This window comes from Serratia grimesii NBRC 13537 (assembly GCF_001590905.1).
GTDB lineage: Bacteria > Pseudomonadota > Gammaproteobacteria > Enterobacterales > Enterobacteriaceae > Serratia > Serratia grimesii.
Map to the genome: position 1 here is coordinate 1 of NZ_BCTT01000017.1, position 57,060 is coordinate 57,060.

Consider the following 57,060-nt stretch of genomic DNA (forward strand, 5'->3'; position numbering starts at 1 on the left):
TTTTTATTGACCAAAAATCGCCCAACCTCACAAAACACGAAGATAAAAAATCAACGGCGTTGCGCAAGAACACTTATTAACTATATGTTAATTTTTAGTTTCTTAAATGTAACCAGGAGTTGATTATGTTAACAAGAATCGGCACATCGGTCGTGGCGATCGCTGTACTGGGTGCAATGCCTGCTTACGCCCAATTCCCGGCAGGTTATCCAGCCGACTATCAAAAAATTGTGGACGGTGCGAAGAAAGAGGGCAAAGTCGTGGTGTATTCCACCACCGATACCAAAGCCGCAGGCCCGCTGATCCAGGGATTCGAAGCACAGTATCCAGGCGTTAAAGTCGAATATAACGACATGAACAGTACCGAGCTGTACAACCGTTATATCAGCGAACAGGCAGCGGGTGGCACCAGCGGCGACGTGGTATGGAGTTCGTCGATGGACACAGCGCTGAAGCTGGCGACCGATTATGCGCAAGAATACGCCTCGCCGGAACAGGGTCAACTGCCCAAGTGGGCGGTATGGAAAGAAAAAGCTTACGGAACCACCTACGAACCTGTGGTTTTCATCTATAACAAACGGCTGATCCCGCAGGGCGACGTGCCGGACTCACATGCGGCACTGGCAAAACTGATCGCCGGCCAAACCGACAAGTTCAAAAAGAAAGTCACAACCTATGACATTGAAAAGTCAGGTCTGGGTTTCATGCTGTCGGTGCAGGACTTCAAGGCTGATCCGAATTATTTCGCCACGTTGGCAGACATTGCCAAAGGGGGGCTGGCGGTTCAGTCATCCACCGGAACCATGATGGAAAGGGTATCGTCCGGTGAAAACCTGATTGGTTTCAACATTCTGGGTTCATACGCTGAAGCTCGCGCCAAAACCGACCCTTCACTCGGTATCTCGTATCCAAAAGACTACACCCTGGTGCTGTCGCGCGTGTCTTTTATCAGTAAAGAGGCTACCAACGCGAATGCGGCAAAACTGTGGCTTAACTATGTGTTGTCGGAAAAGGGCCAGAATATTCTTGCCAATCAGGCAGACATTCCCTCTATTCGCAATGACATCGAAGGCAAAAACGACATTGACGGCATGACCAAAATGCTCGGTAAAGCGCTGAAACCTATCCCGGTAGATGAAAGCCTGTTGGAGTATCTGCAACCGGCTAAACGCCTCGATTACATCAAGCAATGGCGTACTGCCGCAGCGAAATAACACAGGATCCGGACGCGCGTCTGCCATTGTGGCGCGCGCCCTTTGGTCGTCGTCGTTTACAACCATCGGGATATATTTATGGAAGCATGGCGCAGAAAGTGGCAAAGCCTGCCGCGCGGCTTGGTCGTATTGATAACCGCACTGGTTATCTACGTGCCGCTGTCGTTTATCGTGATTCAAAGTTTCCTTTCCGCTCCCTTTTTCTCGCCCTCCAAGGTGTTCAGCCTTGAGGCGTTCCAGTTCATTTTCACCGATCCGGACTTTTATAAGGCGCTAAAAAGCGGGTTTATCCTGGCGTTCGGTCTGGTGGTAATCGCCATTCCGTTGGGAGGGATCCTGGCTTTTTTGATGATCAGAACCGACTTGCCCGGCCGCCGCTTTATTGAACCACTGATCCTGGTGCCGATCTTTGTCTCGCCGATGGTCTTGGGTTTTGGCTATGTGGTGGCCGCTGGGCCGGTGGGTTTCTTTTCACTGTGGGCGGAATCGTTATTTGGTTTTGTACCGTGGAATATCTACTCGATGGCCAGCATTGTGGTGATCGCCGGGTTGACGCACGTGCCGCATGCTTATCTCTATATTTCCTCAGCTTTGCGCAGTGTGGGTTCAGACGTAGAAGAAGCCGCACGAACGGCGGGGGCATCGCCTTTGCAGGTAATGACTGCCGTTAGCTTGCCGATGGTGCGGCCCTCGATTCTGTATGCCGGGGTTTTGTTGTTTTTCCTCGGGCTGGAAGTGTTCGGCCTGATGCTGGTGCTGGGCGATCCGGAAGGTAACCTGGTACTGGCGACCTACCTGTATCAACTGACCAATAAGCTGGGCACGCCGTCTTACCATCTGATGGCCGCAGTAGCGGTGGTGCTGATCTGCATCACCATTCCGCTAGTGATGTTGCAGCGCCGCCTGATGCGTACCGCTAACCGCTTCGTCACCGTCAAGGGCAAGGCGTCGCAGGCGCGGGCGTTGCCCTTGGGTAAATGGCGTTGGGTCGCCGGTGCTGTGGTGGTGTTCTGGCTGACGGTGACTATCGGTGTGCCACTGGTGGGGGTGGTGCTGCGTGCTTTTATCTCTAACTGGGGGGTGGGCGTTTCAATCTGGGACGAGCTATCGCTCAATACCTTCCGCACTATCTGGCAGCAGCCGAACCTGCTGCGAGCGATCGTCAACTCGATGGCGATTGGGGTGTTCGGTGGGGCGCTGGCGGTGGTTTGTTACCTGTTTATCGGCATCGCCATGCACCGCAAACCCGACGGTGCTACCCGTTTTCTCGATTACAGCGTGCTGGTGCCGCGTGCGGTACCGGGTCTGCTGGCGGGCTTGGCATTCTTGTGGGTCTTCCTGTTCCTGCCGATGTGGCTGGATAAGTCGTTGAAAGAAGGCTGGTTGTCGGCGCTGCCGGTAGCCGAATGGCTGCGGGAGAACCTGATCGTCTGGTTGCGCTCTTTGCGTAGCACCATCTTCAGCGTCTGGCTGGCGTACACCGTGGTGTGGATGGCCTATGGCCTGCGGCTGATATCTTCGACGCTGTTGCAAGTCGGCCCGGAGCTGGAAGAGGCAGCGCGCAGCGCTGGCGCGAGCCGGGGGCAAATCACTCGTCACGTCACCATTCCGCTGTCGCGTTACGGCCTGATTGGTTCCTGGTTGCTGATGTTCCTGATTTTCGAGCGCGAATATTCCACCGGGGTGTATCTGTTGTCTCCGGGTACCGAAACCATAGGTTCTATGTTGGTTTCTCTGTGGGCGGCGGGCGCCATTGATATCGTCGCTGCACTTTCCTTCATTAACATCCTGTTGGTGGTGTTAGGTCTGGGTATTGCCTTGCGCTTTGGAGTGAAATTACATGATTGAACTTTCGGTAGAAAACCTGCATTTAACCTACGGCGACAACCCGGTGTTGAAGGGCGTCTCGATGGATTTAAAACGTGGCGAGGTGGTATCGCTGTTGGGGCCATCGGGCAGCGGTAAAACCACCTTGCTGCGTGCGGTTGCCGGGCTGGAAAAACCGACTCAGGGCCGCATTATCATTGGCAGCAATACTGTTTACAACGGCAGCGCGCGCAGCGAAATTCCGGCGGAGGAGCGCAACCTGGGGTTGGTGTTTCAGTCTTATGCCCTGTGGCCGCATAAAACGGTGTTTGAAAACGTCGCCTATCCGCTGAAATTACGCAAAGTCGCTTCGGCCGAAATCAACCAACGGGTGCAAGGCGTGCTTGATCAACTTGGGCTGGGGCATTTGGGTAAGCGTCATCCGCATCAGTTGTCCGGTGGTCAGCAGCAGCGTGTGGCGATTGGTCGGGCGCTGGTGTACAACCCACCGGTCATTCTGCTCGATGAGCCGTTATCTAACCTTGACGCCAAGCTGCGCGAAGAGGCGCGGGTGTTCTTGCGTGAGCTGATCATCAAGCTGGGACTTTCGGCGCTGATGGTGACTCACGATCAGAACGAGGCAATGGCCATCTCCGATCGTATTTTGCTGCTCAACAACGGGAAAATCGAACAGCAGGGCACGCCGCAGGAAATGTACGGTGCACCGTCCACCCTGTTTACCGCCGAGTTTATGGGCAGCAATAATCGCCTGAACGGCAAGGTAACCGAGGTGGTTGATGGCAAAGCGCGCATTGAAGGGAAAGACTGGACGTTGTGGGGCATGGCGGGTGCCGGCGTGAAAACCGGTGAGGACGCTACGGCGGTGATCCGTGTTGAACGCGTGCGTCTGGGGGATGACCCGCAAGGCAACCAGCTCGAGTTGCCGTTGCTGACCAGCATGTATCTGGGGGATCGTTGGGAGTACCTTTTCCGTACTGTTGCTGAGGATTTTGTCGTGCGGGCCTATGGCACTGAAGTACGCGGTCAGACGCTGTGTCGACTTTCCTTACCGCCAGAGCATCTGTGGATTTTCCCTAAAGCTTAAGGGTGCAAGTCCCATAGTTGCCAAAAAATCTGGCGCGTCACAGTGGATTGGATATGAAAAAGTGTGCGCTAGATCATCTTATTCTCGCAAAGTGCCGTTCAGTTGTCAGGCAGGCTGTCGCATCTGTTCCTTTTGGTAAAACTTTGGTTTATGCTCGGCTGAAGCGTTTCAGTTGTGGTTGTATTCCACAGAAACGCCAGAGTGAAGGTGATGAGTGAAGGCTGGACCGAAGGAATAATGCGACGCGACGATTCACAGCAGGTGGTGCGCTAAAGTACTCTATGCGGGTTATCTAGATGACCCAGTCAGCGCCCTCTCAATAACGGTGAACGCGCCCGGGGAGAGAAGGCCCTTTTTCAGGAGCAGCATGACAATCCGCATAGCGATAAACGGTTTTGGCCGCATAGGCCGCAGCGTTTTACGCGCACTGTACGAATCGGGACGACGAGCGGAAATTTCCGTGGTGGCGATTAACGAATTGGCTAACGCCGAGGGAATGGCCCATCTACTGAAATACGACTCTAGCCATGGTCGCTTTGCCTGGGATGTACGTCAGGAATGCGACATGCTGACCGTCGGGGACGACACCATTCGTTTACTGCATCAGCCAGCGTTGGAACAGCTTCCCTGGGGTGAGCTTGGCGTAGATGTTGTGCTGGACTGTAGCGGTGTTTATGGCAGCCGGGCAGATGGTGAAGCCCATCTGGCGGCGGGGGCGAAAAAAGTGTTGTTCGCTCACCCTGGCGGTAACGATCTGGACGCCACTATCGTATTTGGCGTCAATCATCAGACGCTGCTGGCGGAACACCGTATCGTTTCCAATGCGTCATGCACCACCAACTGCATTATTCCAGTCATTAAGCTGCTGGACGATGCCTACAGCATCGAATCGGGCACCGTGACCACCATTCACTCTTCGATGAACGATCAGCCGGTGATAGATGCCTATCATCAGGATTTACGGCGTACTCGTGCAGCGAGCCAGTCGATTATTCCGGTCGACACCAAATTGGCTGCCGGTATCACCCGTATTTTCCCGCAGTTTTGCGATCGTTTCGAAGCGATTTCCGTACGCGTGCCGACCATCAACGTGACGGCCATTGATCTCAGTGTCAGTGTCAGTTCGGCGGTGAAAGTTGCAGAGGTCAACCAGCTGTTGCAAATGGCCGCACGGGGATCTTTTCGTGGTATAGTTGACTATACAGAACTACCATTAGTCTCGATCGATTTTAACCATGACCCGCATAGCGCTATCGTCGACGGTACGCAGACTCGGGTCAGCGGTCAGCACCTGATCAAGACCTTGGTCTGGTGTGATAATGAATGGGGCTTTGCCAACAGGATGTTGGATACAACACGGGCAATGGCCGCAAGCGGTTTCTAGTACGGCGGCATCGGCACTGGTCGATGCGCCGCTCAGGCAACTTTATAGTTTCTAGAGAATCAACCAAGAGGGTTCACCATGTCTGTAATTAACATGTCCGATCTGGATCTGGCAGGTAAACGCGTTCTGATCCGCTCCGATCTGAACGTTCCAGTGAAAGACGGTAAAGTGACTTCCGATGCACGTATCCGTGCCTCCCTGCCGACTATTGAAGCTGCGCTGAAACAAGGCGCCCGCGTGATGGTAACCTCCCACCTGGGTCGTCCTACCGAAGGCGAGTACAACGAAGAATTCTCCCTGCTGCCAGTTGTTAACTATCTGAAAGAACACCTGAAAAACCCGGTTCGTCTGGCGAAAGACTACCTGGATGGCGTTGACGTTGCAGAAGGTGAACTGGTTGTGCTGGAAAACGTCCGTTTCAACAAGGGCGAGAAAAAAGACGACGAAACCCTGTCCAAGAAATATGCGGCGCTGTGCGACGTGTATGTGATGGATGCTTTCGGTACCGCACACCGTGCGCAGGCGTCTACCCACGGTGTAGGCAAGTTCGCACCTGTAGCCTGTGCAGGTCCACTGCTGTCTGCAGAATTGGAAGCACTGGGTAAAGCCCTTGGCAACCCGGCCCGTCCGATGGTAGCTATCGTGGGTGGTTCTAAAGTGTCCACCAAACTGACCGTACTGGATTCCCTGTCTAAAATCGCCGATCAGCTGATCGTGGGTGGCGGTATTGCCAACACCTTCGTGGCGGCTCAGGGCAACAATGTTGGCCAGTCACTGTACGAAGCAGACCTGATCCCGAACGCCAAGAAACTGCTGGAAACCTGCGATATTCCGGTTCCGACCGACGTGCGCGTGGCGACCGAGTTCTCTGAAACTGCGGTTGCGACCGTGAAGCAGGCAAACGAGATCCAAGACAACGAGCAAATTCTGGATATGGGCGACGTCTCAGCAGAGCGTCTGGCCGTTATCCTGAAGAACGCCAAAACCATTCTGTGGAATGGCCCGGTTGGCGTATTCGAGTTCCCTAACTTCCGTCGGGGCACCGAAATTGTCGCGCGTGCTATCGCAGACAGCGAAGCCTTCTCTATCGCAGGCGGCGGCGACACCCTGGCAGCAATCGACCTGTTCGGCATTGCTGACAAGATCTCCTACATCTCAACCGGCGGCGGCGCCTTCCTGGAATTCGTGGAAGGTAAAGCGTTGCCAGCGGTAGTGATGCTGGAAGAGCGCGCTAAGCAGTAATTCAGACAGCGGGAGGCGAAAGCCGCCCGTTTGTTTTATACCCTTCAGACTTGACGTTGCATCTGTGTTGGCTGCGAGCCTTCCCGGGCCACTTACTTGAGTAAGCTTCTGGGGATTCACGCTCTTACCGCCTTGATGCAACTCCAATTATTTTGGGTAGATACCGTGTGGCATAATGCGGCACGGCATGAAAAAATCGATTTACATCCATCTTTACCCAATAGATTTCAAGGTGTAGTCAACAGTGTTACGGCTTGAGAAATAAAGGGTATAACGGCCAACGAAACAGGACAAAGTCACATGTCTAAAATTTTTGATTTCGTAAAACCGGGTGTCATCACTGGTGATGACGTTCAGAAAGTATTCGCAGTAGCTAAAGAGAACAACTTTGCTCTGCCAGCAGTGAACTGCGTAGGTACCGACTCTATCAACGCCGTGCTGGAAACAGCAGCGAAGGTACGTGCTCCGGTTATCGTTCAGTTCTCTAACGGCGGTGCCGCGTTTATCGCCGGTAAAGGCGTGAAGACTGACGTTCCTCAGGGTGCAGCAATTCTGGGCGCTATCTCTGGTGCACATCATGTTCACCAGTTGGCTGAACATTACGGCGTGCCTGTTATTCTGCACACTGACCACTGTGCCAAGAAACTGTTGCCATGGCTGGACGGCCTGTTGGACGCTGGCGAAAAACACTTCGCAGCGACCGGCAAACCCCTGTTCTCTTCTCACATGATCGATCTGTCTGAAGAGTCTCTGGAAGAAAACATCGAAATTTGCAGCAAATACCTGACTCGCATGGCGAAGATCGGTATGACCCTGGAAATCGAACTGGGCTGCACCGGCGGTGAAGAAGATGGCGTGGACAACAGCCATATGGACGCATCAGCTCTGTACACCCAACCAGAAGATGTGGCTTACGCGTACGAAAAACTGAACGCGATCAGCCCACGCTTCACTATCGCAGCGTCCTTCGGTAACGTGCACGGCGTTTATAAGCCAGGCAACGTTAAACTGACTCCGACCATTCTGCGTGATTCTCAGGACTACGTGTCCAAGAAATTCAATCTGCCACACAACAGCCTGAACTTCGTGTTCCACGGCGGTTCCGGTTCTACCGATGCAGAGATCAAAGAATCCGTAGGTTACGGCGTGATCAAGATGAACATCGATACCGATACCCAATGGGCAACCTGGGACGGTATTCTGCAGTACTACAAAGCGAACGAAGCTTACCTGCAGGGCCAGTTGGGCAACCCGAAAGGCGCCGACCAGCCGAACAAGAAATACTACGATCCACGCGTATGGCTGCGTTCAGCTCAGACTTCCATGATTACTCGTCTGGAACAGGCTTTCAAAGATCTGAACGCAGTAGACGTTCTGTAATCTTGCCTGGCTGTTAGTCATAAAGGCTCCCTTCGGGGAGCCTTTTTTGTTTCTAACTTAGCAAACTGGCGCCGACGTTGATCGACAATCCCAAAATTACCAGGTTGAAGACAAAGGAAATCACCGATTGCAGCAGTGCGACTTTGCGTACTTCTGCCGCGCCGACCGCCACGTCGGCGGTTTGCGACGCCACGGCAATGGTGAATGAGAAATAGGCGAAGTCCCAATAGGTGGGCTCTTTGAGGTTACCGGGAAACAGCAAAGGCAAAGGATCTTGCTGTGCGCCCTGGCGGTAAAACTGATGGGCATAATGCATGGTGAATGCGGTCGGTAGCAGCAGCCATGACACCACCAGCGTGGTGCCGGTTAACACCAGATGCAATGTTCTCAGTGAGTCACTGACCTGCTTGGCTGTACTCAGTTCAAACAGAATGGACAAAATGCTCACCAGGCAGCCGATGCTGACCAACGCCAGAACCATGCTGGCGCTTTCGTCCTGTGCGCGAGCTAGCTGACGAATGTGTTTGGGTGTACTGACCAGCATCAACCGCCATAGAAACAGCAGGTAGAGCCAGGCCAGTGTGTTCCAGCCGAGCATTAACCGTTGCAGTTGGGAGAGTTGGGCGGGGAGTAACAGATAGCACAGAATACCTGCGCCCACAGAAAGTAACAGCCGCGGACGAACCTGCCAGTAGTGCCTGAGCGGGGAGAGAATATGCATAACGGACAGGTTCCTTGTCTTAATAAAGTGAGAGTGCTGTGTTCAGCATAGAAGATGCCGGGCCGCCGTTTTGGCTATTTTTAGCGCTTACGCTTGGCATGCTGCGTGAATGTTGGTTAACCTAGGGCGGTGGTTTCCTACTGACATCTGATGTCGGTGTATTTTTGAGAGTTTATCCCTTTAGGGGCTGAGTTAGGACGACACGAATGAAAGATCTGAACGTAGTAGATGGCATTAATGGTGCCGGTAACTGGCTTGTGCAGAACCAGGATTTATTGATTCAGTATGCAGTGAACATCGTTGCGGCGATCGTTATTTTCATCATCGGTTCGATCATTGCACGCGTAGTTAGCAATGCGGTAAACCGCGTGATGAAGCTGCGCGGTATCGATGCCACGGTAGCAGATTTCCTGTCGGCAATGGCGCGTTACGGCATTCTGGCCTTCACCTTTATCGCTGTACTGGGGCGCGTTGGCGTACAGACCACCTCAGTGATCGCCGTGCTGGGTGCCGCCGGTTTGGCCGTGGGTCTGGCGCTGCAAGGCTCGCTGTCCAACTTCGCCGCAGGCGTGTTGCTGGTGGCCTTCCGTCCGTTGCGTGCCGGTGAGTATGTCGATTTGGGCGGCGTGGCCGGTACCGTCGACCAGGTGCAGATTTTCTCCACCACGCTGCGCACCGCAGACAACAAGACCATCGTCGTGCCGAATGGCAAAATTATCGCTGGTAACATCATCAACTATTCCCGCGAACCAAACCGCCGTGTGGATATCGTGGTTGGCGTGGCGTATAACGCTGATATCGACGTGGTGAAAAAGGTTCTGGGTGACGTGATTGCTGCCGACAAGCGCATCATGCACGCCAAAGGCGTGACCGTGCGTCTGAACGAGATGGCACCGTCTTCACTGAACTTTGTGACCCGCTCCTGGACCACAAATGCTGAATACTGGAACGTGTACTTTGATCTGATGGAAAACTTCAAGCGCGCGCTGGATGCCAACAACATCGGCATTCCGTTCCCGCAGATGGATGTTCATCTGTACCGTACTGAGGAAGCTACCGCGAAAGCGGAATAATGAATAATAGAGAAGGGGGCCAAGGCCCCTTTTTTTATGGCTGGCCGAGTCGACATCACTGAGATGGCGGCTCGGCTTTTTTATTGGGTCAGTTAGGTAATACAGAGCCAGACGCCCTTGTCCGGGGGCTCACACTAAGCCGATAGAGCAGGAAGATGGCGGCAGAGCCCACCAGCACCGGCAGCGCCAGCCAGATAAAGAACATCTCAGTAGAGCCTGAGGCGACAATCATCCAGGCACCGAGCATCGAGCCAATGATGGAGCCGAAGCGGCCGCTCGCCATTGCCCAACTGACCCCGGTTACGCGAGCTGCTGTGGGGTAGATAGTGGCAGAGACCAGGTTCAGGCCGTTCTGCGCGCCAGCCACACCAAAACCGATAAGGAACACCGTGGCCGCCAGGGTGTAGACGTCCCCCATCAGGTAACCGGTGGCACCGACAACCAGCGCGGCACCCAGGTAGGACAGAGCAAGTACCCGGTATGGCCCGACACGGTCCATCAGCAGCGCCATAAGGATGGCACCGAGAGTCCCGCCTAATGGCACCATCGCCCCAATGCGCGACGCCTGGACGATATCGTAACCGACGTCCTTTAGAATGCTTGGTAGCCAACTGGTGAGCTGGTAAAAGACGAACAGCGAACAGAAAAACGCCACCCACAACAGCAGGGTGCGTACTGCACGACCTTCTATAAACAGGTGCGATATCGGTGAATTGGCCTTTACTGGCCGTTCGTCATCGGCAATTGTCACACCTGCCCAGCTTTTGCCGGTGATACGCTCGACTACCTTACGCAAGTTATCGGCATGTTTCGGGCTGGAAGTCATAAAGCGAACTGATTCGGGCATTTGCCAGGCCAGCAACGGCAGCAACAGCAACGGCGCAATGCCACCGAGCATTAACACGCCACGCCAGCCGAAGGCAGGGATAATTTGTCCTGCGAGTATGCCGCCCAAAGCCAAGCCAGCGGTGAAGCCACTCCAACTCAGTGTGACCATGATCATCCTGCGACGTACCGGAGAGTATTCCGAACTGAGGGTGATGCAGGTGGGCATCGCACCACCTAAACCGATGCCGGTGATGAACCGCAGCAGGATCAACGACTCGATTGAATGGGTATACGCCGAGGCCAGGGTTCCCCCGCCAAAAATCAGTATCGAAACGAGCAGCACGCGTTTGCGGCCTATGGCATCGGCGACCGGACCGAATATCAGGCTGCCGATCAACAGACCAAACAATCCTGCACCAAAGGCAGGTGATAACTGTGCCGGCAACAACTGCCACTCTTCGCGTAAGGCCGGGGCGATATAGCCGATGATTGCGGTATCAAAACCGTCCAGCAAGACGATCAGAAAACACAGAGTAAGAATCAGTATCTGGTAAGGCGAGATCTTGGCGTTGTCGATGATCTCACTGATACGAGCGGTGTTTTGGCTCATAAGAGTTCCACTTAATTAGGCTGGTGTGGAGCTGGCTGGAGGGCAGAGTAGGCGTCAGGTTCCTGTTGAAACGGGCCTGATCCAAAGCCGCTTTGGCTGGCATGGTGTAGATACCCGAGTATACATCAGAGCCAAGGGCTTGAGGCGATGTGACGGCTTACCCAGTGAGTTTTTACGTAAGGGGAAAGAAGAGAGCCAGCGCGCTGTATGACGAATTTGTAGTGGTTTGTATTTTGCCTGACACTCATAAGCTATTTCTTTCCGTGGCGTTCAACGAGTATGGCTTCTGATGAATTCTTTCAACATTTTTCCGGCAGCATTAATATGCTTAATTACTTCTCTACTTGCCACATCGGGGTTTCTCTGTCTGCAAGCAACTAAAATACTTGCATGATCATCCTGGAACTTACTCGTATTAGCCAGTAGCTGCCGTTGAAGATATTCGTATCTTTCTATCTGATTTCGCAATTCATCTATCATTGCCAGCAGTCGTTTGTTTTTACATCCACTATATAAAAGATGATGAAACTCATGATTATATAACCCCTGTTTTTCAAAATCGGGGGTATTAGCGAGAAGTTTATGGGTGAGTTCAGCTCTCTCCAGAGTATCCATATCCAAGTTCTGCACGCTCTGAGAGATAGCATCTCCTTCTAACAAGGCTCGTAGCTGATAGATCTCGTCAATATCATCACATGAAAGCGTCCTGACGATAGCGCCACGGTTTCTAAAAATCTCAACCAGACCATCACGCTCCAGTTGCCTGATTGCCTCTCTCATCGGAATTCGGCTAACAGAAAAATGGCTGGCAAGCTCCCTCTCAACCAATCGTTCACCGTCTGGAAGGGTTCCGTTGTTAATCATCTTTCTTAACTCATCAGCAAGCATGCCCGCAGTTGATTGACCCGTCAGGTTCATAAATTTCTCCTTTATTTTATGGTATAATGGTATACCATCTTGCGAGATGAGTCCAGAATCGCAGAAACAGGCAGGGCTCTATCACCAGAAAATCCATTGTTGTAACTGCTCAGGAGCAATAGAAATGGCCCATCGCGAACATCACTACCAAGTTAACGTTGAGTGGCAAGGCAACAAAGGTAGCGGCACAGAATCCTACAAAGCATATGATCGTAATTATGAAATTACGGCAGGTGACAAACCCAGTATTTTAGGGTCATCGGATCCCGCGTTTCTGGGGGATGCCACTCGTTGGAATCCAGAGGATCTTCTTGTTGCTTCGGCATCTGCCTGTCACAAATTATGGTATCTGCATCTTTGTGCTGAAGCGGGGATAAGTGTTTGTACTTATATTGACCGGGCTGAGGGGACAATGCGTGAGGGGGAAAAAGGGTGTTTCACAGAAATTATTCTAAAACCTGAAATAACCATTCGACCAGGAGATGATATTAAACGTGCTCTGGATCTTCATCACCGCGCGCATGAGCTCTGTTTCATTGCTAACTCCCTTAATTTTCCGATTACCTGTCAACCGGTAATAACGCAAATGTGAGAGCGATAAACCACCCATTGGGCATAATTTGTTTTCACCAGATATCTCAAAACATCTGGTGAAAACTATTCATACTGGAACTGAGGCCTGCCAACTCACTCTATTGCCCGTAGTAGGCATGCTTGCCGTGTTTGCGCAGATAATGTTTGTCCAGTAGCGCGGGTTGCATGCTGTTAATACCCGGCGTCAGCTGGCGCGAGAAAATCCCCATATAAGCAATTTCTTCCAGCACCACTGCATTATGCACCGCGCTATGCGCATCTTTGCCCCAGGCAAAGGGACCATGTGAATTGACCAGCACTGCCGGAATGGCATTTGGGTCGATGCCACGTCGATGGAAGGTGTCGATAATCACCTTGCCGGTTTCGAGTTCGTAATCATGCGCAATTTCGTCTTCGGTCATGAGGCGGGTGCAGGGAATCGCGCCGTAGAAGTAATCGGCGTGAGTGGTACCCCAGGCGGGAATATCCAGTCCGGCCTGCGCCCAGATGGTGGCGTGGCGTGAATGGGTATGTACGATGCCGCCGATCTCAGCAAATTCACGGTATAGCGCCAGGTGGGTAGCGGTGTCTGAAGAGGGCTTTTTGTTACCCTCGACAGTTTGGCCGTTGGCGAGGCTGACCACCACCATGTCCTCGGCCACCATATGTTCATATTCCACGCCGGAAGGCTTGATCACCACCAGCCCGCGTTCGCGATCCACTGCGCTCACATTGCCCCAGGTGAAGGTCACCAGATTGTGGCGCGGCAGGTCGAGGTTGGCTTCCAGTACCTGCTGTTTCAGTTGCGGCAGCGTTAGCATGTCATACCCCCTTGTTGCATTTTTTGTTCGATCCAACGACGTGCCTGTACGATTTCGGCCACCGGTTCTTCGGCTTTCTCGGTCCACATCTCGATCAGGAAAGCGCCGCGATAGTTAAGCTGTTTCAGCGTGCGGAATACCGCGACGAAGTCGACGCAGCCTTCGCCAAAGGGCACATCGCGGAACTGTCCCGGTGAGCTTTCAGTGACCGGATAGGTGTCTTTCAGATGGATGGCGGCGATGCGGTCAATACCCAGCGCCAGCTCCTGCGCCACGTCATTGCCCCAGGCGCTGAGATTGCCGACGTCCGGATAGACCGTGAACCACGGCGATGCCAGGCAGGCGTCCCAGGCCTTCCATTTGCTGATCGAGTTCATAAATGCGGTGTCCATGATTTCCACCGCCAGCATCACCTGGGCGGCGGCGGCGCGTTCGACGGCCCATTGCATACCCTCGGTGAAGCGGGCGAGGGTGCTTTCGTCCTGTTGTTCGTAATAGACGTCATAACCGGCGAGCTGGATGGTGCGTATACCCACATCTTTTGCCAGTTGGATCGCCTGTTCCATCACCTCAAAGGCGCGTTGGCGCAGCGCATCGTCATGGCTGCCGAACGGAAAGCGGCGGTGGCCGGACAGGCACATCGACGGGATGCTGATGCCGGTTTCCAGCATGGCGCTGACCAGCGACAGCCGCTGTTCTTTGCTCCAGCTCAGGCGTGCCAGCCGATCGTCGCTTTCATCCACCGACATTTCGACAAAATCAAAACCGCAGGCCTTGGCCAGTGCCAGACGCTCGGGCCAGGTCAGGTGTTTCGGCAAGGCTTTTTCATAAATTCCCAGTGGGTGCTGGCGCATATCAACTTCTCCAGATGTCATCAATGACGGTGCGGAACTGACCGGCGGCGGCCAGTGGATCGGTAGCCTCCGCCAGCGCCCGGCCGACGATAAAAGCGGTGACGGCGATGTCTTTAAACAGCGATAGGTCAGTCGGTGTGATGCCGCCGGTGATCGACAGCTCAATGCCCAGATCCGACAGTGCTTTCATCAGATCCAAATCTTGTTGGCCCCAGGTTTGTCCGCTGGCCTGCGCGTCGCGGCCACGGTGGTAGATGGCCTGGCGGATGCCGAGTTCGCGCCACTGCCTGGCATCGTCCAGCGTCCAGCGGCCGAATAGCTCAATCTGGATCTCGCCCTGATGCTGTTGCGCTACCTCCTGCGCGCTGGCCATGGTGGCTAACGGCGCGGCGCAGATCACCGTCATCCAGTTGGCACCGTGGCTGAAGGCCTGCTGCGCCAGCGTGCCACCGGCATCGGCTACTTTCAGATCGGCCACCAGCGTATGTTGTGGGCAGCGTTCACGCAGCGCGCGCACCGCCTGAATACCGGCGCTGATGCATAAAATGGTGCCAGCCTCGATGATGTCGACGTGCGGTTGCAGGCGTTCCGCCGTTTGCAGTGCGGCGTCCAGCCGGGTGTGATCGAGCGCCAGTTGCAGACGTGGTTTATGACTCATAGGGCCTCCTTTTCGGTGGATTGCAGCGTTTGTAATGTCGCCACCAGTGCCTGATAACGGTGATATTTCTTACCGTAAGCTTCAGTGGCGGTGGCATCCGGCAGTACCCGTTCGATGCGCGGTGCCAGTGCCCGCTGGGCGGCGGTGAAATCGCTGAATGCGCCACTGCCGACCATCGCTGCCATGGCTGCACCTAAGCAGCCGGTTTCTTCTACCTGCGGCAGTTCCACCGGCAGGCCGCTGACGTCGGCGAACATTTGCATCCAGGGAACGGATTTTGCCGGGCCGCCGGTGACGCGCAGGGCGGTGGCCGCAGGGAAGCGTTGCCGCATGCGGTTAAGGTGAGTCATATGGCAGAACACCACGCCTTCGTAGATCGCCTGCACCAGATGTTCGCGCTGGTGGAAGGCCTGCATGCCGTGGAAGCTGGCGCTTAGGCCCAGTCCGGCGTTGGAGCCGTACAGGAAGGGAACAAACAGCAGGCTGCTGTCGGCCTTCCGCAGCGTCGTCACCCAGTCATTGAGCTGGGCGTAGTCCTGAAGCCCCCATTGACGGCAGAACCACTCCAGATTGGCGGCAGAGGTTGGGCTGGCTTCGTGCACAATGTATTTGCCGGCTTCGGCGTGGCGACCATAAACAAACGGGTGGTCGCAACCTTCGGTGATTTTGTCGGTAATGCCGCTGGTAACCGACCAGGTGCCCATCACCGCATTGAGCCGCGTCTCGTCGTGTAACCCGGCGCACAGTGCGGTGGACACCACATCGAACAGCCCGCCGACTACTGGCGTTCCCGCTAATAGCCCTGTTGCCGTCGCAGCGGCGGCATTGATCCGCCCGGCGATGTCGACCGAGCCAACAATGGGTGGCAGTGCTGGCATGATGTCGCCGATGCCTAGCAGTTGCGCCAGGGCCGGGTCATAGCAACCGTCTGCCATGTGGTAAAGATTGGATTCGGAGATATTGGTTTCTTCACAGGCTAGCTCGCCGGTCAGGCAGTAGCGCAGGTAATCGTGCGCCATCAGCACGCTGCCGATCTGGCGATAACGTTCCGGCTGGTGTTGCCGAACCCAGCGCAGCAGCGACACCGGGTGACCGGTCCACAGTGTTTGCCGGGTCTGCGGATACAGCCGCTGTGGCACGCCCTGTTTTTGCCATTCCTGTACCAGCGTCAGTGCACGCTGATCAGAAGACAGCATGGCATTGCCCAGTGGCTGTCCTTGCTTGTCCAGCAGAAACGCGCCTTTGCCCTGCGCCGAGATGCCGACGGCCTGAATATCACTGGCAGCAATGTTGTTGCGAGCCAGCAACTCGCGGATCACCTCGGCAGCGGTATGCCATAGAGCTGGCATATCCCGTTCCGCCCAACCCGGTTGGGGCGAGATAATTTCCATGTTGCGCCGGGCGATACCCAACTCAGTTCCCTGACGGTCATACAGCCCGGCCTTGATAAAGGTGCCGCCGCAGTCCAGCCCCAGCCAATAGTCCATTATTCGGCCCTCGCGCTTTGGTCGCATTTATTCGGCAGCATCAGCGCCAACACCGACGCAATGGCCAGTGATACCGCCAGGCTGTAAACGCCGACATCTTTGCTGAACAGGCTGATCAATACGCCGACCATATAAGGGCCGCAGAACCCCCCCAGGTTGCCCAGCGCGTTGATCACACCGCGTGCACCACCGGCCACTTCAGCATTGAAAAGTTTGGGCGGAATGGTCCAGAACACCCCGGCGGCGGCCTGAATGAAGACCCCACAGCCGACCAACGCGGCATAGGACCACCAGATGTGATCTTTCAACAGCACCGACAACGCCATGCAGATGGCGAAGCAGGCCAGCGGTAGCGCGACGAAGATTTTGCGTTTACCGGTACGATCGGAGAGTGAGGAAATCACCAGCATGCCGAAGATGGCGCCGATGTAGGGCAGGATCGCCAGCATCCCCACCTGTTCCATATTGCCGTTGGTCAGCCCCTTGAGGATGGTTGGCAGCCACAAGGTGTAGCCGTAAATTCCGGTCTGGTAGAAGAAGTTCACCAGGATCAGCTGCCACATGATCTTGTCGCCCAGCACCCGGCGTAGCGAGGCATTGCGCACCGTTTTGCCCTTGATCAGCAGTTGTTCGTCATGCAGTGTTTTGATCAGATAGTCCCTTTCCGCTGCTGAAATCCACTTGGCTTCCTGCGGGCGGTTGCTGATGGTGAAGTACCACAGCACCATCACCACCAGCGACAGCGCGCCTTCCACCAGGAACAACATGCGCCAGTCCCAGACGGTGATGATCCAGCCGGACAGCGGGGCGGTGAGAATACCGGCGATGGGGACGAACATGATGACGATGGCGTTGGCGCGGCCGCGCTCCTTGTCCGGGAACCAGTTGCTGATCATGGTCAGCACCACCGGCAGCATGCCGCCCTCGGAGACGCCCAAGGCAAAGCGCAGGAACAGCAGTTGGTACTGGTTACTGACCAACCCGGTCAGCACTGAAATCACCGCCCAGGCCAGCAGTGACCAGCCGATGAATTTTTTGCCGTTGCCGTACACTGCCAGCTTGCCGCCGGGCACCTGTAGGAACAGATAACCAATAAAGAAGATGCCGCCGGCCAGACCGGCCATCGAAGCGGTGATACCCAGTTCGGCATCCATACCACCAGGCATGGCGAAGGCGATATTTACCCGGTCCATATAGGAAATGATGCAGGTAATAAGAATCGGCGGCACGATTCGCAACCAACGTAATTTGGGGATCGCCTGGTTTTGGCTAACGGAAACAGAGGCAATATTCATATATACACCTGTAGGGTCAGATTTTATTGTTTTGGTGGTTTAAGGCGCAGGGGCACCCGCACAGGCCCGAAGGCCCATGTTGTTGATCGTTATAAAATCAGCGTTGCTTATTGGTGGTTAAATAATTCCAACGGTATTTTCACCACCACTTTGCGAATAGCGCTGGGTTGCTGATTAATACAGGCCGGGCGATGCACATCCTGCGGGAAAAATACCGCAAAATTACCGGGCTGCATGGTTAACCAAGATTCATCCGCGACGTCCTGATAAAAAATAATGTCGCGCTGCGCCAGTAACTCTTGGTGGATCTGGTTATTACCGCGATCTGCCGCCACACCGATCAATTCAGTACCGCTGACCAGAAACTGCACGTCGACATTTTGGCGGTGCACTTCAGGCCGCAGATCGCTCGGTTGCTGGGTGTGTAGATCCAGTACCTGTACCACGTAACCGGTAGCGGGATCTTGATAACGTCCAGCGGGCAGGGCGCTAAAATCCGTGCCTTGCAAATAGGCGATGGCGTGGGCCACCGGTGCCGGGTAGTGTTCCTGCGAAGTATTGGCGATATGGCCGAAGATCATGGTTTTTCTCCTGTTACAGCGCCTGAATGCGCGCCCAGATGCGCTCATCTACCGGGATACCATCACGCATGTTTTCTGCATGAATGCGCGGGAATTTATGCCCTGGCAGACGGATAGCCACCTCTGGGTTATCGCGTTCAGCGTGGGTGATGTAATCCATGATGCGTTGCAGTTTGGCATCGCGGGTCGCGCCGTCGATCAAGCGTTCAATCTCAATGGCAATGAACACTTGCGACACGCCGTACTCGTCGCGGTTGTCTTCAGTGACGTCCGCCACGGACGATCCGCCGGAAAGCAGGGTGGCGATCATATCCAGCACGATCGACAGTGCAGATCCTTTCCAGTAGCCCATTGGCAAAATACGTCGGTTTTCTTCAATGGTGGCCGGATCGCGCGTCAGCTGCCCGTCGTTATCGAAGCCGCCGTCCACCGGCAGGGTTTTACCCGCCAGGCGGTTCAGCTCCAGTGCGCCATAGGAGAACATCGACATCGACATATCCACCATGGTGATCGGATTGCCCGGCACCGCGACGATCAGCGGGTTGGTACCGATACGGCACTCTTTGGCCCCCCAAGGCGGCATCACAGCGATTGAGTTGGTCCAGCAGATACCGATATAGCCTTTCTCCGCAGCTTGCCAGCCATAACCGCCGCCGCGCATCCAGTGGTTGGCATTACGCAGTGCCACCAGGCCGATGCCGTGTTGATCGGCTAATTGCATGGCGCGATCCATCATCTTGCGGGCGGTAAGGTTGCCAATGCCCTGATGCGCGTCCCACTGCTCAATAGCCCCCAACGACAACAGCTTACTGGGCTCGGCGTCCGGCACGATATCACCGGCATCCAACTGCTGAATAAAACGCGGGAAACGGTTAACACCGTGGGAGTAAACGCCGCTGGCGGAGGTGTCGGCGAACATACCGGCACAGTCATCGGCAGTGCCTTCCGTCACGCCCCGCGCCAGTAGCACACGTTTGAATTGCTGCTTTAGATCGGTGTAACTCACTCTCATGCTGATTCTCCGCTACGGCGCATTTGTTTGTTTTGTGTTCTTTAAATTTCATTATGCGAAATCGCATTTCAAATAAATGCTATACCTGCGTTTAAACGAAGTCAAAGCGACGGGAGAGAAAGTTATTTATATAAAACAGTGTGTTAAATTAACTTGATGAATTTGTGATCGACGGCACGTTTTGGGCCGTTGGCGTGCTTCAGACGTGGCAAAGCAGAGCGGAACAGGCCCGCTCTGCGAACATCATTTTCCCCGTTATCCGCGAGTATTCAGTACGATGCGGTATAACGAAGTGGTGGCGGTAATGTACAACTCATTACCGCCCGGCCCGCCGAAAGTGCAGTTAGAGACGCGTTCTGGCACCTCAATCTTACCGAGCTGTTTTCCTTGGCTGTCGAAGATCAGCACTCCTTCTGCACAGCTGCAAAACAAATTACCGGCTTTATCGACACAGAAGCCGTCCGGGAAGCCTGGTGTCACGCAGGTAAAGCGCCGACCGGCATCCAGTTCACGCCCGTTGACCGAATACACTCGCAGTTCACTGCGTCCAAGCGTGGGGAAGTCGACAATCGACATGTCTGCCACATACAGCAGAGACTCATCCGGTGAGAACGCCAGGCCATTTGGTCGCTGTAGATCACTGGCGGCAATGTTCAGTGAGCCGTCACGCGGATCAAAGCAGTAGAGGTAGCAGCCAATCACCTGGCTTTCCGACTTATAGCCCTCTTCGTCACCGGTAATGCCGTAGGGGGGATCGGTAAACCAGATTGTGCCGTCGGAACGCACCGCCAGATCATTGGGGGAGTTGAAACGCTTGCCGTCGACCCGATCGATCAGCATCTGCACTTCGCCGTTATGGTCGGTTCGGCTGATGCCGCGCCGACCGTGCTCGCAACTGATCACTCGGCCTTCAGCATCACGTGCATTGCCGTTGGCATAGTGAGACGGGGAGCGCCAAAGGCTGAGCTCCCCCTGTCGCGACCAGCGGAACATGCGGTTGCCCTTCACATCGCTGAACACCACGGCATCCTGTTGCGGCAGCCACACCGGCCCCTCGGCCCAGATGGCCGGTGAGCACAGGCGTTCAAGCTGATGGTCTGCCATCAGTTCATTCATGCTGACCTCCGCTTACTTCACACCCCAGATGGCTTTGTAGTGACCTTGATAATCATTCTGCGGGTCATACAGGTTGTTGCTGCCACCATCGGCAGTAATATTGTCGCGGGTTACCAGATGCGCCGGAGTGACATAACCGGAAGGCGGTTGCTTGGCAAAGGCGCGGTTAAATTCATCCAGCAGTTGCCAGCCGTGCAATTTGAGCGGTTCCGGCACCGTGGCTGACTGGCTGCCGCCGGAGCGGATGCGTTGATAGGCGGAAATAGAGCCATCACCAGCAGAAATACTGTAGGGGGCATTTTTGCCGCCTTTACCGGCAGTTTTCAGGGCGGGCGCCATAAAATCAAAATACAGATCGTTAATGGCCAGTGCGTACTGGAACTGATCGCCGTATTTTTGCAGCAAGCTGAAGGTCATGGCCGGCATACGGTTGGCGGTATCCGCCAGCGGGGTGTCGATAAACTCGATCACCTTACAACCGCTGCATTTACCGATTTCCTCTTTCATCACGTTGGCCTTGTCCAGCGCGATTTGGTATAGCGAATCGGTAAAGATCAACACATTGGCCTTACCGCCGGACTGGACAACGGCATATTGGGCAGCAATACGTGCCACGTCGTTGGAGTCAGAAGTGACGTTATAAAACACGTTATATTTGGCGATCGGCCCCGGTTCCGGTACTGCGTGCCAGGCGGTGAGTATGATGCCCTGCTGAATAGCCTTTTTCAGCGGGATCTTGGCCACGTTGGGGTTCCAACCACCGATCACGATGCCATCCGGTTTCTGGGCGATTGCCTGATTCAGCGACGCCAGCTGATCTTTCACCGAGCCGCCGCCATCCAGGGTTTCCAGTTTCCACCCGGCCGCTTTTGCTGCTTCACTTAGTCCTTCCTGCACTCCCTGCACACCGCCGTTTTTCATGTCTGATGCAATAAAGATGATTTTCTTATTGACCTGCAATTTTGGCCCGCTGGTGGGGCCATCCCACTGGGTTACGCTGGCGGTGGCTTTGGCAACGGCCGCCGTGGCCTGCTCGAGATAGGCATCGGCCCAGGCGGGGGAGACGGTGCTGGCCAGCAGCAGGGTTGTGGGTAATATCCAAAGACGTTTCATTCGGTGAGCTCCTGGTTAAGGATTGATCGCTTTTGGGTTATTTTTATCAGCCGTGGTGGCTGGAGTGCGTTGTACCGCTTTTTGGTTGAGCAACCGGCGGCGCTGGGCATAGCCCGCCAGAGTGATGGACAGCAGCAGTGTTGCGCCGTTGAACAGCGGTTCGACCCAGAATTCACCGCCGAACTGCTGAATACCGGCAATGCCGATGGCAAGAATGGCGATACCGACCACGGTACCCCAGACGTTAACCCGACCGGGGCGGATGGTGGTGCTACCGAGGAAAGCGCCGACCAGCGCCGGTAACAGGTAATCCATACCGACGCTGGCTTGACCCACGCCCTGTTCGGCGGCGATCAGTACACCGCTAAAACCGGTCAGTACGCTGGAGGCAATAAAGGCACCGATAGTAAAGCGATTGACCGAAATACCGTTCAGCCGCGCTGCTGCCGGGTTGCCACCGACAGCGTACATACAACGACCCAGCGGAGTGTGTTCAGTGATCAACCACAGTACGATGGCGACGATCAGTACGTAGAATGCCACGATCGGGATCCCGCCGATCTCGGTATGGTGCAGAGCGATAAAGGCGTCGGGTAGATCGCCGACGATCTGCCGGCCGCCGGAATGCCACAGGGCTATGGCATACAGCACGGTGCCGGATCCAAGAGTCGCAACAAAGCTGTCAATATCCGCCAGTGCGACCAGAATCCCGTTCAACAGGCCGTACAACGCAGAGATCGCGAGTACGGTTAGCACCGCCATCTGCCATGAAAAACCGTATTCCACCTGTAATGTAATAGCCAGGATATGCCACAGCACGATGCCGAAGCCGACATTAAGGTCAATTTTCCCGACGATCATCGGGATGGTTGCCGCCAGTGCCAACAGAGCGATCTTGGCCTTACTGGAGAGGATCGCTTGCAGTGTTAGCATCGACGCGAACGACGGTGTTATCAGTGAAAACAAGATCACCAGCGCAATGCACAGCAGCAGCAGGCCGTAGCGGGTAAGGATCTGCATCAGCCACGGGCCGGTACCGTCTTGTGACAGGCTGACTCTTTGCTCCAGTGCTGTTGATTTAACCGATGTTTTAGACATGGCCCACCTCAGATTCTAACGTTGTCACGAGCGTTTCCCCGGCGCTGGCAGAAGCCAGTTCCAATAAATTGGCGAATGACACCTGCTGATTTTTCAGCTCGCCGACTACTTTTCCCCGGTTAAACACCAGTGCGCGGTTGCAGATATGGGCGATCTCCTCAAAGTCGTTGGAGATCACCAATACAGCCACGCCTTCCTCCAGGGATTTATTTAACAGATGATAGATTTCAGCCCGTGCACCAACGTCTACGCCAGCAGTAGGGTCTTCCAGGATCAGCAACGGAGCGCCCAGGTGCATCCAGCGCGCCATCACTACCTTTTGTTGGTTACCGCCGGACAGGGCGCTGATATCGATATTGACGTCCTTGGGTCGCACGTCGAACAATTGTACTTTCCACCAGCTGGCGCCGATCTCGGCCCGGCGACTGTAGCGTGACAGCAGCTTGTGGCCGCTGGCACAGGGGTTGATAAACAGGTTTTCACGCACGCTCATCGACATCACCAGGCTCTCGCCGGTGCGATCGCCCGCGACCAGCGATACGCCGCAAGCCATGGCTTGTTGGGGGCTTCTGGCGGTGTAGCTTTGGTCGCGAAAACGGATTTCGCCCTCATCAGCGTGGCGCAGGCCGAACAGCAACCGGCCAATTTCTTCCTGCCCGGCGCCGCGTAGGCCTGCCAGTGCCAACATTTCGCCAGGTTGCAGATTGAAGCTGACCGGGCCGATATCGCCCACCGTTACCTTATTGAGCTGCAATACAGGTGGTCGATTTTCTGGCAAGGGTTCGCGCTGATCGTCCGCCATGGCTTCACCTACGATCATCTGCACCAGATCACGCAGTGAGTAGTCGGCGGTATTACCACCTGCTACGTAGCGCCCGTCACGCATGACACAGACCCGGTCGGCAATTTCGATCACTTCGTCCAGTCGGTGGGTGACGTAAATCATGCCGACCTTTTTGTCACGCAGCCGGTTAATCACTGCGAACAAGTGGCGTACGTCGTTGGCGGGCAGCGAGGCGGTGGGTTCATCCAGCACCAGCAGTTCGGCGTTAACCGCCACGGCACGGGCTATCGCCAGCAACGATTTTTCAGTGCGCGACAGTTCGAATACTCTGGCATCGGGATCCAACGCTATGCCGACATCCTGAAGTGCCTGAACAGCACTGCGGCGGATAGCACGCCAGTCGATCAGGCCGAAGCGGCGTGGAAAACCCATCACCATCGCCATGTTTTCCGCTACCGTCATCCATTCGATCAGCCCAAGATCCTGATGAATAAAGGCAATAGGCTGGCGGCTGTCACTTTTTATCGCTGCGGCGGAGGCTATGCTGGCCCCTTGAAACTGGATGTCGCCGCTATCGCGTGGGTAAACCCCGGCCAGCACTTTGATCAGTGTCGATTTGCCTGCGCCATTTTCGCCCAGCAGGGCCAGCACTTCACCTGGCATCACCTGCAGGCTCACGTCATTCACGGCGACGTTGCCGCCAAAGCGTTTAACAATATGGCTGAGGGTAAGGATGGGTTGTTCCGCATTATCTGGTGTTGTCATGTGATGCGCCCCTGGTGCCTGCATACGCGATCGGCGTGTGCGAATTGGTGTTTATATCATCATTAAATTTCAACATGCGAAATTCAATTTCAAAAATAATATGCCGAACGCCGATCTAAAGCAAAGCCAGAGGTGTTTTAATTATTGTTTTAAAACAAATGGTTATTTATCTCTTTGCGGAATTGTGACGTATAACTCACTTCGGAAGTTAGCGAAATGTTGCGCATTTTTAACCCGCTACGGACAATGAAACGGCGTTCCGTCTTCACCTGATGCGGGCCTTGGGGTAACATTCTTGGCAAAGAGCCCGTTTACTACGCCGTGGCGTTGGCTGGCGGCTCGATACTGGAGAAATTGCGCTATGAGCCTGAAAGCTGTCGACGAGAAAGATGACAAGAAAGACAAACCCTTGGGCAGCCAAAGCCTGTTCCGTGGTTTGCAACTGATTGAGATCCTGAGCAACTTCCCTAACGGCTGCCCACTGGCGCACCTGTCTGAGCTGGCCGGCATGAACAAAAGCACTGTCCATCGTTTGCTGCAAGGGCTGCATACCAGCGGTTATGTCACCCAGGCACCTTCGCCCGGCAGTTATCGACTGACCACCAAGTTTATTTCTGTCGGGCAAAAGGCGCTTTCTTCGCTGAATATCATCCATGTTGCTGCGCCCCATCTGGAACAGCTCAATCTGGAAGTCGGGGAGACGGTAAACTTCTCCAGCCGCGAAGATGATCATGTCATTTTGATCTACAAGCTGGAGCCGACGACTGGCATGATGCGTACCCGTGCCTATATTGGCCAGCATATGCCGCTGTATTGCTCGGCGATGGGCAAGATTTTTATGGCCTACGGCAACAGTGATTATCCCGATCACTATTGGCAGACACATCAGCATGAAATCCAGACGCTAACGCGCAATACCATCACCGAACTGCCAAAGATGTATGACGAACTGGCCGATATTCGTCTGCGCGGCATGGCAATGGATCGTGAAGAGAATGAGCTGGGTGTATCCTGCGTGGCGGCACCGGTGTTCGATATCCAGCAACGGGTTCCCTACGCCGTATCCGTTTCGTTACCCACCGCCAAACTGCAACAGATTGGTGTTAATGCCTTGATTAAACCCGTGTTGGCGACCGCCCAACGCATTTCTCAAGAGCTGGGGTTTGTCATTCCTGCCTAGGTATTAGTATTTCTGATAGTTGATTAGAAATATCAATTTCACCTAATAATTTTTTCCTCATATGATGCGCGTGTTGACCGACACGCGCCGCTGAATGGCGTTTTTTTCTGTGAGGAATTCCATGTTAGCTGTCTTTTTGCAGGGTTTTGCCCTGAGCGCGGCGATGATCCTGCCGCTGGGCCCGCAAAACGTTTTTGTGATGAATCAGGGGATACGCCGTCAGTATCATCTGATGATCGCGTCACTGTGCGCATTGAGCGACATTGTGTTGATCTGCGGCGGTATTTTTGGCGGTAGCGCCTTACTGAGCCGTTCGCCGTTGCTGCTGGCATTGGTCACCTGGGGCGGTGTGGCTTTTCTTTTATGGTACGGCTGGGGCGCATTTCGCACCGCATTCAGTCGTCACTTGACGCTGGCGACGGCGGAGGAGTTGAAGCAGAGCCGTTGGCGACTGGTGGTCACCATGTTGGCAGTGACCTGGCTGAACCCGCATGTTTACCTTGATACTTTTGTTGTGCTGGGCAGCCTGGGGGGACAACTGGCCCCGGATGTGCGTTCCTGGTTTGCACTGGGGGCGGTGAGTGCTTCCATCGTTTGGTTTTTCGCGCTGGCGTTGCTGGCCTCTTGGCTGGCACCGTGGCTGAAAACTCAAATGGCGCAACGTGTCATCAATACGCTGGTCGGCGTGGTGATGTGGGGCATCGCCTTGCAGTTGGCCTGGCAGGGGGCAAGTTTATAAGAATTTGTCACTAATCCGAATTCAAAAGCCCGTGCGTTATGCTACGTTTGATGCCAAGGAACCGGCTGCTCTCGGTAGAGAAAGGTCGGTAATCAGTTACAGCCTGTCATCAAGGAGACACTGTGAAGCTTAAAGCATTGGCTATGGCCGCAATGATTGGATTAGGGACATTACCTCTGGCGCTGCAAGCGGCTGAAGTGCCGGAAGGGCCGCACGTGGTGACCTCAGGCACATCTAGCGTTGATGCGACACCAGACATCGCCACTCTGGCGATCGAGGTCAGCGTATCCTCCAAAGACGCTGCACAGGCGAAAAAGCAGGTCGATGAGCGTGTCGCGCAGTACTTTGATTTCCTGCAAAAAAACAACATTGAAAAGAAAGACATCAGTGCTGCTAACCTGCGTACTCAGCCAGAATATGATTACCTGAAAACCGGTGAGTCAGTGCTGAAAGGCTACCGTGCGGTACGCCAGGTACAGGTGACGCTACGTCAGTTGGATAAGTTGAATGAGCTGCTGGACGGTGCACTGAAATCTGGCCTGAATGAGATCCGCGCCGTGGAATTGGGTGTGGCAAAACCGGATGTGTACCGCGAGCAAGCACGTCAAAAAGCTATCGAGAACGCGACGCAACAGGCAGCTTCATTGGCAAAAGGCTTTAACGCTAAACTGGGGCCGGTTTACAGCATTCGTTACCATGTCGCTAACTACCAGCCGATGCCAGTAGCGCGTATGTATAAATCTGCGGGGGCAGCAGCGGAATCTGACGCAGCGCAAACCTACGAACAGCAGAGCATTCACTTTGATGATCAGGTGGATGTGGTGTTTGAGCTGCAGCGTAACGCAGCACAATAATATACCCGTTATACTTGAAGCAGCATCTGTGTTGGCTACAGGCAGTCACCCCAGTCACTTACTTGAGTAAGCTCCTGGGGACTCCTGCCTTGGCCGCGTTACTCGGCAAAGCCTCGCCCCGTTGGGGCCAGCGCAAGCGCTGTTCAACAAAACTGTGGTTTTGTTGTGATGCAACTCCAATTATTTAGGGTATAAGATTGGTTTTTCAGACGACGGATTAAGCCGCGTAAGGGCTAAACCTGTAGGGGTCGAACATGTTCGACCTGATTTGACCTATTGATTATGCAATAGGGCGCAGCATGCTGCGCCCCTACCATGAAATAACCGCACAACCTTTTCTATTTTAGTCCTGGCGCAGAACCTGGCGGCCGTGCTCAAGCAGGGCATCTGTCACTTTACGCATCATGCGGCTTTCCGGCGCGAAGCGGTGCCAGAACAGCATGCGGCGCTGGAACAAGCCCGGTGTCAGATCGATAAGCTCGCCTGAATCCAACTCTTTCTCAATCTGCAGATGCGGAATCATGCAGCAGGTGGTGCCCTGGCGTGCCAGCTGCACGAAGGCTTCCGATGAGTTCACGATATGGCAGGGGACGCTGCCCGGCGACAGATCAAAGTTTTGCTGTAGGAAGGCCTGATGCATATCGTCGAGATGATCGAACGCGACCGCAGGCGCTTTTAGCAGCGCGGAGCGCGTAACGCCATTCGGGAAGTAACGCTCGGCAAAGCCTTTTGAGGCGACAAACAGATAATCCAGTGCACCCAGTTGATCTACCAGACAGCTTGGCAGCGGCTGTGGCTGAATACTCACTGCGCCCACCACTTCGCCGCGCCGCAGTCGTTCCTGAGTACGTGTTTCGTCTTCTACCTGGAGATTGAGACGGATAGGGGAGTCGGTCAGTACCGGTTTTAGGGCCGGCAGCAGCCAGGTCGCCAGGCTGTCGGCGTTGACCGCCAGCGACAGCAGCAGCGGCGTATCAATGCCGGTGTCGTTACCCAGCCATTCTTCTTCCAGTAACTCAACCTGATGCAGCAACGCCAACAGTTTCTGGCCCTGTTCGGTCGGTCGTGGTGGCACGGTGCGCACCAACAGCGGTTGGCCGAACAGGTTTTCCAACTGCTTGATGCGCTGGGATACTGCCGATTGGGTGATACAAAGTTTTTGCGCGGCGCGCTCAAAGCCACGCTCACGGATCACCGCGTCCAGCGCTTGTAGCGTTCGATAGTCTGGGCGTTTCATCGGAAAGATATCCCTTAAAGTAAATTGATATAGGCACTATGCCACATCTCTGGTGTTTTACAGGTGGAAAATCATCGGGCTATATTGCCGCGATGCGCCTAAAAATGCGGCTTAAGGCAAAGAAGTGTGATCCTGCCTGAGTGAAAAAGAGTGATTTACCCTATAATACGCACACGTTTTCGTACAGAGGCAAGGGACATATTATGACGCAGGATGAACTGAAAAAAGCGGTTGGCTGGGCAGCGTTGGATTACGTTACCCCAGGCACCATCGTCGGTGTTGGCACTGGCTCGACCGCCGCCCATTTTATTGATGCGCTCGGCTCGATCAAGCACCAAATTGAAGGGGCGGTGTCCAGCTCTGACGCGTCCACGGCCAAGTTGAAAAGCCTTGGAATCCACGTGTTCGACAGCAATGAAGTAGATTCACTGGATATCTATGTCGACGGTGCGGATGAAATCAACCGCCAGATGCAGATGATCAAAGGCGGCGGTGCTGCGCTGACGCGTGAAAAAATCATTGCCGCCATTGCGCGCAAGTTTATTTGTATCGTCGATTCGACCAAACAGGTCGACGTGCTGGGTAAATTCCCGTTGCCGGTGGAAGTGATCCCGATGGCGCGTTCCTACGTCGCACGTGAGCTGGTGAAACTGGGCGGTCTGCCGGAGTATCGCCAGAATGTGTTGACCGATAACGGCAACGTGATCCTCGATGTACATAACCTGAGCATCGTCGATGCCATTGCGTTAGAAAACAAAATTAACGGTATCGCTGGTGTTGTCACCGTCGGTCTGTTCGCCAACCGTGGTGCTGATGTGGCGCTGGTTGGGACACCTGAGGGTGTGAAGGTCGTCCAATAACCGAAGGTGCCTTTGGGGCGTCCCCTGCATCGCCCCTTTGTATGCGGTCTTGGATCCTACCGGACCGCATAATTCACTGGCTAAAACATCTTTTATTAAAAGCGCTAAATTTGGTGACATATGTCACATTACGGGCGTTAGCTCCACGAAGCTCCTGTCTAATTCTTTCCCTTTGGCATTTTCTGCCAGAAACCACCGACAACGCTGAGCCTTGTACTGACGGGCGGGCAATCGTTTGTATTGCCGCCTGCGTTATTTTTGTTATGTTGGATGGGTGCTGTTTAACAACAGCCGCTTCTGAAGTCTGAACATAGGGTCGGGTAAATGGCAAAAGTATCATTGGAGAAAGACAGGATTAAATTCCTGTTGGTGGAAGGGGTTCATCAGAGCACGGTAGATAATCTGCTGGCAGCCGGATATACCAACATTGAATATCACAAAGGTGCGTTAGACACCGAATCGCTTAAGGCATCCATTCGCGATGCTCACTTCGTCGGCATCCGATCGCGTACGCATCTGACCGAAGAGGTTTTCGCTGCTGCAGAAAAGCTGGTGGCGGTGGGCTGTTTCTGTATCGGTACTAACCAGGTTGATCTGAAGGCGGCGACCAAACGCGGCGTTCCGGTGTTTAACGCACCTTTCTCTAATACCCGATCCGTGGCCGAAATGGTGCTGGGCGAACTGCTGCTGCTGTTGCGTGGTATTCCGTCCGCTAACGCCAAGGCGCACCGCGGTGAATGGCAGAAACTGGCCGTTGGCTCGTTTGAGGCACGCGGCAAGAAGTTGGGGATTATTGGCTACGGCCATATCGGCACCCAGTTGGGCATTCTGGCCGAAGGCTTGGGCATGAAAGTGTTCTTTTACGATATTGAGAACAAGCTGCCATTAGGCAATGCCCAGCAGGTACGTCACCTGTCTGATCTGCTCAACATGAGCGATGTGGTGACGCTGCACGTGCCGGAAACCCTGTCGACCAAGAACATGATGGGCGCAGAAGAGTTGGCGCTAATGAAGCCTGGTTCTATTCTGATCAACGCCTCACGCGGCACTGTGGTTGATATCCCTGCGCTGTGTAACGTACTGGCCAGCAAACATTTAGCCGGCGCGGCGATCGACGTATTCCCGGAAGAGCCTGCAACTAACAGCGAGCCGTTTAACTCACCGCTGTGCGAGTTCGATAATGTGATTCTGACCCCGCACATTGGTGGTTCTACGCAGGAAGCGCAGGAAAATATCGGTGATGAAGTGGCTGGCAAACTGGCGAAATACTCCGACAACGGGTCGACACTGTCTGCGGTCAACTTCCCGGAAGTGTCGCTGCCTGCACACAGTGCTAACGCAAGCCGCTTGCTGCATATTCATGAAAACCGCCCTGGCATACTGACGCAAATTAACCAGATTTTCGCGGAAGAAGGGGTGAACATTGCTGCGCAGTATCTGCAAACTGGCCCGGAAATCGGTTATGTGGTCATCGACATTGACGCAGAAACTGAACGTGCCGACGCTGCACTGCAACGTATGAAGGCGATTGCCGGCACCATCCGTGCTCGCTTGCTGCTCTGATTGAAAGCGTTGTGACAAAAAGGCCGGATTACTCCGGCCTTTTGCTATTTAGCTATCTGCCAAACCCAATTCTGCGACGGGGTCACGATCTCCGGCAGCGGGATATCCCAATGTTCCGCCGGTATTTGTTCCACTTGTTGGCAATCATGCGCCAATCCGATCGGGTAGGGACCGAGTTGTTGCCAATTTCGCAGAGTACGGTCGTAAAAACCGCCGCCCATACCTAAACGTTGGCCCGAGCTGTCAAACGCCACCAATGGCGTCAACACCACGTCGAGTGACCCTACCGGCACGACGTTACGCACATCGAGCTGTGGCTCAAGGATATTGAAGCGGTTGCTAATCAGTGGTGTTTCCGGGGTATAGCGCAGAAATAACAGATTCCCTGGGCTAAATGGATGCAAGACCGGCAGGTAAACATGCAAACCTTGTCGCCATAGCCGTTCAATCAGCGGGCGGGTGTCTAGCTCGCCATCAAACGACAAAAATACCGCAATGCTTTGTGCTGCCAGAATACGTGGATGTACCACAATGCGTTCAGCTGTCTGCAATGCAAAGGTGTGTTGTTGTTCAGGCGTTAAAGCGCGTCGACGCTGGCGGATTTGATGTCGGATATCTTGCCGCTGTTGGGCATATAGGGCTTGAAAAGACATAGTCAGCACACATACCGCTGAGGAAGGGGAATCTCCGAGATGCCGTCGCAGGCTGTAACCCTTGAACCCATGGTTCAAGGTGAACGTGCTGTCGCAATCTTAAGGCTTCTCGGCGGGCCGAGCATGCACACCGATCGCGGATCATCACATTCTGTTGGTACTAAATATCGGCTCAGGGGACTGGCCCGCTGGCGAACATCTCAGAGAAATTTTTTACTCGTTGCCGAAACCTTGGATTTCAGCAACTTAAGTTATTCGAATTGTGCATCCTGACGTTCAGAGATGCGACCTTGTTCAAGCAACGCTTGTTCAATGGTCTGTTGCAGCATACGAATGCGTTGTTCCATATTGGACGCATAATCACGGGTTTTCAACCGTTCTTGAGCAAGTTCGTGACAAACGTTCAATGCTGCGATGAAAACGAGCTGCTCAGTATTTGTGACTCTAGTGCGAACTTTAAGATCTTGCAACCGTTCGTTAAGATCGACCGCTGCCATGTTCAACGCATCTTGTTGTTCTGGCGGGCAATTGACTCTTAAAGAGCGACCAAAAATTTGAATATCTACTGGTTGTGCAGACATGCCACCTTCCTGCCTAAATTTCGCGCCAGCCCCAGCCTACCCTTACCGGGCCAACCAAAGCGGGCGCCACTATATATACCTCGGTACCAAGATACAACCCCTTTTTCAGTACCTGGTTGTAATCTACTGTGACAGACATTACCAGTCAAAAAAGGGTTTCAAAATGCGTATTTAGCGTCATTTTGATCCTTGCCGGCAGTGTGTGAGTTCTGACACATCACGATTATAACTAGCCACTGAGGTGTCGCGCTTATCTGGTACAGCGACGGACCTTGGTGGTAGCATAACACGAACTTATCCTGCCAACGATGACGAATGCGCATGTCTATACAGAATACATTTCCAAGTTACCAATCTTTGACCGTTGCCCTTAACCAGCAAGCGGTGGCATTAACCGCAGCAGAAATGCACGGCCTGATCAGCGGCCTGCTGTGCGGTGGCAGCCGTGACGCCGGCTGGCAATCGCTGGTCTATGATCTGACGAATGAAGGCGTGGCCTTCCCGCAGGCGCTGAGCCTGCCATTGCAGCAACTTCATGAGATTACGCGTGAAACGTTGGAAGACGACGATTTCATGTTCCAACTGATGATGCCGGAAGGCGAAACGGTCAGCGTGTTCGACCGCGCGGATGCTCTGGCCGGTTGGGTGAATCATTTTCTCCTCGGGCTCGGCATGATGCAGCCGAAATTGGCTCAGGTGAAAGACGAAGTGGGTGAGGCGATCGACGATCTGCGCAATATCGCCCAGCTCGGTTATGACGAAGACGAAGACCAGGAAGAGCTTGAGCACTCTCTGGAGGAAGTGGTGGAGTATGTTCGTGTTGCCGCCATTTTATGCCATACCGAATTTACCCGTCGCAAACCAACGGCGCCGGAAAATGCCAAGCCGACCTTGCACTAAACATCCGAATTCACGTCCTTAGATGGCCGTGAGCACAGGCAGATTGATTTCAGGAGAAGGTGATGACTCAGCAGGAATTCAACAGCCGCCGTCAGGCGCTGTTGGCGAAAATGGCTCCGGCCAGCGCGGCAATTATTTTCTCTGCGCCGGAAGCAACGCGCAGTGCAGACACAGAATACCCTTACCGTCAGAACAGCGATTTCTGGTATCTGACTGGTTTCAACGAGCCGGAAGCGGTGTTGATTCTGGTGAAGAGCGACGAGACGCATAACCACAGCGTACTGTTTAACCGGGTGCGTGATCTGACGGCAGAAATCTGGTTTGGCCGCCGCCTGGGACAAGATGCTGCCCCGGCGAAACTGGGCGTGGATCGTGCGCTGTCGTTTGATGAAATCAACGAGCAATTACCCCTGCTGCTCAACGGTCTGGACGTGGTTTACCACGCGCAGGGCCAATATGCTTATGCCGATCAGATCCTGTTCACGGCGCTAGACAAGCTACGCAAGGGGTTCCGCCAAAACCTGCAGGCACCGGCGACTATGACGGACTGGCGTCCATGGCTGCATGAAATGCGTCTGTTCAAGTCGTCGGAAGAGATGGCGATAATGCGCCGCGCTGGTGAGATCAGTGCATTGGCACATACCCGTGCGATGCAGAAATGCCGTCCCGGTATGTTCGAATATCAGCTAGAGGCGGAGATTCATCATGAATTCACCCGCTCCGGCGCCCGCTATCCGTCTTACAACACCATCGTCGGTGGGGGTGAGAACGCCTGCATTCTGCACTACACCGAGAACGAAAGTGAATTGCGCGATGGAGACCTGGTGCTGATCGACGCAGGCTGTGAGTATAAAGGTTATGCAGGTGATATCACTCGTACCTTCCCGGTCAACGGCAAATTCAGCCGACCGCAACGCGCGGTGTATGACATCGTGCTGGCGTCACTGACGCGAGCATTGGAGATGTTCAAGCCGGGTATCAGTATCCGTGTCGTGAACGACGAAGTGGTACGTATCATGATTACCGGGCTGGTTGAGCTGGGGATCTTGAAAGGCGAAGTGGAGCAGTTGATTGCCGAGCAGGCGCACCGCCAATTCTATATGCATGGTCTGGGGCACTGGCTGGGGCTGGATGTGCATGATGTCGGCCATTATGGCACGCCAGACCGTGACCGTACGCTGGAGCCGGGCATGGTGCTGACTGTTGAGCCGGGGCTGTATATTGCGCCGGACGCAGATGTGCCAGAGGAATATCGTGGCATGGGCATTCGTATTGAAGACGACATTTTAATCACCGCGACCGGCATTGAGAACCTGACTGCCAGCGTAGTGAAAGACGCTGACGCCATAGAAGCACTGATGGCGGCGGCAAGGTAATAGCATGAGTGTAATCATCGTTGGTGGCGGTATGGCGGGCGCAACGTTGGCGCTGGCTATCTCGTCACTTACTCAGGGACGATTGGCGGTTGATTTGGTCGAAGCGACCCGGCCAGACGACCGCAGCCATCCGGGATTTGACGCCCGTGCCATTGCCTTGGCGCAGGGCACTTGTCAGCAGTTGACGCGCATCGGCGTTTGGCCTGCGTTGCGTGACTGTGCGACGGCCATCACCCAGGTGCACGTTAGCGATCGCGGCCACGCCGGGTTCGTTAATTTGCACGCGGAGGATTATCAGGTCGACGCGTTGGGGCAGGTGATTGAGCTGCACGATGCAGGCCAACGGCTGTTTGCGCTGCTGGCCAAGGCGCCAGGTGTTACGCTGCACTGTCCGGCCCGAGTGGTCGATGTTGTACGCACGGCAGAGCAAGCCGAGGTGCTGCTGGATAACGGTCAGCGTATCAGCGGGAAACTGCTGGTAGCGGCAGATGGGTCGCGCTCGGCACTGGCGCAGGCCTGTAATGTGCAGTGGCAGCAAAGTGACTATCCGCAGTTTGCTACCATAGCCAATGTCACCACCGCCGAGCATCCGCAGGGGCGTGCCTTTGAACGTTTCACCCGCTACGGGCCTTTGGCGCTGTTACCCATGTCGCAGGGGCGCAGTTCTCTGGTGTGGTGCCACGCGCGTGAAGATCGCGAACAGATCGATGCGTGGGACGATGAGCGTTTTATCAGTGAATTACAGCAGGCATTTGGCTGGCGCTTGGGACGCATCCTTCGTGCCGGTAAACGCCACAGCTATCCGCTCAGTCTGCTGACGGCCAACCAACATGTCAGCCATCGGCTGGCACTGGTGGGGAACGCCGCACAGACGTTGCATCCGATCGCCGGTCAGGGCTTCAATCTTGGCCTGCGGGACGTGATGTCGCTGGCGGAAACGTTGGCAGAAGCGCAGCATGCTGGGGAAGACCCTGGCGGTTATGCGTTGCTGAGCCGTTATCAGCAACGGCGGCATCAAGATCAGCAGGCGACCATTGGTGTGACGGACGGTTTGATCCGGTTGTTTGCCAATCGTTACGGTCCCTTGGTGGTTGGCCGCAATCTGGGCCTGATGGCGATGGCCCAGTTACCGACGGTGCGTGATGCCTTTGCCAAGCGAACCTTGGGCTGGGTAGATCGCTAAGCGGTTTCTAAGTTAGGGCGCAGCGTGCTGTGCCCAAATCGCTGTGCAATGGCTGCATAGCGAGTCATTTAAGGAAATTAAGCAGCATGCAATCATTTGACGTGGTTATCGCCGGTGGCGGTATGGTGGGGCTGGCAATGGCCTGCGGTTTGCAGGGCAGTGGCCTGCGTGTTGCCGTGCTGGAGCATCAGCAGCCAGATATGACGCCGCCGCAGCCACAGCCAGCACTGCGTGTATCCGCTATCAACGCCGCGAGCGAGCGTTTGCTGCAACACATTGGCGTGTGGGACGAGATCCTCAACCTGCGTGCCAGTGCCTATAACGCGATGGAAGTGTGGGATCGCGACAGCTTCGGCAAGATTGCCTTCCGCGGCGACGAGTGTGGCTTCAGCCACCTCGGCCATATCATTGAAAACTCAGTGATCCAGCAAGCCTTGTGGAAGCGGGCGGAGAGTTTGAGTGATGTCACGTTGATCACTCCGGCGAAGCTTAAACAAGTCGCCTGGGGCGAAAACGACGCTTTTATCACGCTGGAGGATGGCCGTATGCTGACCGCCCGGTTAGTGATTGGAGCCGACGGTGCCCATTCCTGGTTGCGCCAGCATGCTGATATCCCATTGACCTTCTGGGACTACCGTCATCATGCGTTAGTTGCCACCATCCGTACCGAAGAGCCACATTTGGCGACGGCGCGGCAGGTGTTTCATGGCGATGGCATTCTGGCGTTTCTGCCGTTCAACGATCCGCATTTAAGCTCGATCGTGTGGTCAGTGTCGCCGGAAGAGGCTGAACGCCTGAAACAATTGGAACCAGAGCAGTTCAACCGTGAGCTGGCGATGGCGTTTGATTTACGCCTTGGCACCTGTACCGTGGAAAGTGAACGTCAGACCTTCCCGTTGACCGGGCGTTACGCCCGTAGTTTTGCCGCACACCGTTTGGCATTGGTAGGGGATGCAGCACATACCGTGCATCCGCTGGCTGGCCAAGGGGTCAACCTGGGCTTTATGGATGCCGCGGAGTTGATTGCTGAGCTGCGTCGTTTGCAACGTCAGGGCAAAGACATTGGTCAGCATCTGTATTTGCGTCGCTATGAGCGCCGCCGTAAGCACGGTGCCGCGGTCATGCTGGCCAGTATGCAAGGGTTCCGCGAGCTGTTCGATGGCAACCATCCCGCGAAGAAACTCCTGCGTGATGTTGGACTACGGTTGGCTGACAGCCTGCCGGGCGTGAAGCCAAAATTGGTACGTCAGGCGATGGGCCTGAACGATCTGCCAGAGTGGCTGGCCTGACGACAGCCTGAGAGAGGCCGTCAGGCCTCTCTGTCTCCTATCTTTGTATGATCACACTTGCCAACAGTGCAGGCCTGCGCCTCATATTCATCGCTTTTTCCTAAATAACCCTTCATTTGAAATAATCTAATTTCAGGTCAATTTTCCCATTACTTTTTCTAATCCCATAATGAGTTATCAAAAGTCTAAATCCCGCATCAGGCCGTATATTTGTTATATAACTTCGGATTTTTGGTGCTTTAATTGTTGGTTTTGTGCCTTAAAGCGCAGTTTTACAGTTAAAAACTCTGCACACTAACCCGGATTTTTACTGGCCCTGAACGGCGTTAAGCCTATTTTAACTTATGGTTAATGTGGTCGTTCGGTGATAACGTCAGAACAAAGGTATCGTTTGCGTCGCGGCGGTTAGCCGTCTTTGGGCGCTATCATCGTAATGTTAAATACCCTAAATAATTCGAGTTGCAACGCGGCGGCAACCGATCGAGCACGATGAGCTTATATAAGTAAGTGATTCGGGTGAGAAGAGCAGCCAACAAAGAGGCGGCTTGAATTATGACGGGGATTTGTGGAGTGAGGGAAAAGATGGCAAAGCAAACCCCATTGTACGACCAGCACGTGGCGTGCGGTGCGCGTATGGTAGATTTTCATGGCTGGATGATGCCACTGCATTACGGCTCCCAGATCGATGAGCACCACGCCGTGCGTCAGGATGCCGGTATGTTCGATGTCTCCCATATGACCATTGTGGATCTGCACGGCGCCCGTACCCGTGAGTTCCTGCGTTACCTGCTGGCGAACGATGTCGCCAAGCTCACTCAGCCTGGTAAAGCGCTGTATACCGGCATGTTGAATGCGTCCGGCGGCGTGATCGACGACCTGATCGTTTACTTCCTTACTGAAGATTATTTCCGCCTGGTGGTGAACTCCGCCACGCGTGACAAAGACCTGGCCTGGATCGAAGAGCATGCAGCTCCGTACGGCGTAGCCCTGACGGTGCGTGACGATCTGGCGCTGGTTGCGGTGCAAGGCCCACAGGCCAAAGAGCGTGCCGGTACCTTATTTACCCCAGAACAAAAAAATGCGGTTGAAGGTATGAAACCGTTCTTCGGCGTACAGGCCGGAGATCTGTTTATCGCGACCACCGGTTATACCGGCGAAGCGGGTTATGAAATTGCGCTGCCAAAAGAGCAGGTCGTGGATTTCTGGCAGAAACTGCTGGCTGCTGGCGTTAAGCCTGCGGGCCTGGGCGCGCGCGACACATTGCGTCTGGAAGCGGGCATGAATCTGTACGGGCAAGAGATGGATGAAGGTATTTCGCCATTGGCTGCCAATATGGGCTGGACTATTGCCTGGCAGCCGGAAGATCGTCAGTTCATTGGCCGCGACGCGCTGGAAAAACAGCGTGAATTAGGCACAGAGCAACTGGTCGGCTTGATCATGACGGAAAAAGGCGTATTACGTAATGAGCTGCCAGTACGTTTCACTGATGCAGCAGGCCAAACGCAAGAAGGGGTGATCACCAGCGGTTCATTCTCACCGACTCTGGGGTTCAGCATTGCCCTGGCTCGCGTGCCTGCTGGTATTGGCGAACAGGCTATCGTACAGATCCGCAACCGCGAAATGCCGGTTAAGGTCACCAAGCCTGGATTCGTGCGTGCCGGCAAGCCGCTGACTAATTAACTTTTTATTGGTTATTCCCCAAGGATTTTGTGCAGTAGCCAACAACGCTACGGTGTGAAAGACGCAGGGAAATTATTTCTTCGAAGGAGTATTGGGCGATGAGCAATGTGCCAACTGAATTGAAGTATGCAACATCCCATGAGTGGGTGCGTGACGCAGGCAATGGCGAATATGTTGTAGGCATTACCGAACACGCGCAAGAACTGCTGGGTGACATGGTGTTTGTCGACCTGCCAGATGTGGGCGCGACCGTTTCCGCTGGTGAAGACTGTGCGGTTGCCGAGTCGGTGAAAGCCGCCTCCGACATTTATGCCCCTATCAGCGGTGAAATCATCGCGGCCAACGATGCGCTGGAGAGCTCTCCGGAGCTGGTCAACAGCGATCCGTACGGCGAAGGTTGGTTGTTCCGCATTAAGGCTTCCGACCCTGCCGAGCTTGGCAACCTGCTGGATGCCGCAGCTTACCGGGCCTCGATCGACGAGTAACCGTTGCAACGCCCCGGGCCTTTTGGCCGGGGCGTTTTAGTTATAGATCAAGCTATATCCCGTAATCCCGTACCACGTAAGAATTCAGGAATTTGTAGCAATGACTCAGACACTCAGCCAACTTGAACACAGCGAAGCGTTTATCGAACGTCACATCGGCTCTTCTGCAGAACAACAGCAGCAGTTGCTGGAAGCGGTGGGCGCACGCTCGCTCAACGCGCTGATCCAACAGATTGTGCCGGCAGATATTCAACTGCCTGCGCCGCCGCCGGTGGGCGATGCGGCTACTGAACATCAGGCGCTGGCCGAACTGAAGGCGATTGCCTCGCAGAATCAGCGCTACAAATCCTATATCGGTATGGGTTACAGCGCGGTGCTGACGCCTCCGGTGATCCTGCGTAATATGCTGGAAAACCCAGGCTGGTACACCGCTTATACCCCTTATCAGCCAGAAGTATCACAGGGCCGTCTTGAGGCGCTGTTGAACTTCCAGACAGTGACCCTTGATCTGACCGGTCTGGATCTGGCATCCGCTTCATTGCTGGACGAAGCCACAGCCGCAGCCGAAGCGATGGCGTTGGCCAAGCGCGCCAGCAAGCTGAAAGATGCTAACCGTTTCTTCGTCGCTGATGATGTACATCCTCAGACGCTGGACGTTGTACGCACCCGTGCTGAAACGTTTGGCTTTGAAGTCATCGTCGATAAAGCTGAAAAAGTATTGGAGCTGCAGGGCGTGTTTGGCGTGCTGCTGCAACAGGTCGGCACTACGGGTGAGCTGCACGATTACAGCGCACTGCTGGCCGAACTGAAAAACCGTAAAATTGTCACCAGCGTGGCTGCTGACATTATGGCGTTGGTGCTGCTGACTGCACCGGGCAAACAGGGCGCAGACGTCGTATTCGGTTCCGCACAGCGCTTTGGCGTACCGATGGGCTACGGCGGTCCGCATGCTGCCTTCTTCTCTTGCCGTGATGAATTCAAACGCTCAATGCCGGGCCGTATCATTGGGGTTTCTCGCGATGCTGCCGGTAACACCGCACTGCGTATGGCGATGCAAACCCGTGAGCAACATATTCGCCGTGAAAAGGCTAACTCGAATATCTGTACCTCGCAGGTACTGCTGGCCAATATCGCCAGCCTGTATGCGGTGTACCATGGTCCACAGGGCCTACAGCGTATCGCTGGGCGCATTCATCGTCTGACCGACATTCTGGCCGCTGGGTTGCAACAGGCTGGCCTGCAACTGCGCCACAAAACCTGGTTTGACACCCTGACGGTGGAAGTGAAAGACAAGGCTGCGGTACTGGAACGCGCGTTGAGCTTCGGTATCAACCTGCGCACCGATATTCATGGCGCAGTGGGCATCACGCTGGACGAAGCCACCTCACGTGAAGACGTACAGACCCTGTTCGCCTTGCTGGTCGGTGACAACCACGGTCTGAACATTGACGCACTGGACGCGGCAGTGAGCAAAAACAGCCAGTCGATCCCTGCCGGTATGCTGCGTCAGGAACCTATCCTGACTCACCCCGTATTTAACCGCTACCACAGCGAAACCGAGATGATGCGTTATATGCATCGTCTGGAACGTAAAGATCTGGCACTCAATCAGGCGATGATCCCATTGGGTTCATGCACCATGAAACTGAATGCCGCTGCGGAAATGATCCCGATTACCTGGCCTGAGTTCTCCGAGCTGCATCCGTTCTGCCCACCAGAGCAGGCGGCAGGTTATCAGCAGATGATCGGTCAGCTGTCACAATGGTTGGTGCAATTAACCGGTTACGATGCGGTTTGCATGCAACCGAACTCAGGTGCGCAGGGTGAATACGCCGGTCTGCTGGCAATCCGTCGTTACCATGAAAGCCGTAACGAAGCGGGCCGTCATATCTGTCTGATCCCAAGCTCTGCCCATGGTACCAACCCGGCTTCTGCTCAGATGGCAGGCATGAGTGTGGTCGTGGTGGCGTGCGACAAGAATGGCAACATCGATCTGCACGATCTGCGCATTAAGGCAGAACAAGCGGGTGAAGAGCTGTCTTGTATTATGGTGACTTACCCGTCGACCCACGGCGTGTATGAAGAAACCATCCGTGAAGTGTGCCAGATCGTCCATCAGTTTGGCGGCCAGGTTTACCTCGACGGCGCCAACATGAACGCTCAGGTGGGTATCACTACCCCGGGTTATATCGGTGCGGATGTTTCTCACCTTAACCTGCATAAAACCTTCTGTATCCCGCACGGCGGCGGTGGCCCAGGTATGGGTCCAATCGGCGTTAAAGCACACCTGGCACCGTTTGTTCCGGGCCACAGTGTGGTGCAAATTGACGGTGTCACAACCCAACAGGGCGCGGTTTCTGCAGCACCGTTCGGTAGCGCCTCTATTCTGCCAATCAGCTGGATGTATATCCGCATGATGGGCGCGGAAGGGTTGAAGCAAGCAAGCCAGGTCGCGATTCTGAATGCTAACTACATTGCGACTCGCCTGAAAGACGCTTATCCGGTGCTGTATACCGGCCGTGATCACCGTGTGGCGCATGAATGTATTCTCGACATTCGTCCACTGAAGGAAGAGACCGGCATCAGCGAAATGGATATTGCCAAACGTCTGATTGACTACGGTTTCCATGCACCGACCATGTCGTTCCCGGTTGCGGGTACGTTGATGGTTGAGCCAACCGAATCAGAAAGCAAGGTGGAACTGGATCGCTTTATCGACGCGATGCTGGCTATCCGCAGCGAAATTGATCGTGTAGCGAAAGGTGAATGGCCACTGGAAGACAACCCACTGGTGAACGCGCCACACATTCAGGCTGAGCTGGTCAGCGACTGGCAGCATGCCTATAGCCGCGAACTGGCCGTGTTCCCTATCGCCGGTGTGCGTGAGAACAAATACTGGCCGAGCGTGAAGCGTCTGGATGACGTGTACGGCGATCGTAACCTGTTCTGTTCTTGCGTGCCGATGAGCGAATACGAATAACACATTCGGCAAAGCGGATGATCAAGGGACACTGCATGATGCAGTGTCCCTTTTTTATTGTCGTCGCAGGATAACTCGAACGGAATAAGGAGCAATGATGAAAGCAGCTATTGTAAACGTCCTGGGCCAGGCACCTGTGGCCGGTAATGTGGATGAACCGACCGCGCGCGAAGGTGAAACGCTGATCACGGTGAGTGTCGCCGGCATAAAACAGCTGGATCGTGCCATGGTGGCAGGAACCCATTACTCCAGTCCGAAGAGCTTGCCGATCGTGCCGGGTACCGACGGTGTGGGCTATGCGCCAGACGGTCAGCGGGTTTATTTTGCCTCTTTCCGCCAGCCACACGGTGCGTTAGCCGAACGCACTGTTGCTTCCTGGACCGTACCTGTGCCGAAGGGCGTGGATGACGCTACCGCAGCCGCATTGATCAATCCGGCGTTCGCTGCCTGGCTGCCGCTGCACTGGCGCGCTGAGGTTCAGGCAGGGGAAACGGTGCTGATCATTGGTGCTACAGGGACTTCAGGCAAACTGGCAGTGGCTGCTGCGCGCCAGGCAGGAGCGGGTCGTATTGTCGCTGCCGGCCGTCGTCAAAGCGTGTTGGATGCATTGAGTGTGGATGCCACGGTCGATCTTTCACTGGAAGGTGCGGAACTGGTGCAGGCTTTCGCCGCAGCGGCAGGCCCAAATGGGTATCAGGTTATTGTCGATTACATCTGGGGTGCGGCCACCGAAGCCCTGCTTGCGACACTGAACAACCACGACTTGTCCTCTTACGCCGGTGGACGCGGCATTCGCTTGGTCAATGTTGGCTCGATGGCGGGGCCGGACATTCGGTTGCCCGCGGCGGTCCTGCGCAGTAATCAATTGCAGATTATGGGCAGCGGTACAGGCAATTTCCCTCCGGTGGCTGACATGCAGAGATATGCCAGTGAGATCCTGGCGCTGGCAGCAGCCGGGGAGATCTCGGTTGAGACTCAGGAACACGATTTATCCGAGATCGCCGACGTGTGGGATCTTAATAAGAAAAGCGACGTGCGTTCGGTGATCCGAATCGCCAGATAAACAGCCAACTACTCGCGGTAATAGCAGGCCAGATGAATATCTTCCGGTTCACGGACAAACAGTTCGGTATCGGGTTGGGTCATCAACTGGCAACCCTGAGACAGATAAAAATCCACGGTGTTTTTACTTGGGATAGAAGAAACATACAGCCCGAGAGCACCGTCTTGGCTGGCTTGATGTAGGCAATGGCTGAACAGACGTTTGCCCAGCCCCTTGCCACGCTGGCTGGCGCTGACATAGAAAAACAGCAACTGACGTAAGTCCTGCCGCGGCCCGCGCGGCAGGGTATCGAGCACCGCAGCTGCAAGGATTTTCTTCTCTTCGAACAGGGCGAGAAAGCGGCCCCCACGCGCAAAGCAGTGTTCATGGATCGCGCTATAGGTTTCGCGATCGTGCGGATCCCAACCCTGCAGATCGTAATGGGCGGTATAGGGCTGTAATTTGCCATTCTGCATGCGGTAGAACGTGTCGATCACTTCACTGCGGTCAATCTGCCATAGCAAATCAAGTTGATGTTGTTGCAGCAAAATAGGTTGAGTCATCGTCGGTTAATTCTCTCGTGGTGCAAGGTAATTTTCGGGCAGATCGATGATAAAACCGATGCCGTGCTCATCAAGCCCTTCGGTTATCCGCAGTTGTGCGCCAATTTTATCGGCCAGGTTTTTCGCAATGGCGAGCCCGAGACCGCTGCCGCTCTGTTGCGTACCGGGTACGCGATAAAAGCGCTCGAACAGTCGTTTGTGGTACTCCCGACGGATACCGGGGCCATTATCACGCAATGTAATATAGCAGCCCAGCGGCGACAGTGACCGGATGTTAGCTTCGATTCGCCCACCGTTTGGCGCATATTTAATGGCGTTCTCCAGCAGGTTGGTGAATATCGTAATCAGCGAATGGCGATCGGTCTCAATCATCACATTTTCACTACCATCCAGAGAGAGTTCGACGTTCTTCTCCAGTGCATAGGGGACATGTTGGGCAATGCATTTGCTGATCTCTGCGTGGATATTTACCGCTTCAATCTTCAGTGGGAAGTCTTCCGATTCCAGTTTGGCCAAGTCAATCAGTTGGCGTGACAGCGATGCGGCGCGGTCCAGCCCGTGTTGCATGTCTTCAATGATCTCCTGGCGTTCGGATTTATCAGCCACCTGGGTCAGCAGGTGCAACTGTGCCAGCACGGCAGCGATTGGGGTACGTAGCTCATGCGCCGCATCGGCCATAAAGCGCTTTTCACGCTGGTTGGCGGCATCGATACGAGCCATCAACTTATTAATTTCTAAAACGATGGGGCGAATTTCCTGATATTGCGCACGCACATTGATCGGCGATAAGTTACCCGGCTTGCGGTCAGAGATCATTCTGGCGATTTGCCGCAGTGGTCGCAGGCTGAAATAGGCCGTAACCAGCAGGGCGACAATGATTGCTGCCAGAATGACCAGCAGCGGGATCGCCGTGCTTTCCGCCGGATTGCCGAAAATAGTGGTGCGGTTGTCAAAGGACTCACCGACAATCACTCTAAATTGCTGCTTATCGCTCCAACTGCCGGCGATATGCCACTTCACGTTGGCATAGCTGATGGTGCCGGACAGCACCGAAGGCGGTAGAATCAAGGGTTTTTCTTGGGAAGGGGAGGCGTAAAGCATCTTATTATTGTGGTCATAAACCACAAATAACGGGCGATAGTCTATTTCATCCTGCATACCGTTTTTAATGGAGTCGATATACATGACTTCGATATCTTTAATAACATCAAGATAATTGAGATCGGTAATGTCCGATTTATCAAGAATATTGGCAATGCCACGTGCAACAATGCGTTGCTGATTATCCAGATATTTTTCTGCATCGGGATAATAAAGATATTTTACCCAGCCAATCAAAACACCCCAGAGTAATAATATTGCCAATACCTGAAAAATGATGGTGCGCATAAAAAAGGATTTAAAACTGATCATCCCTGGCTCTCTTTTTTTAGTAAATAGCCGATGCCACGTACGGTAATAATTCTTTCCTTACCGATTTTTCGTCTTAAATTATGCATATGTACCTCGAGGGAGTTGCTTTCCACGCTGTCGCCGTTACCGAATAAACTCTGTTCCAATGCGGCCTTACGTACCACTGTACCGGCACAGCGCATGAGCTCATGCAGTAAGCGGTACTCTTTTTTCGATAGCAGCAGCAGTTCGTCATCCAGCGTGACCTGGTGGTTCATCGGATCCAGATACAGATTTCCCAGGCTCCAGGTTTGGGAGGCAAATCCCGCCATGCGACGGTTCACTGCCTTCACGCGCGAGATTAATTCCGGTAGTGCAAAGGGCTTAGCCAGGAAGTCATCCGCGCCGGAGTCCAGACTATTGACCAGGCTTTCAATGCGATCTCGGGCAGTCAGAATAATGATCGGAATGTTTTGTCCGGCGGCGCGCCATTCGATCAGCTTTTGTAATCCGTCACCGTCGGGCAGAGTCAGATCCAACAGCATTAAATCGAAGCTGCCTTGCGTTAATTTATGTTGTGCATCATGGACCAACCGCACCCAGCACAGCTCAAACCCAGCCAACTCTAATGCACGGCACAGGGCTTTGCCCAATTGCAGATCGTCTTCCACTAACAATATATTCACGTGGTATCCGGTTTATATCACTACGCTGGCGGCTATATAACTACAACCGTCGGGGGAAGACAACGCCGCACGGCTTTTCGCTCATACCTTCTTAAGCAAACCTTAATCTGCCGTTAATTTCACGTTAAGGGAGCAGCGCTTTGATTCGGGTAGGCTTCACAGCACAGTCATTACCGCAGAGTAAGCACAATGCATATCAGCAATGCTTCAAATTTAGCTATCACTGGCGGATTTATTCGCTTGTGCGCGATCTTATTTGTCGTGCTGTTCATGGTGCATTTTCACGCTGACGCGCAGGGTATAAATAGTCCAATAGCACATTCATCAACCTTGCAGCCCCAATTGCAGACGGTGGTTTCAGATGTCTGTAGTCGTTTCAAACCGCGAATAAAAAAACAATTGCGGCGCCTGGTGGCGCTATAAACCTCATTAAATATAAGGCAAATACGGTGAAAAATACCCTGGGTTATTCTGCGATGACGCTGCTGATGATATTTCCCTTGCAGGGATCTGCGCAGGAGGAAGAAAAAGCGTCGTTGACGCTTAGCGGGGGCATTGCGGTGGCGCCGTTATATCAAGGGGCGTCTATTTATAGCGCGGTACCGCTGTATGATCTTCAGGCAGGTTATGACAATCCGACATGGGGAGATTTTAGTCTGGGACTGGGTGGTGCCAGTTGGCAGTTGCCGTTGTCGGGACCATTCGGTATCGCCTTATTGGCGGGTTATGATGGTGGACGAGACGAAAACATTAAAACGTTGGGGGGGCGAAATAATCGGCTCAAAGGCATGGGGGATTTGGATGGCGCGTTTGAGGCGGGTATTGAACTGAGTTATAAATTCGAACCCTTCCGCACCTATATCAGGGGAATGCAGGCGACCAAGGCGCGTCAGTATGGCGATGAAGACTTGGGGCATACTGCCTATATCGATGTGGGGGTGGCAGCGTTGTACCCGCTAAGCGATGCGCTTAGTCTTTCAGCCGATCTGACGACCACGTGGGCCAACCAGGGTTATCAGCGTGGCTACTTCGGTGTCACCCAGCAGCAAGCGCAGCATAGCGCTTTTGATGCCTATCGCCCAGGAAGCGGCTTTAAGCAGGTGATGCTCAATACCGCGTTGAATTATCAATTGACGCGGGAAATCGCCTTCCAGGGCGGCGTCGGTATCTATACTCTGTTGGGTGATGCGGCGAACAGCCCGATCGTCGAGAAAGAGGCCGCTGGGGTGGCTTTCTTGAGCGCCAGCTACAGTTTCTGATTTCCCAACCAGAGAAGGAATAGCATGACGAAAGTTGCATTGGTCACCGGCGCCAGCCGGGGTATTGGCCGCGCCACAGCCCTGCTTTTGGCCCAGAAGGGCTATGCGGTGGGCGTTAACTATTTGAAAGATGAGGTCGCGGCACAGCAGGTTGTGACGGAGATTGAATCACAGGGTGGTCAGGCGCTGGCGCTGCGGGCGGATATTGCCGGTGAAAGCCAGGTGGTAGCGATGTTTACCGAACTGGACGCAACCCTTGGCCCGATCAGTGCGCTGGTCAACAACGCCGGCATTCTGTTTCAACAGACAAGCATTGAACACCTCACGGCAGAGCGAATTAACAAGGTGCTGAGCACCAACGTCACCGGCTATTTCCTTTGCTGCCGGGAGGCGGTGAAACGGATGGCGCATCGTCATGGTGGGCAGGGCGGCTCAATCGTCAACGTCTCTTCAGCCGCAGCCCGTTTAGGAGCACCCTGGGAGTATGTCGACTATGCCGCATCGAAGGGGGCGGTAGACACGTTAACCACCGGACTGGCGCTGGAAGTGGCGGCTCAGGGTATTCGTGTCAATTCTGTGCGACCAGGGTGCATTTACACCGAGATGCACGCCAGCGGCGGCGAGCCGGGACGTGTTGATCGGGTTAAGGGCAATCTGCCGATGCAGCGTGGCGGCACCCCGGAAGAGGTCGCGGAAGCCATTACTTGGTTGCTGTCTGATGCAGCTTCTTACGTCACCGGCAGCTTTATCGAAGCGTCCGGCGGCCGCTGAGGTTTCATAGTATTCTCAGTGAAGCGCACAAGCCGTTATGAGTGGCGTGCCGGGTGATGGAGCCACCCGGCTTGCTACGGTAGCCAGCGTGTTACTTCAGCCAGCCTTTACGTTGTGCGTCCTGCAAGTGTTGCAGCAGGTATTTCCACAACTCCGGTTGGACATCAGCGATGGTCGTGTTGCGCGCCAGTACTTGCTCAAGACTGATGCCGTTCTCGACCCAGCTTTGGCCGCCATTGTGCAGGTTCATCAGCATCGGCATCGTGCGGTCCAGCACCAGTGCAAAGCGCGCGTCGGCGCTTTCGCCATCTTCATATTCCTGCCATAAAGCGGTGAAATACTCGCGCTGAGTGTCTGGCAGCATACCGAAAAGCCGGCGCGCTGCAGCCACTTCTACATCATGGATTGCTGCACGTGCTGCCAGATCGTAGACCAGTACATCACCGGCGTCGATCTCAACGATGTCATGCAGCAGCGCCATCTGGATCACCCGCTGGATATCTACGCCTTCACCGGCATAGGGTGCCAGGCTCAGGGCGGCAATAGCAAAATGCCAGCTATGTTCGGCGGAGTTTTCCTGGCGTTGGGTGCCCAGCACTTTAGTGCGGCGTTGCACGCTTTTCAACTTGTCGATTTCCATCAGGAACTGGATGACCTGGGTCATGGAGCCGAAATCTAACGCGGGTACAGCGGATGACATGGTGTAAACCTCAAGGTAGATGGGTTGAAGCCGATCGATTGTAGACCAGTGGGAGAGGGATTTCGATGGTTACACGCGTACACAGTTTTATTTTGGCGTACACGTGTACACTGAAATTATTCTCAGTTAAGCTGCTTTGCGGTAATTTCGAACAATATTGGGCGTTTTGAGGGGTTGTGCATTATGGGAAAAACGGGCGTAGTGAAAGCCAGTACCGACAATGTTGCCGTTGCGGCCTATCCGTGGGCGGAAGAAATCGCCAACAGTATCAGCCACGGTATCGGATTGGTTTTCGGCATCGTCGGCTTGGTATTGCTGCTGGTACAGGCCGTTGATAGCGGCGCTGGCGCAACGGCCATCGCCAGTTACAGTCTCTATGGCGGCAGTATGATACTGCTGTTTCTTGCTTCCACGCTCTACCATGCAATCCCCCATCAAAAGGCCAAGCACTGGCTGAAAAAATTTGACCACTGTGCCATTTACCTTTTGATTGCCGGTACCTACACGCCGTTTCTGCTCGTGGGGCTGGATTCACCGCTCGCCAAGGGACTGATGGCAGTAATCTGGGGCTTGGCGTTACTGGGCGTGTTGTTCAAACTCGCGTTTGCACACCGTTTTGAAGCCTTATCGCTGGTGACTTATCTGACGATGGGGTGGTTGTCGCTGATTGTGATTTACCAACTGGCGACCCGTCTGGCTATTGGCGGTGTGACGTTGCTGGCGGTTGGTGGTGTGATTTATACCCTGGGGGTGATTTTCTATGCCTCTAAGCGTTTCCGCTTTGGCCATGCTATCTGGCATGGTTTCGTACTCGGTGGCAGCCTGTGTCACTTTATGGCGATTTATCTGTACGTCTGATTGCCGCCTGATGGGCGTTAATATCATGTTGATCAAGCGTTTCTTTTAGGTTAGAAAAGAAGCGCTTGTTTCTTTCGGGTATCCAGCAAGCCCATTTTTTTCATTCCTGAGCCCGCGAACTGCACCTTCGGTGCCTACGTTAATTTTTTCAGGACTCATCACTATGATCGTTCGTTTATCCAAAGCGTTGCTGGTGTGCGCGATGGCGCTATTCGCCACGTTGGTGGCATTTGGCAATATCACGGATTACGGCTCCAACTTCGCCTTTGTACGTCATGTATTTATGATGGACACTATTTTCCCTGATGCCACTATCACCTACCGTTCAATACAGACTCCATGGCTGCATCATGCCGGCTACATTGGCATCATTACGCTGGAAAGTCTGACTGCACTGTTGTGTTGGATGGGGGGGCTGCGTCTTCTGTGCGGCTTGAAACTGCCTGCGGTGGCCTTCAATAGAAAGAAAACATTGGCGGTGGCTGGTTTGACACTGGGTTTTCTGACCTGGCAGGTGGGTTTTATGTCGGTGGGCGGCGAGTGGTTCGGCATGTGGATGTCTAAGCAATGGAACGGGGTGCCTGATGCTTTCCGGTTCTTTGTCACCCTCATTTTGGTGTTGATCTATCTGGTGCAGCGGGACGGCGAACTGGACGAGTAAGGAATCAGGCAGCAGGCTAACGCCTGCTGCCTGGGCACTACTTCTCTTCCGCCAATGAGTATGGCAGTGGTTTGATAACCAGTTGGCTGGTGGCGTCGTCGCGCACCCGCAATGTGCTGTCGGCGTCCAGATCGTTGTTCAGGACAACCTGTACCCACAGTGTACCGTCGGTCAGTTTGGCTGCGCTCAGTACCGTGCCAGTACGACGCCAGTTCTCACCCAGTTTTAACTCCACGTCCTCAGCGGCCTCCGGCACTCGCCCGGCTTTGCCTTCTAACCAGTACAGCGCTCGCTTATTGGCGCCGCGGAACTTGGCACGTGCGACCATTTCCTGGCCGGTATAGCAGCCCTTGCTGAAGCTAATGCCTTCCAATGCCTGTAGATTGGTGGCCTGAGGAATTAGCTGCCCGCTGTTGGCGCTGTCAATGACCGGATAGCCGGCTTCAATATCCAGCGTTAGCCACTGTTGGCTGTCGTTCAATTCTGCTTGTTCGTGCAGTTTACTCACGAGCTGTTCAGCAATGGCAGCGGTAGTAACCAACAGAAAACGTTCTGCTGGCAGAGCGAAATGCAGCAGGGTAGTTTCCCCGTCTTGCACGACTTGATGTTCAGCATCCGGTAGGGTGCTGAAAACGTCCGCCAGCGCCGCGCGTGCCTGAAAACCGGCCACGCCTAGCAACACTGCTTCGCTGTCGGCGGCAATGGTGAGTTTGGAAAATACCGCGTATTTTTTGATTTCAGCCAATTGACTGTCCAGCACGCTGCGGCGTTCCAGATAGGCAAAGCCTTCACCGCGATGGAATAGACGCAGGTTGCTCCACATTTTGCCCTTGGCATCACAATGGCCACACAACACGTGCCGATCGGCGGGCAGCGCTTCGATATCGGCGGTCACCTGGCCTTGAAGGTATTTCACTGTGTCCGGCCCGTTCAACGTCACCAATGCCCAATCTTCCAGTGAGATCAGAGTCAGAGGTAGATGGGAGGAAGCGGAAGGCTGACGGGGTGGAAATGGAATTTTATACGCCATAATAAGTTCCTGCTTAACGTTTGGCTTAGAACCTATCCCAATAGGCTATTTTATTTGCCCTTTTACGCCAGGGCGGTGCTCGTAACCGTCATGTACTCTGTGTACGTCCGGCTCTTGCGCGCAGTCGGTGCCCAAACTGCCTACAACTATTATGCCTATTGGGACAGGTTCTCAGGTGTGTTGGCTCCATGGTAAAAGAGGCGGCGGGCTTTGCAAACTGTTATTCACGCTTGCCTCCCCGGCAGCGCTTTTTTTGACATTTAGCGCTTAATTGCGTTTTACGCAGAGAACCTTCTTCCCGGCGAGTATGTCAAATTGTTACTCTATAGGCTTGCGGCCAAGGGTAACCCTTGCAGACAGATCTTTGGCTGATGGAATTATATCGCGCCGGTGTTGCCATACAGTGTGTCAGTTGAACCCTGCGATGGCGTTGCCACGCTGAAAAGAGGTTAGTCATAACAACATGGATATTAATAACAAAGCACGTATCCACTGGGCTTGTCGCCGTGGTATGCGCGAACTGGACATCTCCATCATGCCGTTCTTCGAGTATGAATACGACCAGTTGAATGACACAGACAAAGCGCTGTTTATCCGCCTGCTGGAATCTGATGATCCCGATCTCTTCAATTGGCTGATGAATCATGGCGCTCCGCAGGACAGTGAACTGCAGAGAATGGTGACACTGATCCAGACGCGAAATAAAGACCGTGGCCCAGTGGCGATGTGACGTCCGTATTTCCTGGCGCACCCAGTTACTTTCGCTGCTGACACACGGCGTACTGATTCTACTGATTCTGATTTCTCCCTGGCCGGAGGGTTACGGCCCAATCTGGCTGGTCCTGCTAACGCTGGTGGTGTTTGAATGTATTCGTAGCCAGAAGCGCATTGCGTCGCGGCAGGGTGAGCTACAGCTGCTGCCGAATCAACGCTTGGGTTGGCACGGGCAGGAATGGCAACTGGTAAAACAGCCTTGGATGCCGCGTTATGGCATCTTGTTGACGTTGCAGCCGACGCAAGGGAAAAAACGTCGTCGGTTGTGGTTGGCTTCGGATTCTATGGGCAAAGCCGAATGGCGGCATTTGCGTCAGGCGCTGCTGTATCCGTCCGCCAGTGATGACGAGGAATCCTGATGAAGCCGACGCTCTGGCTGGTGGAAGATGAGCCCAGCATTGCCGACACGCTGATTTATACCCTGGAAAGCGAAGGCTTTCAGGTGCGCTGGTTCGAGCGCGGTGAGCCGGCATTGCAGGCGTTGGCGCAGGGGCCTCCAGCGCTGGCTATCCTCGATGTCGGCTTGCCAGATATCAACGGTTTTGAACTGTGCCGCCGGTTGCTATCGCAGTCGGCGGATTTACCCATCCTGTTTCTCACAGCCCGCAGCGATGAAGTTGATCGCCTGATTGGGTTAGAAATTGGTGCCGACGATTACGTTGCCAAACCCTTTTCACCACGAGAAGTCAGTGCCCGCGTGCGCACCATTCTACGCCGCTTGCAAAAACAACAGCGTCTGCAACAGCCCGCACTGTACAGCTTTGGTCCTTTTGGGATGGATGAACAGGCCGCGGCCATCTATTACCATCAGCAACCACTGCCGCTAACCCGCTACGAATTTTTGTTGTTGAAAACCTTACTGCTGGCACCTGGCCGGGTATTTTCACGTCAGCAGTTAATGGAAAGTGTCTGGGCTCAGGCGGAAGAAAGTCTGGATCGTACCGTCGACACTCATATCAAAACGCTGCGTGCCAAATTGCGCGCGGTTGATCCCGGTGAACCACCAATCCACACCCATCGTGGGTTGGGTTACAGCGTGAGCCGTCAGCCATGAGAATAGGTTTGCGTCTGCTGTTGGGATATTTCCTGATTGTGGCCGTCGCGGGCTATTTCGTGTTGAGCATTTTTGTACAGGAAGTGAAACCCGGTGTGCGGCGGGCAACCGAAGGCACATTGGTCGATACCGCCAATCTGCTGGCGCAGATCGCACGTTTGGACATGCAGCGTGCCGATGTGGCGCACGGGCAACTGGCGCAGGCGTTTGCCCAGCTTAATCAACGGCCTATTGGCGCCAATATTGCCGGTATCCGTAAGGATCGCAGCGAATACCATGTCTATCTTACGGATCAACAGGGCAAGGTCATTTTTGATTCCAGCGGGCAGGCGCTCGGGCAGGATTACTCACGCTGGAATGACGTCTATTTGACGTTGCGCGGTCAATACGGTGCGCGCAGTACGCGCAGTAATCCGCAAGATGAAAACAGTTCAGTTATGTACGTCGCCGCACCGGTGTTGGAGCAAGGCAAAATTATCGGTGTGCTCAGTGTTGGCAAACCAAACAGCACTATGGCACCGGTAATCAAGCGCAGCGAGCGGCGCATTCTATGGGCTGGTGCGCTGTTATTGGGCATTGCACTGCTGATTGGCCTGGGTTTTGTTTGGTGGATAAACCGTTCGATTGGGCGGTTGGTGCGTTACGCTGACGGCGTGACGCAGGGCGAAAGCACGCCGCTGCCGAAAATGGGCGGCCATGAACTAAAGCAATTAGCGCAATCGCTGGAAAGCATGCGCGTGAAGCTGGAAGGCAAGGCTTACATCGAACAGTATGTGCATACCCTAACCCATGAGCTGAAGAGCCCACTGGCGGCGATCCGTGGTGCAGCCGAGCTGCTTCAGGAATTGCCTCCGCCGGCCACGGCTCAGCGTTTTCTGACCAATATCGAACAGCAGAGTGCACGCATTCAACAACTGGTGGATAAACTGTTGGTGCAGGCGCGGCTGGAAAGTCGGCCCGGTTTGGAATTGGCACCTTTGGTGATGGCGGTGTTGGTACGTCAGGCCGTGGCAGGTAAAGAGGCGCAAGCAGCGCAGCGTGGCGTTTTGCTACAGATTGAGGCGGTTGAGGAGATTACCTTGACCGGCGATGGGTTGCTGATCAGCCAGGCGTTGACCAACTTGCTCGACAATGCATTGGATTTCACCCCTCCGGGCGGTGCCATCAGTGTGCGCGGCGAACGGCAGGACAACCACTATAGCATCACCATCAGTGACGACGGCACGGGCATTCCCGATTATGCACTGGACAAGGTGTTCGAACGTTTTTATTCACTGGCCCGGGCCGATAAGCCTAAAAGCAGCGGTCTGGGGTTGAGTTTCGTGCAGGAGGTCGCGCGGTTGCACCGTGGCGGCATTCGCTTGCTTAACCGTCAACCGCACGGTGTGGCGGCTATTTTCACTTTATCTCTCTGACTTCACCGTCCCTTCACATAACCACATCCTGTTTTCACCAGAGGCCTTTATCGTGGCGCAATAACCTACAAGGAGCGCGCGGCGATGATGAAATCGGTATTGTTTTGGAAGATAACCACTCTGCTGGGATTGATGATCTTAATGATCATTCCTGTGACACAGTTAATGAATGTGATTGAGGAGCGTAGCGGCTACCGCCAGAGCGTGGTGGGGCAGGTTAGCGAAAGCACCAGCCGGGCACAGCGCATCTTGGGGCCGCTGATTGTCATTCCTTATAGCGAACGGGAAGAGAAGACGGATGACAAGGGGCAGAAGGTGGTGCAAATGATTCGCCACCACCGTTATCTCCTGCCGGAGACTTTACAGGTCAGTGGCAAACCCAATGTCGACGTGCGTAAGTTGGGCATCTATCAGACTCAGGTGTATCAAGGGCCATTAAATTTTAAGGTGAAGTTTGGCCAGCCTGATCTGGCCGACTTGCAGCGCAGCAATGTGATTATTGGTCAGCCATTCTTACTGGTATCACTGAGCGATTCACGCGGCATCAAAAGTATCTCACCTCTTATCAGTGAACAGTCACAGACGACCTTTGAGCCGGGTACTCAGGTCAGTGTGCTGCATCAAGGGGTTCATGCGCCGCTGACGCTGCCCACACTGCAAAAAATGGGGCTGGATGCCGAATTTACCCTCACACTGGCGGGTACCAGCAGTTTGTCATTGGTACCGCTTGGCCGCAGCAGTGAATTGACATTGCAGAGCAATTGGCCGCATCCGAATTTCCTCGGCAACTTCCTGCCGGATGAGCGTAAAGTGACGGAGAGAGGCTTCAGCGCTCGTTGGCGCAGCACTTGGTTTGCCAACAATATCAACAGTGCTTTCCATTACGATGACGAAATCATCGGCGAAGAAAAACTGCCGACCTTTAGTACCAGCCTGATAGAACCGGTGGATCACTACCAACTGACCGAACGCGCAGTGAAATATGCAGTGTTGTTTATCGGCCTGACGTTTATGGCGTTCTTCTTATTCGAAACTTTGACCGGCCTGCGAGTACATCCCATCCAATATCTGCTGGTTGGTGCCGCGTTGGTACTTTTCTATCTGATCTTGTTGGCATTTTCCGAGCATTTCGGTTTCGGTATGGCCTATCTGTTGGCCAGTATCGCCTGCAGTGGATTGATTGCCTTTTACCTCAGTGCGGTGCTGCGCGGCAGGCTGCGAGGGGGGATATTTGCTGTCAGTTTGTTGATGTTGTACGGCGTGCTGTATCTGCTGCTGCAATCGGAAGATAACGCATTGGTACTCGGGGCTGGGTTGCTGTTCGCTATTTTGGCGGGAATCATGTTGCTGACGCGTAAATTAGACTGGTATCAGGTGGCTGATCCGGCACGGTTGAACGGTGAAACACCGGCTGATGAGGGAGAAGGCCGCTTCCGGTTGTGGAAATAACAGTGGAGTGGGCGCGGTTACCGCGCCCATTGGCATTACAACAGCGGTTCCATCTCCAATAGGATTTGTTCACACCATTGTTGCAGACGCTCTTCACTCATGTCGTATTGGTTCACATCATCCAGTGCCAGACCGACAAAGTGTTTGCCGTCAGCGCTAAGCGGTTTCGGGCTGGTAAATTCGAAACCGTCGATCGGCCAGAAACCAATAAACTGTACGCCGAGCGGGGCAATGTGATCGTGCAGCATACCGAGCGCATCGAGGAACCATTCGCCATAACCGAGTTGATCGCCCATGCCATACATGGCGACAATTTTCCCCTGCAAATCCAATGTGGTCAGTTGCGGCCAGATCGCTTCCCAATCTTCCTGCAATTCACCGAAGTCCCAGGTTGGCATGCCGAGGATCAGGATGGAATACTCTTCCATTAGCTTGGGGGAGACATCTTTCAGGTTGTGCAGATCGACCAGGTCTTCACCCAGAATCTCACGGATTTTTTCTGCCGCCATTTCTGTGTAGCAGGTGCTGGAGCCGTAAAACAGACCAATCTTCATGTGTAAACCGTTTATATAGCCGTAGGTAGAATTGCAGCGAGTATACCCGATTTGTATCGGCTTAAGGCATAATGCCTGTGGCATAAACGTAACAAAGAGAGGACCGCGTGCAACAGCAAGATCATGCATTGATTGAGCAATTCCTGGATGCGCTGTGGCTCGAACGCAATCTGGCAGAAAATACGCTGGCCTCTTATCGGCTGGATCTGCAGGCGCTGGTCGCCTGGCTGAACCAACAAAATATCCCTCTGCTACAGGCGCAGGCGTTGGATCTGCAGGCATTTCTCGCCGAGCGAGTAGAGGGGGGCTACAAGGCCACCAGTTCTGCGCGTTTGCTGAGCGCCATGCGCCGTTTGTTCCAATACCTGTACCGCGAAAACATGCGCAACGACGATCCCACTGCGCTACTCGCCTCGCCGAAGTTACCGCAACGGCTGCCGAAAGATCTGAGTGAAGCGCAGGTTGATGCGTTACTGCAGGCACCATGTGTTGATCAACCGCTGGAACTGCGTGACAAAGCGATGCTGGAAGTGCTGTATGCCACTGGCCTTCGTGTTTCTGAGTTGGTTGGGTTGACCATCAGTGATGTCAGTCTGCGCCAAGGCGTGGTGCGTGTGATTGGTAAAGGTAACAAGGAACGACTAGTCCCACTGGGCGAAGAGGCGGTGTACTGGATAGAAAATTACCTGGAACATGGGCGTCCGTGGATGGTTAACGGCCAGGCACTGGATGTTTTGTTCCCGAGCAACCGTTGTCAGCAAATGACTCGACAGACATTCTGGCATCGCATCAAACACTATGCGATCCTAGCGGGCATTGATAGCGAGAGACTGTCGCCGCACGTGTTGCGTCAT

At 54.3% G+C, this 57,060-nt stretch carries 54 protein-coding genes and 1 other RNA gene (1 of these 55 only partly in view); 31 read left to right on the forward strand and 24 right to left on the reverse strand.

Annotated features, from left to right (window positions below; genetic code table 11):
* Positions 1 to 176: 176 nt before the first annotated feature.
* The 6 genes from SGR01S_RS20010 (at position 177) to fbaA (ending at position 8,131) form a co-directional block, all read left to right on the forward strand.
* A complete protein-coding gene (locus tag SGR01S_RS20010; protein ID WP_370452816.1) occupies positions 177 to 1,214 on the forward strand; it encodes an ABC transporter substrate-binding protein in 1,038 nt (345 codons plus the stop codon).
* Positions 1,215 to 1,292: 78 nt separating this feature from the next.
* Positions 1,293 to 3,062: an ABC transporter permease gene (locus tag SGR01S_RS20015; protein WP_037426976.1), complete on the forward strand. Its 1,770-nt coding sequence runs from the start codon at positions 1,293 to 1,295 to the stop codon at positions 3,060 to 3,062.
* Positions 3,055 to 4,125 (forward strand): ABC transporter ATP-binding protein, encoded by a 1,071-nt coding sequence (locus tag SGR01S_RS20020; RefSeq protein ID WP_061808392.1) that lies wholly within the window; start codon positions 3,055 to 3,057, stop codon positions 4,123 to 4,125. Before SGR01S_RS20015 ends, SGR01S_RS20020 begins: the two co-directional genes overlap by 8 nt.
* A gap of 367 nt (positions 4,126 to 4,492) precedes the next feature.
* Entirely contained in the window at positions 4,493 to 5,509 is a 1,017-nt protein-coding gene (gene epd, locus SGR01S_RS20025; protein WP_037426796.1) for an erythrose-4-phosphate dehydrogenase, read from the forward strand.
* A gap of 78 nt (positions 5,510 to 5,587) precedes the next feature.
* Positions 5,588 to 6,751: a phosphoglycerate kinase gene (pgk, locus tag SGR01S_RS20030; RefSeq protein ID WP_061808393.1), complete on the forward strand. Its 1,164-nt coding sequence runs from the start codon at positions 5,588 to 5,590 to the stop codon at positions 6,749 to 6,751.
* A gap of 300 nt (positions 6,752 to 7,051) precedes the next feature.
* The gene (gene fbaA / locus SGR01S_RS20035) at positions 7,052 to 8,131 is read left to right on the forward strand and encodes a class II fructose-bisphosphate aldolase (RefSeq protein ID WP_037426794.1); all 1,080 of its coding nucleotides are present in this window, start codon (positions 7,052 to 7,054) and stop codon (positions 8,129 to 8,131) included.
* Between the two features lie 52 nt (positions 8,132 to 8,183).
* Here the strand turns inward: fbaA and SGR01S_RS20040 are convergent, their stop codons facing one another.
* The gene (locus SGR01S_RS20040) at positions 8,184 to 8,852 is read right to left on the reverse strand and encodes a DUF1345 domain-containing protein (RefSeq protein WP_037426790.1); all 669 of its coding nucleotides are present in this window, start codon (positions 8,850 to 8,852) and stop codon (positions 8,184 to 8,186) included.
* 206 nt (positions 8,853 to 9,058) lie between these two features.
* Between SGR01S_RS20040 and mscS the strand changes: the two genes are divergently transcribed.
* Entirely contained in the window at positions 9,059 to 9,925 is an 867-nt protein-coding gene (gene mscS, locus SGR01S_RS20045) for a small-conductance mechanosensitive channel MscS (RefSeq protein WP_037426788.1), read from the forward strand.
* Between the two features lie 88 nt (positions 9,926 to 10,013).
* Here mscS and SGR01S_RS20050 read toward each other — a convergent pair whose 3' ends face one another.
* Together SGR01S_RS20050 and SGR01S_RS20055 are read right to left on the reverse strand one after the other, a co-directional pair.
* Positions 10,014 to 11,363 carry an MFS transporter gene (locus tag SGR01S_RS20050; protein ID WP_061808394.1) on the reverse strand — a complete coding sequence of 450 codons (1,350 nt, stop codon included), beginning with the start codon at positions 11,361 to 11,363 and terminating at the stop codon, positions 10,014 to 10,016.
* A 270-nt stretch (positions 11,364 to 11,633) separates the two neighbouring features.
* The gene (locus SGR01S_RS20055) at positions 11,634 to 12,281 is read right to left on the reverse strand and encodes a GntR family transcriptional regulator (protein ID WP_037426784.1); all 648 of its coding nucleotides are present in this window, start codon (positions 12,279 to 12,281) and stop codon (positions 11,634 to 11,636) included.
* Between the two features lie 124 nt (positions 12,282 to 12,405).
* Between SGR01S_RS20055 and SGR01S_RS20060 the strand changes: the two genes are divergently transcribed.
* Entirely contained in the window at positions 12,406 to 12,873 is a 468-nt protein-coding gene (locus SGR01S_RS20060) for an OsmC family protein (protein ID WP_061808395.1), read from the forward strand.
* A gap of 100 nt (positions 12,874 to 12,973) precedes the next feature.
* On the opposite strand, the gene araD is transcribed toward SGR01S_RS20060, so the two are convergent.
* The 11 genes from araD to SGR01S_RS20115 all read right to left on the reverse strand — a co-directional run bounded on the left by araD (position 12,974) and on the right by SGR01S_RS20115 (position 24,438).
* Positions 12,974 to 13,675, reverse strand: coding sequence for an L-ribulose-5-phosphate 4-epimerase (gene araD / locus SGR01S_RS20065; RefSeq protein WP_061808396.1), 702 nt, complete (start codon positions 13,673 to 13,675; stop codon positions 12,974 to 12,976).
* Positions 13,669 to 14,529, reverse strand: coding sequence for an L-ribulose-5-phosphate 3-epimerase (locus SGR01S_RS20070; RefSeq protein WP_061808397.1), 861 nt, complete (start codon positions 14,527 to 14,529; stop codon positions 13,669 to 13,671). Before SGR01S_RS20070 ends, araD begins: the two co-directional genes overlap by 7 nt.
* Before the next feature lies 1 nt (position 14,530).
* Positions 14,531 to 15,187, reverse strand: coding sequence for a 3-keto-L-gulonate-6-phosphate decarboxylase UlaD (gene ulaD, locus SGR01S_RS20075; protein ID WP_061808398.1), 657 nt, complete (start codon positions 15,185 to 15,187; stop codon positions 14,531 to 14,533).
* The gene (locus SGR01S_RS20080) at positions 15,184 to 16,674 is read right to left on the reverse strand and encodes an FGGY-family carbohydrate kinase (RefSeq protein ID WP_061808399.1); all 1,491 of its coding nucleotides are present in this window, start codon (positions 16,672 to 16,674) and stop codon (positions 15,184 to 15,186) included. The genes ulaD and SGR01S_RS20080 overlap by 4 nt, the downstream gene beginning before the upstream one ends.
* On the reverse strand, positions 16,674 to 17,969 hold the full coding sequence (locus tag SGR01S_RS20085) for an MFS transporter (RefSeq protein WP_061808400.1): 1,296 nt from the start codon (positions 17,967 to 17,969) through the stop codon (positions 16,674 to 16,676). The genes SGR01S_RS20080 and SGR01S_RS20085 overlap by 1 nt, the downstream gene beginning before the upstream one ends.
* A 107-nt stretch (positions 17,970 to 18,076) precedes the next feature.
* A complete protein-coding gene (locus tag SGR01S_RS20090; RefSeq protein WP_037418209.1) occupies positions 18,077 to 18,550 on the reverse strand; it encodes a NanQ anomerase/TabA/YiaL family protein in 474 nt (157 codons plus the stop codon).
* A gap of 13 nt (positions 18,551 to 18,563) precedes the next feature.
* Complete coding sequence (yiaK, locus tag SGR01S_RS20095; RefSeq protein WP_037418212.1) at positions 18,564 to 19,562, reverse strand: 3-dehydro-L-gulonate 2-dehydrogenase; 999 nt, start codon at positions 19,560 to 19,562, stop codon at positions 18,564 to 18,566.
* 255 nt (positions 19,563 to 19,817) lie between these two features.
* Positions 19,818 to 20,678, reverse strand: coding sequence for an SMP-30/gluconolactonase/LRE family protein (locus SGR01S_RS20100; protein ID WP_061808401.1), 861 nt, complete (start codon positions 20,676 to 20,678; stop codon positions 19,818 to 19,820).
* Between the two features lie 12 nt (positions 20,679 to 20,690).
* Positions 20,691 to 21,791, reverse strand: a complete 1,101-nt coding sequence (locus SGR01S_RS20105; RefSeq protein ID WP_061808402.1) for an ABC transporter substrate-binding protein — start codon at positions 21,789 to 21,791, stop codon at positions 20,691 to 20,693.
* Between the two features lie 15 nt (positions 21,792 to 21,806).
* Positions 21,807 to 22,889, reverse strand: a complete 1,083-nt coding sequence (locus SGR01S_RS20110) for an ABC transporter permease (protein WP_061808403.1) — start codon at positions 22,887 to 22,889, stop codon at positions 21,807 to 21,809.
* Positions 22,882 to 24,438 carry a sugar ABC transporter ATP-binding protein gene (locus SGR01S_RS20115; protein ID WP_061808404.1) on the reverse strand — a complete coding sequence of 519 codons (1,557 nt, stop codon included), beginning with the start codon at positions 24,436 to 24,438 and terminating at the stop codon, positions 22,882 to 22,884. The genes SGR01S_RS20110 and SGR01S_RS20115 overlap by 8 nt, the downstream gene beginning before the upstream one ends.
* A gap of 361 nt (positions 24,439 to 24,799) precedes the next feature.
* Between SGR01S_RS20115 and SGR01S_RS20120 the strand changes: the two genes are divergently transcribed.
* The 3 genes from SGR01S_RS20120 (at position 24,800) to SGR01S_RS20130 (ending at position 27,211) form a co-directional block, all read left to right on the forward strand.
* On the forward strand, positions 24,800 to 25,618 hold the full coding sequence (locus tag SGR01S_RS20120) for an IclR family transcriptional regulator (protein ID WP_037418222.1): 819 nt from the start codon (positions 24,800 to 24,802) through the stop codon (positions 25,616 to 25,618).
* Between the two features lie 121 nt (positions 25,619 to 25,739).
* Positions 25,740 to 26,357, forward strand: coding sequence for an arginine exporter ArgO (gene argO, locus SGR01S_RS20125; RefSeq protein WP_037418224.1), 618 nt, complete (start codon positions 25,740 to 25,742; stop codon positions 26,355 to 26,357).
* A gap of 122 nt (positions 26,358 to 26,479) precedes the next feature.
* Entirely contained in the window at positions 26,480 to 27,211 is a 732-nt protein-coding gene (locus tag SGR01S_RS20130) for an oxidative stress defense protein (RefSeq protein WP_073963488.1), read from the forward strand.
* Positions 27,212 to 27,554: 343 nt separating this feature from the next.
* On the opposite strand, the gene SGR01S_RS20135 is transcribed toward SGR01S_RS20130, so the two are convergent.
* A complete protein-coding gene (locus tag SGR01S_RS20135; protein ID WP_037418226.1) occupies positions 27,555 to 28,448 on the reverse strand; it encodes a LysR family transcriptional regulator ArgP in 894 nt (297 codons plus the stop codon).
* A 203-nt stretch (positions 28,449 to 28,651) separates the two neighbouring features.
* Here SGR01S_RS20135 and rpiA point away from each other — a divergent pair, with 203 nt between their 5' ends.
* Both rpiA and serA read left to right on the forward strand, forming a co-directional pair.
* Entirely contained in the window at positions 28,652 to 29,308 is a 657-nt protein-coding gene (gene rpiA / locus SGR01S_RS20140; protein WP_037418229.1) for a ribose-5-phosphate isomerase RpiA, read from the forward strand.
* Positions 29,309 to 29,632: 324 nt separating this feature from the next.
* Positions 29,633 to 30,871 (forward strand): phosphoglycerate dehydrogenase, encoded by a 1,239-nt coding sequence (gene serA, locus SGR01S_RS20145; protein ID WP_037418231.1) that lies wholly within the window; start codon positions 29,633 to 29,635, stop codon positions 30,869 to 30,871.
* 44 nt (positions 30,872 to 30,915) lie between these two features.
* Here the strand turns inward: serA and SGR01S_RS20150 are convergent, their stop codons facing one another.
* The 3 genes from SGR01S_RS20150 to zapA form a co-directional block, all read right to left on the reverse strand.
* Positions 30,916 to 31,524 (reverse strand): 5-formyltetrahydrofolate cyclo-ligase, encoded by a 609-nt coding sequence (locus SGR01S_RS20150; protein WP_061808405.1) that lies wholly within the window; start codon positions 31,522 to 31,524, stop codon positions 30,916 to 30,918.
* A 27-nt stretch (positions 31,525 to 31,551) separates the two neighbouring features.
* A non-coding RNA gene (ssrS, locus tag SGR01S_RS20155) (6S RNA) lies at positions 31,552 to 31,734 on the reverse strand.
* A gap of 41 nt (positions 31,735 to 31,775) precedes the next feature.
* On the reverse strand, positions 31,776 to 32,105 hold the full coding sequence (gene zapA / locus SGR01S_RS20160) for a cell division protein ZapA (RefSeq protein ID WP_012146623.1): 330 nt from the start codon (positions 32,103 to 32,105) through the stop codon (positions 31,776 to 31,778).
* 321 nt (positions 32,106 to 32,426) lie between these two features.
* Here zapA and SGR01S_RS20165 point away from each other — a divergent pair, with 321 nt between their 5' ends.
* The 8 genes from SGR01S_RS20165 to SGR01S_RS20200 all read left to right on the forward strand — a co-directional run bounded on the left by SGR01S_RS20165 (position 32,427) and on the right by SGR01S_RS20200 (position 43,061).
* Complete coding sequence (locus SGR01S_RS20165) at positions 32,427 to 33,005, forward strand: YecA/YgfB family protein (protein WP_082797647.1); 579 nt, start codon at positions 32,427 to 32,429, stop codon at positions 33,003 to 33,005.
* 62 nt (positions 33,006 to 33,067) lie between these two features.
* Positions 33,068 to 34,381, forward strand: a complete 1,314-nt coding sequence (pepP, locus tag SGR01S_RS20170) for a Xaa-Pro aminopeptidase (RefSeq protein ID WP_061808406.1) — start codon at positions 33,068 to 33,070, stop codon at positions 34,379 to 34,381.
* A gap of 4 nt (positions 34,382 to 34,385) precedes the next feature.
* Positions 34,386 to 35,564 carry a 2-octaprenyl-6-methoxyphenyl hydroxylase gene (gene ubiH, locus SGR01S_RS20175; protein ID WP_061808407.1) on the forward strand — a complete coding sequence of 393 codons (1,179 nt, stop codon included), beginning with the start codon at positions 34,386 to 34,388 and terminating at the stop codon, positions 35,562 to 35,564.
* 86 nt (positions 35,565 to 35,650) lie between these two features.
* Entirely contained in the window at positions 35,651 to 36,853 is a 1,203-nt protein-coding gene (gene ubiI / locus SGR01S_RS20180; protein ID WP_061808408.1) for an FAD-dependent 2-octaprenylphenol hydroxylase, read from the forward strand.
* Between the two features lie 582 nt (positions 36,854 to 37,435).
* Complete coding sequence (gene gcvT, locus SGR01S_RS20185; RefSeq protein ID WP_037418244.1) at positions 37,436 to 38,533, forward strand: glycine cleavage system aminomethyltransferase GcvT; 1,098 nt, start codon at positions 37,436 to 37,438, stop codon at positions 38,531 to 38,533.
* A 98-nt stretch (positions 38,534 to 38,631) separates the two neighbouring features.
* Entirely contained in the window at positions 38,632 to 39,018 is a 387-nt protein-coding gene (gene gcvH, locus SGR01S_RS20190) for a glycine cleavage system protein GcvH (RefSeq protein WP_061808409.1), read from the forward strand.
* Positions 39,019 to 39,118: 100 nt separating this feature from the next.
* Positions 39,119 to 41,998, forward strand: a complete 2,880-nt coding sequence (gene gcvP / locus SGR01S_RS20195; RefSeq protein WP_061808410.1) for an aminomethyl-transferring glycine dehydrogenase — start codon at positions 39,119 to 39,121, stop codon at positions 41,996 to 41,998.
* Between the two features lie 97 nt (positions 41,999 to 42,095).
* Positions 42,096 to 43,061: an MDR/zinc-dependent alcohol dehydrogenase-like family protein gene (locus tag SGR01S_RS20200; RefSeq protein WP_061808411.1), complete on the forward strand. Its 966-nt coding sequence runs from the start codon at positions 42,096 to 42,098 to the stop codon at positions 43,059 to 43,061.
* Positions 43,062 to 43,069: 8 nt separating this feature from the next.
* Here SGR01S_RS20200 and SGR01S_RS20205 read toward each other — a convergent pair whose 3' ends face one another.
* From SGR01S_RS20205 to SGR01S_RS20215, 3 genes are read right to left on the reverse strand one after another with little or no spacing between them, the layout of a single operon-like run.
* On the reverse strand, positions 43,070 to 43,603 hold the full coding sequence (locus tag SGR01S_RS20205; RefSeq protein ID WP_061808412.1) for a GNAT family N-acetyltransferase: 534 nt from the start codon (positions 43,601 to 43,603) through the stop codon (positions 43,070 to 43,072).
* 6 nt (positions 43,604 to 43,609) lie between these two features.
* Positions 43,610 to 45,016, reverse strand: a complete 1,407-nt coding sequence (locus SGR01S_RS20210) for an ATP-binding protein (RefSeq protein ID WP_061808413.1) — start codon at positions 45,014 to 45,016, stop codon at positions 43,610 to 43,612.
* Complete coding sequence (locus SGR01S_RS20215) at positions 45,013 to 45,681, reverse strand: response regulator (RefSeq protein ID WP_037418263.1); 669 nt, start codon at positions 45,679 to 45,681, stop codon at positions 45,013 to 45,015. The genes SGR01S_RS20210 and SGR01S_RS20215 overlap by 4 nt, the downstream gene beginning before the upstream one ends.
* A 449-nt stretch (positions 45,682 to 46,130) precedes the next feature.
* Here SGR01S_RS20215 and SGR01S_RS20220 point away from each other — a divergent pair, with 449 nt between their 5' ends.
* Positions 46,131 to 46,940, forward strand: a complete 810-nt coding sequence (locus tag SGR01S_RS20220; RefSeq protein ID WP_061808414.1) for a MipA/OmpV family protein — start codon at positions 46,131 to 46,133, stop codon at positions 46,938 to 46,940.
* A 24-nt stretch (positions 46,941 to 46,964) separates the two neighbouring features.
* Positions 46,965 to 47,711 carry an SDR family oxidoreductase gene (locus SGR01S_RS20225; protein ID WP_061808415.1) on the forward strand — a complete coding sequence of 249 codons (747 nt, stop codon included), beginning with the start codon at positions 46,965 to 46,967 and terminating at the stop codon, positions 47,709 to 47,711.
* A 91-nt stretch (positions 47,712 to 47,802) separates the two neighbouring features.
* Here the strand turns inward: SGR01S_RS20225 and SGR01S_RS20230 are convergent, their stop codons facing one another.
* Complete coding sequence (locus tag SGR01S_RS20230; protein WP_037418270.1) at positions 47,803 to 48,411, reverse strand: HD domain-containing protein; 609 nt, start codon at positions 48,409 to 48,411, stop codon at positions 47,803 to 47,805.
* Positions 48,412 to 48,594: 183 nt separating this feature from the next.
* On the opposite strand from SGR01S_RS20230, the gene trhA reads away from it, so the two are divergent.
* Positions 48,595 to 49,269: a PAQR family membrane homeostasis protein TrhA gene (gene trhA / locus SGR01S_RS20235; protein ID WP_061808416.1), complete on the forward strand. Its 675-nt coding sequence runs from the start codon at positions 48,595 to 48,597 to the stop codon at positions 49,267 to 49,269.
* A 163-nt stretch (positions 49,270 to 49,432) separates the two neighbouring features.
* Entirely contained in the window at positions 49,433 to 49,930 is a 498-nt protein-coding gene (locus tag SGR01S_RS20240) for a DUF2165 family protein (RefSeq protein WP_037418276.1), read from the forward strand.
* A gap of 37 nt (positions 49,931 to 49,967) precedes the next feature.
* Here SGR01S_RS20240 and ygfZ read toward each other — a convergent pair whose 3' ends face one another.
* On the reverse strand, positions 49,968 to 50,960 hold the full coding sequence (gene ygfZ / locus SGR01S_RS20245) for a tRNA-modifying protein YgfZ (RefSeq protein ID WP_061808417.1): 993 nt from the start codon (positions 50,958 to 50,960) through the stop codon (positions 49,968 to 49,970).
* A gap of 463 nt (positions 50,961 to 51,423) precedes the next feature.
* On the opposite strand from ygfZ, the gene sdhE reads away from it, so the two are divergent.
* The 5 genes from sdhE to creD all read left to right on the forward strand — a co-directional run bounded on the left by sdhE (position 51,424) and on the right by creD (position 55,652).
* Positions 51,424 to 51,690 carry an FAD assembly factor SdhE gene (gene sdhE, locus SGR01S_RS20250; protein WP_037418284.1) on the forward strand — a complete coding sequence of 89 codons (267 nt, stop codon included), beginning with the start codon at positions 51,424 to 51,426 and terminating at the stop codon, positions 51,688 to 51,690.
* On the forward strand, positions 51,671 to 52,093 hold the full coding sequence (locus SGR01S_RS20255) for a protein YgfX (RefSeq protein WP_037418286.1): 423 nt from the start codon (positions 51,671 to 51,673) through the stop codon (positions 52,091 to 52,093). Before sdhE ends, SGR01S_RS20255 begins: the two co-directional genes overlap by 20 nt.
* On the forward strand, positions 52,093 to 52,788 hold the full coding sequence (creB, locus tag SGR01S_RS20260) for a two-component system response regulator CreB (protein WP_037418288.1): 696 nt from the start codon (positions 52,093 to 52,095) through the stop codon (positions 52,786 to 52,788). Before SGR01S_RS20255 ends, creB begins: the two co-directional genes overlap by 1 nt.
* Positions 52,785 to 54,203 carry a two-component system sensor histidine kinase CreC gene (gene creC, locus SGR01S_RS20265; protein ID WP_061808418.1) on the forward strand — a complete coding sequence of 473 codons (1,419 nt, stop codon included), beginning with the start codon at positions 52,785 to 52,787 and terminating at the stop codon, positions 54,201 to 54,203. Before creB ends, creC begins: the two co-directional genes overlap by 4 nt.
* 84 nt (positions 54,204 to 54,287) lie before the next feature.
* Positions 54,288 to 55,652 carry a cell envelope integrity protein CreD gene (creD, locus tag SGR01S_RS20270; RefSeq protein ID WP_037418294.1) on the forward strand — a complete coding sequence of 455 codons (1,365 nt, stop codon included), beginning with the start codon at positions 54,288 to 54,290 and terminating at the stop codon, positions 55,650 to 55,652.
* A 35-nt stretch (positions 55,653 to 55,687) separates the two neighbouring features.
* Here the strand turns inward: creD and fldB are convergent, their stop codons facing one another.
* Positions 55,688 to 56,206 (reverse strand): flavodoxin FldB, encoded by a 519-nt coding sequence (gene fldB / locus SGR01S_RS20275; RefSeq protein WP_017893855.1) that lies wholly within the window; start codon positions 56,204 to 56,206, stop codon positions 55,688 to 55,690.
* Between the two features lie 107 nt (positions 56,207 to 56,313).
* Here fldB and xerD point away from each other — a divergent pair, with 107 nt between their 5' ends.
* Positions 56,314 to 57,060 carry the 5' portion of a site-specific tyrosine recombinase XerD gene (xerD, locus tag SGR01S_RS20280; RefSeq protein WP_037418297.1) on the forward strand. It continues 153 nt past the right edge of the window, so only the first 747 of its 900 coding nucleotides appear in the window; its start codon is at positions 56,314 to 56,316; its stop codon lies beyond the right edge, outside the window.

Bases quoted from the DNA above. Each gene is read 5' to 3' on its own strand.
- SGR01S_RS20010 (WP_370452816.1), top strand. From the start codon at position 177: ATGCCTGCTTACGCCCAATTCCCGGCAGGTTATCCAGCCGACTATCAA.
- SGR01S_RS20015 (WP_037426976.1), top strand. From the start codon at position 1,293: ATGGAAGCATGGCGCAGAAAGTGGCAAAGCCTGCCGCGCGGCTTGGTC.
- SGR01S_RS20020 (WP_061808392.1), top strand. From the start codon at position 3,055: ATGATTGAACTTTCGGTAGAAAACCTGCATTTAACCTACGGCGACAAC.
- epd (WP_037426796.1), top strand. From the start codon at position 4,493: ATGACAATCCGCATAGCGATAAACGGTTTTGGCCGCATAGGCCGCAGC.
- pgk (WP_061808393.1), top strand. From the start codon at position 5,588: ATGTCTGTAATTAACATGTCCGATCTGGATCTGGCAGGTAAACGCGTT.
- fbaA (WP_037426794.1), top strand. From the start codon at position 7,052: ATGTCTAAAATTTTTGATTTCGTAAAACCGGGTGTCATCACTGGTGAT.
- SGR01S_RS20040 (WP_037426790.1), bottom strand. From the start codon at position 8,852: ATGCATATTCTCTCCCCGCTCAGGCACTACTGGCAGGTTCGTCCGCGG.
- mscS (WP_037426788.1), top strand. From the start codon at position 9,059: ATGAAAGATCTGAACGTAGTAGATGGCATTAATGGTGCCGGTAACTGG.
- SGR01S_RS20050 (WP_061808394.1), bottom strand. From the start codon at position 11,363: ATGAGCCAAAACACCGCTCGTATCAGTGAGATCATCGACAACGCCAAG.
- SGR01S_RS20055 (WP_037426784.1), bottom strand. From the start codon at position 12,281: ATGAACCTGACGGGTCAATCAACTGCGGGCATGCTTGCTGATGAGTTA.
- SGR01S_RS20060 (WP_061808395.1), top strand. From the start codon at position 12,406: ATGGCCCATCGCGAACATCACTACCAAGTTAACGTTGAGTGGCAAGGC.
- araD (WP_061808396.1), bottom strand. From the start codon at position 13,675: ATGCTAACGCTGCCGCAACTGAAACAGCAGGTACTGGAAGCCAACCTC.
- SGR01S_RS20070 (WP_061808397.1), bottom strand. From the start codon at position 14,529: ATGCGCCAGCACCCACTGGGAATTTATGAAAAAGCCTTGCCGAAACAC.
- ulaD (WP_061808398.1), bottom strand. From the start codon at position 15,187: ATGAGTCATAAACCACGTCTGCAACTGGCGCTCGATCACACCCGGCTG.
- SGR01S_RS20080 (WP_061808399.1), bottom strand. From the start codon at position 16,674: ATGGACTATTGGCTGGGGCTGGACTGCGGCGGCACCTTTATCAAGGCC.
- SGR01S_RS20085 (WP_061808400.1), bottom strand. From the start codon at position 17,969: ATGAATATTGCCTCTGTTTCCGTTAGCCAAAACCAGGCGATCCCCAAA.
- SGR01S_RS20090 (WP_037418209.1), bottom strand. From the start codon at position 18,550: ATGATCTTCGGCCATATCGCCAATACTTCGCAGGAACACTACCCGGCA.
- yiaK (WP_037418212.1), bottom strand. From the start codon at position 19,562: ATGAGAGTGAGTTACACCGATCTAAAGCAGCAATTCAAACGTGTGCTA.
- SGR01S_RS20100 (WP_061808401.1), bottom strand. From the start codon at position 20,678: ATGAATGAACTGATGGCAGACCATCAGCTTGAACGCCTGTGCTCACCG.
- SGR01S_RS20105 (WP_061808402.1), bottom strand. From the start codon at position 21,791: ATGAAACGTCTTTGGATATTACCCACAACCCTGCTGCTGGCCAGCACC.
- SGR01S_RS20110 (WP_061808403.1), bottom strand. From the start codon at position 22,889: ATGTCTAAAACATCGGTTAAATCAACAGCACTGGAGCAAAGAGTCAGC.
- SGR01S_RS20115 (WP_061808404.1), bottom strand. From the start codon at position 24,438: ATGACAACACCAGATAATGCGGAACAACCCATCCTTACCCTCAGCCAT.
- SGR01S_RS20120 (WP_037418222.1), top strand. From the start codon at position 24,800: ATGAGCCTGAAAGCTGTCGACGAGAAAGATGACAAGAAAGACAAACCC.
- argO (WP_037418224.1), top strand. From the start codon at position 25,740: ATGTTAGCTGTCTTTTTGCAGGGTTTTGCCCTGAGCGCGGCGATGATC.
- SGR01S_RS20135 (WP_037418226.1), bottom strand. From the start codon at position 28,448: ATGAAACGCCCAGACTATCGAACGCTACAAGCGCTGGACGCGGTGATC.
- rpiA (WP_037418229.1), top strand. From the start codon at position 28,652: ATGACGCAGGATGAACTGAAAAAAGCGGTTGGCTGGGCAGCGTTGGAT.
- serA (WP_037418231.1), top strand. From the start codon at position 29,633: ATGGCAAAAGTATCATTGGAGAAAGACAGGATTAAATTCCTGTTGGTG.
- SGR01S_RS20150 (WP_061808405.1), bottom strand. From the start codon at position 31,524: ATGTCTTTTCAAGCCCTATATGCCCAACAGCGGCAAGATATCCGACAT.
- zapA (WP_012146623.1), bottom strand. From the start codon at position 32,105: ATGTCTGCACAACCAGTAGATATTCAAATTTTTGGTCGCTCTTTAAGA.
- SGR01S_RS20165 (WP_082797647.1), top strand. From the start codon at position 32,427: ATGTCTATACAGAATACATTTCCAAGTTACCAATCTTTGACCGTTGCC.
- pepP (WP_061808406.1), top strand. From the start codon at position 33,068: ATGACTCAGCAGGAATTCAACAGCCGCCGTCAGGCGCTGTTGGCGAAA.
- ubiH (WP_061808407.1), top strand. From the start codon at position 34,386: ATGAGTGTAATCATCGTTGGTGGCGGTATGGCGGGCGCAACGTTGGCG.
- ubiI (WP_061808408.1), top strand. From the start codon at position 35,651: ATGCAATCATTTGACGTGGTTATCGCCGGTGGCGGTATGGTGGGGCTG.
- gcvT (WP_037418244.1), top strand. From the start codon at position 37,436: ATGGCAAAGCAAACCCCATTGTACGACCAGCACGTGGCGTGCGGTGCG.
- gcvH (WP_061808409.1), top strand. From the start codon at position 38,632: ATGAGCAATGTGCCAACTGAATTGAAGTATGCAACATCCCATGAGTGG.
- gcvP (WP_061808410.1), top strand. From the start codon at position 39,119: ATGACTCAGACACTCAGCCAACTTGAACACAGCGAAGCGTTTATCGAA.
- SGR01S_RS20200 (WP_061808411.1), top strand. From the start codon at position 42,096: ATGAAAGCAGCTATTGTAAACGTCCTGGGCCAGGCACCTGTGGCCGGT.
- SGR01S_RS20205 (WP_061808412.1), bottom strand. From the start codon at position 43,603: ATGACTCAACCTATTTTGCTGCAACAACATCAACTTGATTTGCTATGG.
- SGR01S_RS20210 (WP_061808413.1), bottom strand. From the start codon at position 45,016: ATGATCAGTTTTAAATCCTTTTTTATGCGCACCATCATTTTTCAGGTA.
- SGR01S_RS20225 (WP_061808415.1), top strand. From the start codon at position 46,965: ATGACGAAAGTTGCATTGGTCACCGGCGCCAGCCGGGGTATTGGCCGC.
- SGR01S_RS20230 (WP_037418270.1), bottom strand. From the start codon at position 48,411: ATGTCATCCGCTGTACCCGCGTTAGATTTCGGCTCCATGACCCAGGTC.
- trhA (WP_061808416.1), top strand. From the start codon at position 48,595: ATGGGAAAAACGGGCGTAGTGAAAGCCAGTACCGACAATGTTGCCGTT.
- SGR01S_RS20240 (WP_037418276.1), top strand. From the start codon at position 49,433: ATGATCGTTCGTTTATCCAAAGCGTTGCTGGTGTGCGCGATGGCGCTA.
- ygfZ (WP_061808417.1), bottom strand. From the start codon at position 50,960: ATGGCGTATAAAATTCCATTTCCACCCCGTCAGCCTTCCGCTTCCTCC.
- sdhE (WP_037418284.1), top strand. From the start codon at position 51,424: ATGGATATTAATAACAAAGCACGTATCCACTGGGCTTGTCGCCGTGGT.
- creB (WP_037418288.1), top strand. From the start codon at position 52,093: ATGAAGCCGACGCTCTGGCTGGTGGAAGATGAGCCCAGCATTGCCGAC.
- creC (WP_061808418.1), top strand. From the start codon at position 52,785: ATGAGAATAGGTTTGCGTCTGCTGTTGGGATATTTCCTGATTGTGGCC.
- creD (WP_037418294.1), top strand. From the start codon at position 54,288: ATGATGAAATCGGTATTGTTTTGGAAGATAACCACTCTGCTGGGATTG.
- fldB (WP_017893855.1), bottom strand. From the start codon at position 56,206: ATGAAGATTGGTCTGTTTTACGGCTCCAGCACCTGCTACACAGAAATG.